Here is a 57671-nt window from a genome sequence, read left to right on the forward strand (position 1 = left end):
GCCGGATGTGGAAGCACAGCAATGTGTGGAGCTGACCGGTACTAATAAGCCGATAACTTGACTTACAAAGATGCTACGCGTCCACTGTGCGGTTCCCGAGATACAAACGGGAACACGCAAACCCCCCACACCACCACGCGTGCGTGTCCCGGGGGCTCGCGTCCACGAATTGATATCTCCATAGAGTTTCGGCTGTCATAGCGAAGGGGAAACGCCCGGCTCCATTCCGAACCCGGAAGCTAAGCCCTTCAGCGCCGATGGTACTGCACTGGTGACGGTGTGGGAGAGTAGGACGCAGCCGGACACACTTGGTCAGAGCGCCCCGGACGGAACTTCATTGATCCGACCGGGGCGCTCTTTCTTTTGTGCCCCGACGAACCAAGAGGTGGCGCCGACCGCGGTCGGCGCGGAAGGATGCTGACCATGAGAGACCAGGACGGCAAGGACGGCCGAGGCGACCGCGAGGGCGGTCAGCGCGGGCGCGGTGACGGAGCCGGCCGTCGTGGTGGAACGCCGCGTGACGGCAGCGGCCGATCGTCGGGCCCACGCCGCGACGACCGTGGTGGGTACCGGTCCGACGACCGCCGCTCCGGTGGCGGGCGGGATGACCACGGTGGCTACCGTTCTGGCGGCACGCGTGACGACCGTGGCGGCTACCGCTCCGACGACCGGCGTGCCGGTGGCAGCCGTGACGACCGTGGTGGGTACCGGTCCGATGACCGGCGTTCCGGCGGCAGCCGCGATGACCGTGGCGGGTACCGGTCCGATGACCGGCGTTCCGGCGGCAGCCGTGACGACCGCGGCGGGTTCCGGCCCGGTGCTGGCCGCGATGACCGCGGCGGGTACCGCTCTGATGACCGGCGTTCCGGCGGCAGCCGTGACGACCGCGGCGGCTACCGTCCTGGCGGCAGCCGTGACGACCGCGGCGGGTACCGCTCCGATGACCGCCGTTCCGGCGCCGGCCGTGACGACCGTGGCGGGTACCGCTCCGATGACCGCCGCTCCGGCGCCGGCCGTGACGACCGCGGCGGCTACCGTCCTGGCGGCAGCCGTGACGACCGCGGCGGGTACCGCTCCGATGACCGCCGTTCCGGCGGCAGCCGCGATGAGCGTGGCGGGTACCGCTCCGATGACCGCCGCTCCGGCGGCAGCCGCGATGAGCGTGGCGGGTACCGCTCCGATGACCGCCGCTCCGGCGCCGGCCGTGACGACCGCGGCGGCTACCGCTCGGACGACCGGCGCTCTGGTAGCGGGTACCGCTCCGATGACCGGCGTTCCGGCGCCGGCCGGGACGACCGTGGTGGGTACCGCTCGGACGACCGGCGCTCTGGTGGCGGGCACCGTTCTGACGACCGTGGACCTCGACGCTTCGACGACCGTGCCCGCGGCGGCGCGGGCCGGCCGCAGGACGAGGATCGGCGTGGCGGACCCCGCCTGACGCCGAAGTCCCCTCGCAAGCCGGAGCCGGCGATCCGCGAGGGTGTCACCGGCCATGAGGTGGACCGCGGCGTGAAGAACCAGCTGCGAACGCTCTCCAAGGAGAACGCGGAAGGCGTCGCCCAACACCTCGTCATGGTCGCCGAGCTGCTCGACGTCGAGCCCGAGGCGGCCCTGGCGCACGCCGAGACCGCCGTACGGCGCGCCGGCCGCGTGCCGGCCGCACGTGAGGCCCTCGGCCTCGTGGCCTACCGCCTCGGCGACTGGGCACGAGCGCTGGGTGAGTTCCGCACGGTCCGACGGCTGTCCGGTTCTCACCACCTGCTGCCGCTCATGGTCGACTGCGAACGCGCCCTCGGCCGCCACGACAAGGCGCTGGAGCTCGCACAGTCCGACGAGACCGACAACCTGGCGATCGACGACCGGGTCGAGCTCGCGATCGTCGTGTCGGGCATCCGTCGCGACCTCGGCCAGCTCGATGCCGCTGCGGCCGGCCTCAGCGACCTCGTCAAGCGGATCAACCCGAACCGACCCTCGGCGGCACGCCTGTTCTACGCGTACGCCGACGCGAAGCTCGCTGCGGGAGACGCGCAGGCTGCCCGTGACTGGTTCGCCAGGGCAGCCGAGGCCGACCACGAGCTCGCGACCGACGCCGCCGAGCGCCTCGAGGAGCTGGACGGTGTCGACGTCACCGACCTGCTCGGCGACGAGGACGATGATGTCGTGGGCTACCCCGTCGACGAGGACGTCGACGACGAGGACGACGAGGACGACGAGGACGTCGACGACGAGGACGACGAGGACGACGACGACGACGACGACGAGGACGACGAGGACGACGACGACCTCGACGAGGACGACGAAGCCGAGGACGACGAACCCGAGGAAGACCTCGACGACGACGAGGACGACGAAGCCGAGGACGAAGCCCAGGACGACGACGTTCGCTGAGACGTACGGCCGTCGACGCGCGGTGCACGCCTAGCTTCTTCGCAGGAGGTCAGATGGCCAAGGGCGCATCGATCCGGTCCGTGATCGAGGGCTACGACGGGGTCATCTGCGACCTCGACGGCGTCGTCTACCGCGGTGACGACGCCGTGCCCGGGGCGCCGGCTGCCTTGCAGGACATGGTCGTTCGTGGCGTCAGAGTCGTCTACGCGACGAACAACGCGTCGCGGGTGCCCGACGAGGTGGCGCGGCAGGTCGCCGCTCTCGGGGCGCCGGCCGCTGCTGTGGACGTCGTCTCCAGCGCGCAGGCCGGCGCGGCTCGACTCCAGGGCCAGCTGCCCGCGGGGGCCCAGGTGCTCGCCCTCGGGGGCGACGGCGTCGTCGAGGCTCTCGACCAGGTCGGCCTGGCGCCGGTGCGTCCCCGAGACCTGGACGGAACGGGAGCGGCCGACGTGGCGGCGGTCCTGCAGGGATATGGCAGGCAGCTGCGCGTGTCAGACTTCGAGACCGCGGCGCGCCTGCTCACCGGTGACCTGCCCTGGGTGGCAACGAACGATGACGCGACGCTGCCGCTGCCGTGGGGCCAGTCGCCGGGCAACGGCGCCTATGTCGACCTGCTCGCGACGGCGACCCGGCGCCGGCCGGTCGTCGTCGGCAAACCGCATCCGCCCCTCTATCGCCTGGCCCTCGACCGTCTCGGCACGTCGACGACGCGGACGATCGCGGTCGGCGACCGTCTTGCCACCGACATCGTCGGTGCGGCGGCCGCGGGCATCGACTCGGCCTGGGTGCTGACGGGCGTCGACCGGCCGTCCGACCTCATCGGGTCGGGTGCCTCACCGACCTACGTCGTCGCCTCCCTCGCCGAGCTCCTCCAGCCGTATGCCGCTCCGCAGCCCCATTCGGGTGGCTGGCGCTGCGGCGCTGCGTTCGTCCTCGCTGGAGACGACGGACTGCGGATCGAGCAGGGACGTGCCACCGCCGCCGAGGTCGTCCGAGCCGGTCTCGCCGCGATCGAGGAGCGGCGCCAGGACGGCCGTTCCACGGACCGACACCGCGAGGACGCCCTCGCGCTCGACCGCCTCCTCGACCTCGCCCAGGCGCCGACCCGGTAGCGTGACCCGAGGCACCAAAACCACCCGCACGGAGGCAGCACATGCTTGGAGAGAGCGACCGGCGCGACGATCTCGGAGCCGACGAAGGGCTCGGGCTCACGGACGAGCTCGACCCCCTGGACGCCGACACCTACGGCGACACGTACGACGACACAGGCGAGGTGGATGACTCGGACGACTCGGACGCCGACGCCGACACGGCGGTCGCCCCACGGCCTGCCGACGGCGACGAGTGGGACCCGGCCGACCCCGACCTCCCCGACGAGTCGGGAGGCGGCGTCGACGGCGGCGACGAGATGGACGAGATCGGGAGCGACCAGAGTGGCGACGGTTGCGACACCGACCTCGACGCGGACACCACCGCCGCCGAGGTGCCCTACGCGCCGCTCGACGCCACGCCCGAGGCCCCGACACCTCCTGTCACGGGTGACGAGACCGTCGACGACGCCATGCTGCGCCTCGCCGAGTCGCAGGCCGGCTCGTTCGCCGAGCGCATCGAGGCGGGCGAGCACGCACACCGCAGCCTGCAGAGCCGCCTCGGCGGACTCGGTGGGGCGTGACCGCACGCCGACTCGACGTCGAGCTGGTCACGCGCGGCCTGGCCCGCTCCCGCACCCAGGCCCGTGAGCTCATCACCGCCGGCGTCGTCCTCGTCGACGGACGCCCCGCCGGCAAGCCGGCCCTTCCCGTCGACGACGCGACCATCGTGGAGCTGACCCGGGAGCCGGACCGGTGGGTCGGCCGCGCGGCGCTCAAGCTGCTGCACGCGCTCGACACCTGGCCGATCACGGTCGCAGGCCGACGGTGTCTCGACGTCGGGGCAAGCACGGGCGGCTTCACGCAGGTGCTCCTCGAGAGAGGCGCCGCGCACGTCACCGCCCTCGACGTCGGGCACGACCAGCTCGTGTCGTCGATCGCGACCGACCCACGCGTGCGCGACCTGCCGGGCACGAACATCCGCGACGTCGACGCCGACGCGCTCGGCGGCCGGTTCGACCTGGTCGTGTCCGACCTCAGCTTCATCTCCCTCGCGATCGCCCTGCCGGCCATGCGACCGCTCGTCACCGACGACGGCGACCTCGTCGTGCTCGTCAAGCCGCAGTTCGAGGTGGGGCGCGAACGCCTCGGCCGTCGCGGTGTGGTCACCTCACGTCACGAGCACCGCCGGGTGCTGCGCGACGTCGCCGAGGTCGTGCTCGACGAGCACCTGCACGTGCACGGCGCGGCCACCAGCCCGATCACCGGCGGCGACGGCAACCGGGAGTTCCTCTTCTGGCTCGCACCCCGGCCCGTCCCCGACGCGTCGCCGACACGGGTGGATGACATGCTGGAGGCCATCGACCTGGAGGGAGACCCGTGACGCGCCGGATCCTGCTCGTCGCCCATCCGAGGCGCCCGGAGGCGCTGGCGGTCGCCAAGGGCGTCGTCGAGCGCCTCACGCATGTCGGCATCGACGTGTCGCTCCAGGCGGACGAGGCCGATGCCCTCGACCTCAAGGACAGTGCCCGCGTCCACGTCGCCTCCAAGGAGGAGCAGGTCGCCGCAGGCTGCGACCTCGTCGTCGTGCTCGGCGGGGACGGCACGATCCTGCGCGGCGCCGAGTTCGCACGCAGGGTGGACGTGCCACTGCTCGGCGTCAACCTCGGTCATGTCGGCTTCCTCGCCGAGGCCGAACGCGACGACCTCGACGCCACCGTCGAGCACATCGCCAACAAGGACTACGACGTCGAGGAGCGCATGACGCTGCACGTCGACGCCAAGCTGCGCGGCGAGCTCATCGCCAGCAGCTGGGCGCTCAACGAGGTCACCGTGGAGAAGGCGGCGCGCGAGCGGATGCTGGAGTGCACGATCGAGGTCGACGGGCGGCCGCTCTCGAGCTGGGGATGCGACGGTGTCATCGTCTCCACTCCCACTGGCTCGACGGCCTACGCGTTCTCGGCCGGCGGTCCCGTCGTGTGGCCCCAGGTCGAGGCCATGCTCCTCGTCCCGAGCGCCGCGCACGCCCTGTTCGCACGCCCGCTCGTGCTCGGCCCCGACACGCACCTCGCCGTCGAGATCAAGGCGGCGGCCGAGGGTGCGGGCGTCATGTGGTGCGACGGACGGCGGCACGTCGACCTCCCGCCCGGCGCGCGCATCGAGGTGAGGCGCGGTCTGCGCCCCGTGCGCCTCGCCCGCCTCACCAGTGCGCCGTTCACCGACCGGCTCGTGGCGAAGTTCGACCTGTCCGTCGAGGGGTGGCGGGGCAACGGCGACGCCACGCCCCCGGTGGACGAGGTCGACGGCGGTGAGGGTGCCCGGCCCTAAGGTAGTCCCGTGTTCAGCCAGATGAGGATTCGCGGCGTCGGTGTCATCGACGACGCCGTCCTCGAGCTGAGTCCCGGTCTCAACGTCCTCACCGGTGAGACGGGTGCCGGCAAGACGATGGTGGTGTCCGGGCTGGGCCTGCTGCTCGGCGAGCGTGCCGACTCCTCTCTCGTCCGCACCGGCTCCGAGTCCGCCCTCGTCGAGGGCGTCGTCCGGCTGCCCCTCGACCACCCGGCCCTCGTGCGCGCCGAGGAGGCCGGTGCCGACCACGACGACGGAGAGCTCGTGATCGCCCGCACCATCGCGGCGGCCGGTCGCTCGCGCGCGCACGTCGGCGGACGCACGGCACCCGTCTCGGTGCTCGCCGAGCTCGGTGAGCACCTCGTCGCCGTCCACGGGCAGGCCGACCAGTGGCGTCTCAAGCAGGGCGAGGCACACCGCGCGGTGCTCGACGACTTCGGCGGGCCCGAGCTGGTGGCGCTGCGCGACCGGGTCGCCGACCTTCACGACCGCTGGCGCGAGTCGGCGCGCGAACACGACCGCCTCGTCTCCGAGGCGCGCGAGCGCGCCCGTGAGATCGACTCCCTCACGGCCTCCCTCGAGGAGATCGAGGCCGTCGACCCGCAACCGCAGGAGGACGTCGCGTTGCGCGCCGAGGACGAGCGCCTCGCCCACGCCGACACCCTCAGGCTCGCGGCGGCCCAGGCGCTGGCCGACCTCAGCGGCGACGAGTATGCCGCCGAGCCGGCTCCCAACGTGCGGGACCTCATCGGGTCGGCCCGGGCCGCCCTGGCGCCGGCCACGGCGCACGACGAGGCGCTGGCCGGGCTCGACGAGCGCCTGCACGAGGTGGGCACCCTCGTCACCGACCTCTCCGCCGACCTCACGGCATACCTCGATGACGTCGAGCTCGACCCGGACCGCCTCGCCTTCGTGCAGGAGCGTCGGGCCGCGCTCGGCGTGCTCACGCGCAAGTACGGCGAGTCGGTCGACGAGGTGCTCGAGTGGTCAGGTCGCATGGCCGCCCGGCTCGACGAGCTCGTGACGGCTGACGACCGCGTCGAGCGCCTCGGGGCCGAGGTGGCCCAGCTGGAGTCCGCGGTCGGGGAGGCTGCGGTGGCGCTCTCCGACGCGAGGCGCGCCGCGGGCGACGAGTTCGGCACGCGGGTCTCCGAGGAGCTCGCACACCTTGCCATGGGCAAGGCAGTGGTCCACGTCGACGTCCGTCGCCGGCCCGACCCCGAGGGTGTCGCGCTTGCCGACGGCGAGCGGGTTCGCCTCTCGCGCCACGGCATCGACGACGTCGAGATCCTCCTGGCCGCCAACCCCGGCGCCGCCCCCAGGTCCGTGGCCAAGGCGGCATCCGGTGGAGAGCTGTCCCGCGTCATGCTCGCCCTCGAGGTGGTCGGCTCGCGCACCCCGTCCGGCGAGGGCGTGGCCGGGCCACCGACGTTCGTCTTCGACGAGGTCGACGCGGGCGTCGGCGGACGCGCCGCCCTCGACGTCGGCGCGCGGCTCGCGGCCCTCGCCGAGCACGCTCAGGTCATCGTCGTGACGCACCTCGCGCAGGTAGCCGCCTTCGCCGACCGGCACCTGGTCGTGCACAAGGCCGACGACGGGCGCATCACGTCGAGCAGCGTGTCCGTCGTCGACGGCGACGCGAGGCTGCGTGAGCTCTCCCGGATGATGGGCGGCGACCCCGACTCCGAGGCCGGGCTCGCTCACGCGAGCGACCTGCTCGAGCAGACGGGCTCCGTGCGGGGCCGGGCCACGGCAGCGGCACGCGGCGGCGCCCGAGGCTGACGGGCCGCCCTACGGCTCACCGATGGCGTCGCCGACATACCGACGTGGCACGATTGAGGCCATCATGGCCCTCCCCATCCGCCGCCGTCCCCACTCCCGCGACACCGGTCCCGGCGTCGTCGGCACGGCGCGCGTCGACCGGCGCACCAAGAGCCTGACGAAGCGGCTCCAGCCAGGGGACATCGCGGTGATCGACCACCCCGACCTCGACAAGGTGAGCGCGGACGCCCTCCTGTCCGCCCGCCCCGCCGGCGTCGTCAACGCGAGTGCGTCGATCACCGGCCGCTACCCGAACCTCGGGCCCCAGATCCTCGTCGAGGCGGGCATCCCGGTTCTCGACGCCGCCGGGCCCGACGTGATGGCTGTGACCGAGGGCCAGGTCCTTCGGCTCGACGGTGCGGATCTGTGGTCGGGCGAGAGCAAGGTGGCGACCGGAACCCTGCTCGATGTCGAGGCCGTGCAGAGCCAGATGCACGAGGCGCGCGCCGGGCTCGCGGTCCAGATCGAGGCGTTCGCCACGAACACCATGGAGTTCATCCGCAAGGAGCGCGACCTGCTTCTCGACGGTGTCGGCATCCCTCCGATCACGACCGAGCTCGACGGCCGACACTGCCTCATCGTGGTCCGCGGCTACCACTACCGCGAGGACCTCGACATGCTCCGGCCGTACATCCGTGAGTACCGGCCGGTCCTCATCGGCGTCGACGGCGGAGCCGACGCGATCCTGGAGTCAGGGCACCAGCCGGACCTCATCGTCGGCGACATGGACTCCGTGTCCGACGCGGCGCTGCGCTGCGGTGCCGAGGTGGTCGTGCACGCCTACCGCGACGGACGCGCGCCCGGTCTGGCGCGGGTGGAGATGCTCGGGATCGAGCCGGTCGTGTTCCCGGCGGCGGGCACGAGCGAGGACGTCGCGATGCTCCTCGCCGACGACGCCGGCGCCGAGCTCATCGTCGCCGTCGGCTCACACGTGACCCTCGTCGAGTTCCTCGACAAGGGTCGCGACGGCCAGGCCTCCACGTTCCTGACCCGACTGCGGGTGGGGGGAAAGCTCGTCGACGCCAAGGGTGTCAGCCGTCTCTACCGCGCCCGCATCCCGGGCAGGCTCCTCGTCACGATGCTGCTCGTGGGGGTGCTCGCCTTCATCGCCGCACTCGCCTCGACCCCGGCAGGCCAGGCGTGGCTCCAGGTGCTCGCTGCCCGATGGGACGACCTCTGGACCGCCGTCGTTGGGATCGTCACGTGATCGACTTCCGCTACCACCTCGTCTCGATCATCTCGGTGTTCCTCGCTCTGGCGGTGGGCATCGTGCTCGGAGCGGGCCCCTTGCAGGCCAACCTCGGTGACCAGCTGACCGACCAGGTGGCTGCGTTGCGCACCGAGAAGCAGGCCCTCAACGACAAGCTCAGCACGAGCGAGAAGCTCGTCGACGCCTCCGACGAGTACGCCAACGCCGTGCAGGACCGGGTCGTTCGCGGCCGTCTCACCGGCCACCGGGCGGTTGTCGTCGCGCTGCCGTCGGCCGACGGCACGATGGTGGCGAACCTCGAGGCCGTCGTCACGCAGAGCGGTGCGTCCCTGACCGGGACCCTGACGATCAGCCCGGACTGGTTCGACGCCAGCCAGGCGACGGACCGGGCCGAGGCCGCCCGTCAGGCCGCGTCCGCACTCGGCCTCGAGTCCACCGCGACCGGCGACGCGTTGCTCGCCGAGGTCGTGACCGACCTGGCGCTCTCGAAGACTGCCGCAGGCGTGTCGAGCCAGCGTTCGGCGGCGCTCAAGCTGCTCGTCGACGCGGACCTGCTGGACAGCTCGGTCGCCGAGCTTCCTCCCGCCGACCTCGCCGTCGTCGTCTCCGGCGACTACGCCGGCACCGAGGCGGTGGTGAGCGGGCGGTCCGACGCGATCCGGGCTCTCGTCACGGCGTTCGCGGGGTCGTCGCGAGCCACCGTGGTGGCAGGTGGGGAGACCGCCGCAGCCGCGGGCCAACCCGTGACCTCCAACGCTGTCCAGGCGGTGCGGGAGAAGTCGGACACGGCGGGCATCGTCTCGACGGTCGACCACGCGCGCTCGGGTGACGGCCCGGCCACGGTCGTGCTCGCCGTCGAGGGTGCCCTCGACGAGAGGGTGGGGCACTACGGCGTCGCAACCGGGGCCACCGCGACCGTGCCGAGGGTCCTGCCGTGACGTCCGCCCGGGCGCGCGACCACCTGCTCGTCCTCGCCACGTCCGCGGCCGCCTCATGGGCGTCGCACCGGGTCGCCCGGCAGCTGCCGCGTCGGGCGAGGGCTCCCTGGGAGCGCACCAACCATGCCGGCCACACCGTGACGCTCCTCGAGGGGCCCGCCTTCGTGGCCGGCGCGCTCACCGCGGCGGCGCTCGGCGTCGGCGCGGGGAGGGGGAACCGGGCCGCCGCCGCCGCCGTCGCAGCGGCAGCCGCGGGGGCGCTCGGCGCGCTCGACGACCTCGCCGGGGGCGCCGCGGACAAGGGACTGCGCGGACACCTCGCGGCGCTGCGGCGAGGTCAGGTGACGACCGGGGCGGTCAAGGTCGTCGGCCTCGCGGCCACGGGCCTGGCCGTCGCAGCGCTGACCGACCGGAACCGCCGCGGTCCCCTCTCGACCATCCTCGGTGGCGCCGTCGTCGCCGGAGCCGCCAACGCCGTCAACCTCTTCGACCTGCGACCCGGACGCGCCCTCAAGGTGACCGTGATGACCGGTCTCCCGCTCGTCACCGGAACGCCGGGAGCAGCAGCGGTCGGCTCCTCACTCGGCGTCATCGGCGACGACCTTGCCGCCCGGTCGATGCTCGGCGACACCGGTGCCAACGCCGCCGGTGCTCTCGTGGGGCTCGCCGTCGTCGAGCGCACCGGGCTCGTGGGTCGGGCCGTCGCCCTGGCCGGACTCTCGGCGCTGACGCTCGCCTCGGAGCGGGTCAGCTTCACCCGCGTCATCGAGGGCAACCGTATGCTGCGGCACCTCGACGAGTGGGGCCGGGAGCCCCGATGATCCAACGCGCCGCGGGCGGGCACCCTTCCCGCCGTGGGCTGCTCGCCGCCGTCGGCACCATCGCGGTCATCACGCTCGTGGCGCGGGTCGTCGGCTTCGGTCGCTGGTTCGCCTTCTCGCACTCGGTCGGTGCGACGTGTGTGGGCAGTGTCTACCAGTCCGTGAACGCGGTGCCGAACGTGCTCTTCGAGATCGCCGCCGGCGGAGTGCTCGCCGCCGTGGCGGTGCCGCTCGTCGCCGCTGCGCTCGCTCGTGGGGACAGGTCACAGGCCGACGCGACAGCCTCGGCGCTGCTCACCTGGGCGGTCCTCGTGCTCGTGCCCCTCGGCATCGTCGTGGCCCTCGCGGCTCGACCCGTCGCGGGCGCCCTCCTCGGCACGGGGTGTGCGGGTGAGGTCGCCCTCGGCGCGGAGCTGCTCGTCGTCTTCGCCGTCCAGATCCCGCTCTACGGGGTGGCGATCGTGCTGGCCGGAGTCCTCCAGTCCCATCACCGGTTCGTCGGGGCGGCCCTCGCGCCCCTGCTCTCCAGCCTCGTGGTCATCCTGACGTACCTGCTGTACCGGTCCCTCGTCCCCGACCCGGCTGCCGCCATCGATGACGTCCCGTCCGGGGCGGTCACCGTCCTGGGTGTGGGCACGACGCTCGGTGTCGTGGCTCTCGGTCTGCCGCTGCTCGTCCCGGTGCGCCGGGCCGGCATCCGGCTGCGTCCGCGGGTCCGTTTCCCGCAGGGGATGGGTCGCCGCGTCAGGACGCTCGCGTTCGCCGGCCTGCTGGCCGTGGCCGGGCAGCAGCTGGCGACCCTCGTCGTCATCCGGATCGCCAACGACCGCGGAGGCGCGGGCACGCTCAACGTCTACACCTACGCGCAGGCCGTGAGCCTGCTGCCGTATGCCGTGCTGGCCGTGCCGCTGGCGACGGCGACGTTCCCGTCCCTCGCAGGAGCGCACGCCGCGAGCACCCAGACCGGAGGGGCCCCCGGGGCCGTGGACACCCTGCGCAGGGCCTGGCTCGCGACCGTGGTCGTCTCGCTCTTCGGGGCCGCCGCCCTTGTCGCCGTGGCGGTTCCGGTGGGGTCGTTCTTCCAGTCGCTCGACGCCGGCTCAGGGTCCCGCGCCTCGTTCGAGACGTTGGCCGCGATGGACGACGCGGTGACGCTCTTCGCACCGTCGGTCGTCGCGCTCGGAGTGATCGGGCTGCTGACCAGGGCGTCCTACGTGCGCGGGGCCGCCCTCGCCGCAGGGGGACTGGCGGCGACGGGATGGCTGGCGACGGCCGTCATCCCGCTCCTCCTGCTCGCTCCGGCGGGCGCCGGCGGACCGACGACGCTGCGAGCCCTCGGCGGCGGGTCGAGCCTCGGGCTGGCCCTCGGGTCGGTGCTCCTCGTCCTGCTCGTCGGGCGCACCTGGGGCTGGGGCGCGCTGTCCCTGCCGACACGGCCACTGGTGGCGACACTGACAGGTTCGGTGGCGGCCGCCGTGGCGGGACGTGCCCTCGCATCATGGCTGTCGGTTCGGGGTGTGGGCCACTCGCTCGGGTCGAGCCTGCTCGTCGGAGTGGGGGTCGGCGTCCTCGCGCTCGCTGTCATGATCGGCCTCGCGCTGGCCGTCGACCCATCGCTGGTCGCCCGCGTGCGGCGCGCCCGCGGCGTCCGGACCGAGGCTCAGGAGACCGTGCCATGAGGGTCCTCATGCTCCTCGGGCGCTCCACGGGTGGCATCGGAGCCCACGTCGACGCGCTCGTGGCAGGCCTCCTCGACGGAGGGCACGAGGTCCGCGTCGTCACGGCCGACTCGACCGCCGACGCGTTCGGCTGGACCGGTGCGGCACGCCTCTGGCCGGTGCACGGCGGGGTTCGGGCGCCGCGAGGCCTCGTGGACTGGCACCGGATCATGAGGCTCGCCGGCACCGTCGACGTCGTCCACGCCCACGGCCACCAGGCCGCCCTCGTCGCGGCGGCGGCCGTCGCCCGTGCCCGACCGAGGCCGCGCCTCGTCGTCTCGCTGCACAACGACCTACCCCCGGCCGGCCCGTCCAGTGCCTCACGAGCCGCGCACACCGCCTTGCGGTGGGCGGTGTCCCGGGCACTGCGCCGCGCCGACCTCGTGACCGGCGCCAGTGAGGACCTCGTCACCCTCGCGGCCACGCTCGGCGCCCGCCGCACCGAGATTGCCGAGGTGCCCTCCAACCGCGTCGCGGGCCTGCTCGACGCATTCCCGCTCGCGCCCGCGCAGCGCGACGCCCTGCTCGCGGGGGCCGGTGTGCCCACAGACCGACCCGTGGTGCTCAGCGTGGCGCGCATCGCGCCGCAGAAGGACCTCCCCACGCTCGTCGAAGCGGCCCGCCTCTCGCGCGAGGCCGCGACCTGGGTCGTCGTGGGCAGCGGTGACGAGCTGCTCCGCGCGCGCCTCGAGGAGGTGGCGGGCGGCATACGACCGGGGGACACTGACGCGACACGCGCGGGTGTGCGGTTCGTCGGGGGCCGTGACGACGTGCCCGAATGGCTTCGGTCGGCCGATGTCTTCGTCCTGACGAGTCGGTGGGAGGCTCGCGCGCTCGTCGTCCAGGAGGCCATGGCGGCCGGCTTGCCGGTTGTCGCGACGAGTACCGGAGGGCTGCCCGGGCTTGTCGATGACGCGGGATCGCTTGTGCCCGTGGGCGATCCGGCAGCGACGGCAATGGAGGTCGACCGCCTGCTGCGTGACCACGACGAGCGGGCCCGCCTGGGCGCGGCCGCCAGGGCCGTGGCCGCGTCCTGGGCCTCGCCCGCGGCCGAGGCACGCCGCTGGGGCGAACGCTACTCCGAGACCCTCTCGGGATGACGTAGACTTAAAGCCCGTGGTGGAAACGACGAAGCACATCTTTGTGACCGGGGGCGTGGCCTCTTCGCTCGGCAAGGGCCTGACAGCCTCAAGCCTCGGACGACTTCTCAGATCGCGTGGCCTCAGGGTCACCATGCAGAAGCTCGACCCCTACATCAACGTGGACCCCGGGACGATGAACCCGTTCCAGCACGGCGAGGTCTTCGTGACCGACGACGGGGCTGAGACCGACCTCGACATCGGTCACTACGAGCGCTTCCTCGACGTCAACCTCGTCGGCAGCGCCAACGTGACGACCGGCCAGGTCTACAACAACGTCATCGCCAAGGAGCGCCGCGGCGAGTACCTCGGCGACACGGTCCAGGTCATCCCGCACATCACCAACGAGATCGTGGCCCGCATGCGTGCCCTCGCGACCGGGGGCGCCGACGCGCCGGACGTCATCATCACGGAGATCGGCGGCACCGTCGGCGACATCGAGTCGCTGCCGTTCCTCGAGGCCGCACGGCAGGTGCGACACCTCATCGGGCGCGACAACAGCTTCTTCCTCCACGTGTCGCTCGTGCCCTACCTCGCCCCGAGCGGCGAGCTCAAGACCAAGCCGACACAGCACTCCGTCGCGGCCCTGCGCCAGGTCGGCATCCAGCCCGACGGCCTCGTGCTGCGCGCCGACCGCGAGATCCCCGAGCCGATCAAGCGCAAGATCTCGCTCATGTGCGACGTCGACGTGACCGCCGTCGCGGCTGCCGTCGACGCACCGAGCATCTACGACATCCCGAAGGTGCTGCACCGCGAAGGGCTCGACGCGTACGTCATCCGCCGCCTCGGCCTCAACTTCCGCGACGTCGACTGGACCGAGTGGGACCAGCTGCTCCAGCGGGTGCACGACCCGGAGCACGAGATCGAGATCGCGCTCGTGGGCAAGTACATCGACCTGCCCGATGCGTACCTCTCCGTCACCGAGGCGCTGCGCGCCGGAGGTTTCCACCACGACGCGAAGGTCAACATCCGCTGGGTCGCGAGCGACGAGTGCCAGACGCAGGCGGGTGCGCAGCGCGCCCTCGGCGGCGTCGACGCCGTCCTCGTCCCCGGCGGGTTCGGTGTGCGCGGCATCGAGGGCAAGCTCGGCGCGCTGCGCTGGGCCCGTGAGAAGCAGGTGCCGACGCTGGGCATCTGCCTGGGCCTGCAGTGCATGGTCATCGAGTACGCCCGCACCGTCCTCGGCAACGACGGTGCGAGCTCGACCGAGTTCGACCCGGAGACCTCGCACCCCGTCATCGCGACGATGGAGGAGCAGAAGGCGTTCGTCGAGGGCGCCGGCGACCTCGGCGGCACGATGCGCCTCGGCCTCTACCCGGCCGCCCTCAAGGAGGGCAGCGTGATCCGCGACGCGTACGGCGCTGCCGAGGTCAAGGAGCGCCACCGCCACCGCTACGAGGTCAACAACGCCTATCGCGACGACCTCGAGAAGGCGGGTCTCGTCTTCTCGGGCACGTCGCCTGACGGCACCCTGGTCGAGTTCGTCGAGCTGCCGCGTGACGTGCACCCGTACTACGTGTCGACGCAGGCGCACCCGGAGTTCCTGTCGCGCCCGAACCGCGCGCACCCGCTCTTCGCGGGTCTCGTCGGTGCCGCGATCGAGCGCCAGCGGAGCGAGCGGCTCGTCGAGGTCGAGCGCCACCGCAACGCCGTCGACGCGGGCCAGGCCGAGCGGGCCGACGAGGGCGCCGACGGGCGCGCGAGCGACGAGTACGCGTTGTCCGCCTCGGCGCGCACCGCCGACACCGACTGAGCACGGTGGACGCGGCTTGAGCATCGATGCGCCGATCGGCACCGGGGCGGACGTCGTCGAGGAGTGGACCGGGGAGCCGGTGCTCGAGTCGGCGACGCCCTTCGAGGGCATCATCTTCGACGTCGTGCGCGAGCGTGTCGACCTCGGCGCCGGGGGAGTCGTCACGCGTGACTACGTGGCGCACCCCGGGGCTGTCGCCGTCCTCGCCCTGCGTGAGGTCGACGGCGTCGACCACGTGCTGCTGATCCGGCAGTACCGGCACGCGAGCGGTGGGCACGTGTGGGAGCTGCCCGCCGGCCTGCTCGACGTCGACGGCGAACCGCCACGTGACGCCGCCGCGCGCGAGCTCGCCGAGGAGGTCGACCTCGTCGCCGACGAGTGGCACGTGCTCGCCGACGACGTGACGTCGCCGGGGGCCTTTCCCGAGACCGTCCGGGTCTTCCTCGCGCGCGGCCTGCGCGACGTGCCCGCCGCCCAGGCCCACCAGCGCACGGCCGAGGAGCTGACCCTGCGGCCGCTGTGGGTCCCTCTCGACGATGCCGTCGATGCCGCACTTGCCGGTCGGATCAGCAACTCGGCCACGCTCGTCGGTCTGCTCAGTGCGGGTCTGTCCCGCGACCGGGGCTGGTCGACGCTGCGCGCGCCCGACGCCCCGTGGCCGGCCCACGAGGCCCAGCGCGCCCGTCGCGCGTGACCGGACACACCTTCGGGCCGGGCGCGCGGGGGCGGTGCCCGTGCGGCAGCGGCGAGGCGTATGCGGCGTGCTGCGGGCCGCTCCTCGCCGGCGAGCAGGCGGCCGGCACCGCTGAGGAGCTCATGCGCTCGCGCTACTCCGCCTTCGCCACTGGAGACGCCGAGTACCTCGCGCGCACATGGCACCCACGCACCCGACCCGACGACCTCGTGCTCGACCCGGCGATGCGCTGGACCGGGCTCACGGTGCTGCGCACGGTGCGTGGCGACGCGGACGACGACGAGGGCTCCGTCGAGTTCGTCGCCACGTGGGTCGACTCGTCAGCGCGGCGGGGAGGACGCGGCGCCGGGGGCGAGCTGCACGAGGTCAGCCGGTTCGTCCGGCGTGCCGGCCGCTGGGTCTACGTCGACGGCGACCACGGCTGACCCGTCCCCGGGCATCCCGGAGGTGGCGCCACCACGTCGCAGCACGGCAACAGCGACCCCAGCCAGCAGCACGACCCCTCCGGCCAGCTCGAGGGCGCTCGGCCGCTCACCGAAGGCGACCGCGGCCGCGGCCATGCCGAACACCGGCACGAGCATCGCGAAGGGTGTCACGCGGGCGACCGGGTGGCGGCTGAGCAACGTGTTCCAGATGCCGTAGCCGACGAGCGACGACAGGTAGGCCGTGTACGCCGTCGACACGACGGCCGGCCACTGGACGTGCCCGAGTGCGGCGCCGATCGCCGCGGGTCCCTCGAAGGCGAACGACAGGGCGAGGGCCGGGAGCGGCACGACCAGACCCGACCAGACCGTGACGGCGAGTCCGGCGCCCGGGGTCACCGAGCCGGCACGTCGGGTCAGCACGTTGCCGACGGCCCATGACACCGCCGCGAGGACGAGGACGACGAGCGGCAGCAGGGGAGCCGACAGCCCGCGTCCGGCTGCGATCGTCAGCAGGCCGGCACCGCCGAGCGCCACGCCGAGCCGCTGGGCGGTCGAGGGGCGCTCTCGGAGCCACACGGCAGCGATGACGACGGTGAACAGCACCTGCGCCTGCAGGACGAGCGAGGACAGGCCGGGCGGCATCCCGAGGTGCAGCGCGAGGTACATGAGCGCGAACTGTCCCAGGCTCGTGAAGAGGCCGATCAGCGCGAGGTCCCGCCAGGGGACGTTCGGGCGCCGCACGAAGAAGACCGCCGGGATGCAGACGACGACGAAGCGGACCGCGAGGAACAGCAGGGGCGGGACCGAGTCGAGGCCGGTGCGGATCGCGACGAAGTTCGTGCCCCAGATCAGGGCGACGAGGACGGCGAGGGCAGTGTCACGACGGTGCATGACGACCATCGTGGGGCGTCCCGACCATTCACGTCCATCAAACTGATGTGCGCAGGACTGTGTAGCATCGCTGCATGATCGATCCCATTGCGCTGCGCTCGCTCGTTGCTGTGGAGTCGTACGGTTCCGTCGGAGCCGCAGCGGCCGCGCTCGACTACACCCCGAGCGCCGTCTCGCAGCAGATCAAGCGCCTCGAGACCCAGACCGGGGTCCAGCTGCTCGAGCGCCAGGGCCGCGGGGTCCTGCTCACCGAGGCCGGCCGCACCCTCTCCGAGTCGGCACGCGACCTGCTCTCGCACATGGAACGCCTCGAGTCGCGTGTGCACGGCGTGAGCGGCGAGACGGTCGGCACCGTGCGCCTCGCGACGTTCGCGACGGCATACCGGGGGATCGTCGTCGGGGCGATCGGCCGGCTGCGGGCCGTCGCCCCGGACGTCGTGCTGCGACCCGACGAGATCGACCCGTGGGACGCGGTCGACGCCGTCGCCGCCGGCTCCCACGACCTCGCGCTCGTCCACAACTGGGAGCCGCTGCCGCTCGCCATCCCGGACCACCTCGACGTGCGTCACCTCGGCCGCGACCGCGCCGACGTGCTCGTGCACGTCGACCACCCGCTCGCCTCGCACCGGACCCTCGGCGTCGCCGACGTGCTCGACGAGGACTGGGCGAGCGTCGCGCCCGGCTCGATCTGCCACCAGTGGCTGCAGAAGATGTACTTCGACGTCGGCCGGGCGCCGCGGATCACCCATGTCGCCCTGGAGTTCGCGACCCACATCGCGCTCGTCGCGCGTGGCGAGTGCATCGCCCTCGTGCCACGCCTGGGGCGCGGCCCGCTCCCGCCGGGTGTGGTCGCGGTCCCCATCGTCGAGCCGGTCTCGGAGAGAACCGTGAGCCTCGTGTGGCGCCGGACCATGACCGAGCGTCCGGCGCTCGCTGCCACGGTGGAAGCCCTTGCGGCAGAAGGCTCTCGGGACCTCACCTGACGGACAGATCACTCGTTCTGGCTCGACGTCAGGGCCTCGTGAGGACCACGAGCTGCTGGGTCGCGCGCGTCATCGCGACGTAGCGGTCGACCGCTCCCTCGATGCCGAGGCCGAACGCCTCGGCATCGACGAGGACGACGAGGTCGAACTCGAGCCCCTTCGACAGCTCCGGGGTCAGCGACCGCACGCGCGACGTCTCGCGGAAGGTGGGGTCGCCGATGACGCAGGCGGTCCCGTCGGCGTGCGCGGCGAGCCAGGTCGCCAGGACCGCACCCAGGTCCGTCGTCGACCCGTGCCTGACCGGGACACCGCTCTCGCGGACCGACGTCGGGACGTTGGCATCCGGCAGCACGGCCCGGATGACGGGCTCGGCCTCCTGCATGACCTCCGCCGGCGTCCGGTAGTTGATGCTCAGGGAGGCCACCGTGATCCGGTCGAGCCCGACGCGCTCGAGCCGCTCCTCCCACGACTCGGTGAACCCGTGCCGTGCCTGGGCGCGGTCGCCGACGATGGTGAAGCTGCGGGACGGGCACCGGGCGAGCAGCATCCGCCACTCGGCGTCGGTCAGCTCCTGGGCCTCGTCCACGACCACGTGGGCGAACGGCCCGGCGAGCAGGTCCGGGTCGGCACCGGGCTCTGGAGCCACGTCGGCCAGTGCGCCGCGCAGGTCCTGGCCGCGCAGCATCGACATGACGTGCATGTCGGAGTCGTCGGTCGCGATGAGGTGGTCGACGACCTTGGCCATCTCCTCCTGCTCCGCGGCGAGAACCGCATCCCGCTGACGCCTGCGCCGTGACGCCTCCGGGTCGCCGAGCCGCAGCCGTGCCGCGTCGAGGAGCGGCAGGTCCGACACGGTCCAGGCGTCCGGCTGCGGCCGCTGGAGCGCGCGCACCTCCTCGATGCTCAGCCCGGGCGCGCAGCGACGCAGGTAGGCGGGAACCGACCACAGGTCACCGACGAGGTCGGTCGCCTCCAGCATCGGCCACGCTCGGTTCAGGGTCGTTCGAAGCTCGCGATCCCGCTCCAGCGACCTGCGGACCAGCTCGGGCGAGGCCTCCGCGTCGTCGTGCTTGTCCACGAGGATCGTGAGCAGCTCCTCCCAGACCACGTCGCGGGCCTCGTTGTGCGGCGTACCGGGCGCCGGCGCGTCGAACGCCGCTGCCCAGTCGTCGGCGCTGAGCCAGACGTCGGACCAGGGGGTCGTGACCTCCATCCCCTCGGTCGGCGGCTCCTCGTACAGCCGGACGGCCGGCTCGATGGCATCGACCAGGTCGACCGATGCCTTGAGGCGCGCCACGTCGGGATCGCTCTCGTCCGGGGCGCCGGATCCCTCGGCGACGAGGTCACGCAGGGTGCAGGTCTGCACGCCCTCCTCGCCGAGGCTCGGCAGGACGTCGCCGACGTAGGCCAGGTAGGGCTGGTGCGGGCCGACGAAGAGCACGCCGCCTCGCCGGTGGCCGAGGCGCGGGTCGGAGTAGAGGAGGTACGCGGAGCGGTGCAGGGCGACGACGGTCTTGCCCGTGCCGGGCCCGCCGTCGACGACGAGGGCGCCGCGGGATCCCGCGCGGATGATGGCGTCCTGGTCGGACTGGATCGTGGCGAGCACGTCCCGCATCCGTGGTGACCGGCTGCTGCCGAGGCTGGCGATGAACGCGGACTCGTCGTCCAGCACGGCGTTGCCCTCCAGTCCCTCCGGGGTGAAGACCTCGTCCCAGTAGTCGCTGACCCGGCCGCGGGCCCAGCGGTACCGGCGCCGGCTGGCCAGGCCCATGGGGTTGGCATGGGTCGCTCCGAAGAACGGCTCGGCTGCAGGGGAGCGCCAGTCGACGAGCAGCCGGCGACCCGCCTCGTCCGTGAGGCCGAGGCGTCCGACGTACACCGGCTCGGGGTCGTCGGGCTCCGTGCCCAACATCCGGCCGAGGCAGAGGTCCAGGCCGAACCGGCGGAGCGTGCGCAGCCGCGCCGTCAGCCGGTGGACCTCCTGGTCCCGGTCCAGCGCCGCCTGGCCCCTGCCGCCGGGGGCCCGGCGCGCCGAGTCCAGGCGGTCCGACAGGTCGGCGATCGACCGCTCGAGAGTGTGCGCGATGGCAGCGAAGTGCTCCTCGTCGCCGGCGATGAGCGTGGCGTCGGCCTTGGGGGAGAGGTGGTCGGGAAGGGCGAACGCACTGGTCGTCAGGGGTTTCACGTCGTCAGCTCCGATCAGGTTCGTGACCTCGGGTCTTGGGCCTCGACCGGCGATTCTGGGCCACGACCGGGGCCTTGCCGCAAGCCCCGGGGTGCGCTATACGTTGGGAGTGGAGAGGGAGAACCCCTCTCCTTTCTGCTGTCTGCTTCGCGACGTCCCTTGCGCCCGAGAGCCCTGCCCCAGACGCCCCCAAGTCCACGCAAAGAGCGAAAACCCTTGCGCAGCAGACATGTCGGGCATCACCTGTGAGCCGGGCAATGCGCACCTACCGTGGAACTGGCAGCCGTGTGACACGTCTGTTGCGGCGCCAGGGGGTGCGACATGCGACGACTTCGGACCTCGGGGGAGGACGAGAGGGCACGCCGCCCCGGCATGCTCGGAGGTCTCGTGGTCCAGGTCCTCGTGGCCACCACCGCGCTGGTCACGGGGCCCGCCCGGGAGGCGGATGCGGCCGTGACCCTGCCGGCGGGGTTCGTCCTGCAGGACCTCGCGACCGGGATGGTTCCGCAGTCGGCCACCGGCCCGGGAGACCTGCTGACGGACTTCGCCTACCTGCCGGACGAGAGCCTGATCGCGGTCGGGAAGTACGGCCGCGTGCAATGGGTGCCCCGCACGGGGACGCCGCGCCGGATCGCCACGCTGCCGGTGAACTCGACCTCGGACCTCGGGCTCATCAGCGTCGCCGTTGCACCCGACTACGAGACGAGCCGACACGTCTACACGGCGCGCGCCCTGTGGAGCACGGCCGCGGGTTCGGGCGCCAACGGCATCCTCCGCCTCAGCAGGTGGACGGTGACGGTCGGTGCGGACGGTGGGCCCACCGCGTTGGGCGGCGAGGTGCCGGTGCTCGAGACGTCGGCCGACGCGCCGATCCACTCCTTCGGATCGGTCATCGCCGACCGCGACGGGACGGTGTGGCTCACGGTCGGCGACGGGACGGCGAACCGGATCGAGGCGCAGGGACTGCGTGCACTGGACGTCAACGACGTGCACGGCAAGCTCCTGAGGATCCGGCCTGATGGCTCAGGCGTCCCTGGCAACCCGTTCTACGACCCGGGCCGGCCACGAGCCGCCCGCAGCCTCGTCTTCGCCAGCGGTCTGCGCAGTCCATTCCGGTTCAGCCTCGACCCGGGCACCGGACTGCCGATCCTCGGCGACGTCGGAAAGAACACGACCGAGGAGGTCGACCTCATCCGTCCGGGGTACTCGTTCGGCTGGCCGTGCTGGGAGGGGTCCCGGCCGACCGTCGGCTACACCGACCTGGCGCAGTGCTCCGGCGTCACGACGACGACGCCGCTGTGGGAGTACCCGCACAACGGCAGCGGCGCCTCCGTGACCGGCGGCGTGGTCTACGCCGGCACGGCCTACCCTGCCGCCTACCGCGGCCGCTACTTCTTCGGCGACTACATCGACCAGAAGCTGTGGACCCTCGCCTTCTCGGCCACTGGAGCGCTGACGACCGCACCCGAGCCGGGCGGCTTCGGGAGCGGCATCGGCAGGCCGGTCCGGTTCGCGACCACCCCCGGCGGGGACGTGATCTTCGCCGACATCGCCACCGCCCGGCTGCACCGGCTCGTCTACGCGCCGGGCAACCGTGCTCCCTCGGCGTCGTTCACGGCCAGCGCGGTGCCGACGACCCGGGTGGTGACCCTTGACGCCGCCGCCTCGACCGACCCGGACGGCGACGTCCTCTCCTTCGGCTGGGACCTCGGCGACGGCACGACGGCCACCGGCCAGTCCCTGACACACGCCTACTCGGCGGACGTGGACCAGGTCGACGTGACGCTCACGGTCAAGGATGCGCTCGGCGCGACCGCCTCCACCACGGAGACGGTGTATCCCGGCAACCATGCCCCCGTGCTCGCCGTCGACTGGCCGGACCCGACACTGACGTACGCCGTGGGTGAGGTGGTCCACGCGGTCGCCGGTGCCACCGACCAGGAGGACGGCCCCGTGACAGTGACGTGGACGACCCGACTGGTGCACTGCTATGCGGTCACGGACTGCCACGACCACTTCGGCGCGACGACGACCGGGCCGACGCTCGACCTCGTCATGGACGGCCACGAGGGAGACACCGAGCTGCGCATCAGCGCCTAGGCGCGACGGACAGCCGCGGAGCCGCGGTGAGTGAGGAGCTCGTCGTCCTGCCCCGACAGCACCACGTCGGCATCAGCAGCAACTGGCCGGCGGCGTTCACCATCGGCGACGAACAGGTCTCCTCAGGCCTGTTCACCGAGGGGCTCGTGCTCACCGCCGTGGCACCCGAACACGGCCATGACGGTCTCTCGGCGTTCCACGCATGGGGCGACGGGCTGACGACGCGGTCCCGCCAGCTGACCGTCGGCAGCGGGGACGTGACCCTCGACGTCGAGTACCGGACCCCGATCGACGCGCGTCACGCGACCGACGCGGCATACCGCTCCCGCCTGGGGTCTCCGGTCGGCGTCGAGCAGGGCGATCTGGGCCTGCGTTCACGGGTCTACGCCGGAGCTGTGGCGCACTGGTCACCGGGCACTGGGGTGCACTTCGTGGCCGGGGCGATCGGGCGGCGCTACGCCGGGCTGGGTGGCCCTGCCTGGTGTGGACCGCCGACCACTGACGAGGCGCGAACAGCCGGGCTGGACGGCTACGTCAACCACTTCTCCAAGGGGTGCTCGGTCTTCTGGAGCTCCGCGGGCGGCGCGCGCTGGGTCAACGGTCACATCCGCACGTTGTGGGCGAACCTCGGCTGGGAACGATCCTTCCTCGGCTATCCGCTGACCGACGTCGTCAAGACCGTGTCCGGCACGGGCTGGATGACGCGCTTCCAGGGCGGGACGGTCTTCTGGTCGTCGGCGACGGGGGCACGCTACGTCAGAGGCGCCACTCTGACGAAGTACGTGGCGATGCAGACCGATTCGTCACTGCTGAGGTACCCCACGACGCACACCACGCCCACGGCAGCCAAGGACGGGACGTGGCAGCACTTCCAGAACGGCTCCATCTTCTGGAGCGGGTCCACGGGCGCTCACTGGGTCAACGGCCACATCCGCACGCGGTGGGCCGAACTCGGCTGGGAGCGGTCCCTGCTGCGCTACCCGGTGGCGGACCTGTCGAGGACGCCGTCCGGCAACGGCTACCTGACACGCTTCCAGGGAGGCACCATCTACTGGTCCAGCGGCACCGGCGCTCGCTACCTCACCGGTGCGACGCTGACGAAGTACACGGCGATGGGGGCTGAGGCGACCGTCCTGCGCTACCCGACGACCGACACGACCCGGACGGTCAACGGTGACGGCACCTACCAGCACTTCCAGGGCGGTTCGATCTTCTGGAGCGGACCAACAGGGGCACACCCCGTGACCGGGGCGATCCGGTCGAGGTGGGCGTCCCTCGGCTGGGAGCGCTCGTGGCTGGGCTACCCGACGAGCGACCCGTTCACGGTCACGGTCGGCAGGCGGCAGAACTTCCAGCACGGCTACCTGGTGTGGAACCGGAGCACCGGGACGGTGAGCGCCTACCGGACGTGAGCCGGCCGCTCCTGCACGAAGCGCTCCTGTCGACGCGAGGGCTGGTCGAGGTGGAGCCGGCCGCGGAGCCTGCCGACCGGGCGTTCGACGAGCACCCACGACAGCCACGACACGAGCACCGCGGCGGCGATGAGGATGAGGTTGCGCGGCGTCGTGTGCTCGCCGAGCAGGAGGCTGTTGATGAAGGTCTGGTGCCAGAGGTACAGGGCGTAGCTGATCGTGCCGAAGAAGACCATGACGCGCGAGCCCACGACGCGCGAGTGCCCCGACACGGCGGCATGGACGAGCCAGACCCCGATGACCGCGTAGACCGCACCGAGCGGCCGGAAGAGCGGGTGGTCGATCTCGAGGCCGTGTCCCGGAAAGGCGGAGACGGCCACCATGACGACGAACGGGACGAGCGGGCTCACGGCAGGCAGGTCCCAGCCGCGCCCACTGACCGCGGCATGGGCGAACGCGAGCGCCACCCCGAGGAGGAGGGCGAACGCGTTCGTCTCGGTCGAGATGTCGAGGCGGATCGCGCTGCCCTGCGTCCAGACGGAGTAGAACGTGGCGAGGGCCGCCAGGCCGAGGACCACCGCGAGCGCGTGGCTGCGCAGCCACGTCATGAGGCCGATGAAGACCGCGGGCCAGACGACGTAGAACTGCTCCTCGACGGACAGCGACCACAGGTGGTTGAGCACGCCGAGGTCGGTGCCGGCGATGCGCACCCAGTTGCCGACGTAGAAGAGCGAGGCGGTGGCCGCGGTCGGGTAGGTCGAGAGGCGGTCGTCCCCCGTGGCCCACAGCAGCAGCGGGACGAGGGCGAGGAGCGCCGCGAGTGCCGGCAGGAGGCGCAGGGCGCGGCGACCCCAGAAGCGCCACAGGCTGATCGAGCCCCAGCGGTCCCACTCGCGGATGAGCAGGCTCGTGATGAGGTAGCCGGACAGCACGAAGAAGAGGGTCACGCCCGACAGCCCGCCCCAGCGCACCGGCAGCCCGGAGTGCGCGGCGACGACGAGGAGGATGGCGATTCCCCGGACGCCGTCGAGGTCGCGGTTGCGGGAGTGCTGCACGGCGAAGAGCCTAGGCGCAGGCGGTCTAGGATTGGTCCTCGGTGCCCGTGGCCGACCAGCGGCCGGGCACCTGCTCAGCCCCGGCGGCCTCCACGCCGCCCGAACCACGTCCCGGAAGGACCCTCCGTGCTCCGCACTCACGAGGCCGGCACCCTGCGTGCCGACCACGCAGGCCAGACCGTCACGCTCACCGGCTGGGTGGCGCGACGTCGAGACCACGGCGGGGTCGCCTTCCTCGACCTGCGCGACGCCTCGGGTGTGGCGCAGGTCGTCGCGCGGGACGAGGTCCTCGCCGAGGGCGGCGCGCACGACGTGCGCAACGAGTTCTGCGTCAAGGTGACCGGAGCGGTGCGCACACGCCCCGAGGGCAATGCCAACCCCGACCTGCCCACCGGCGACATCGAGGTGATCGTCAGCGAGCTCGAGGTGCTCAACCCGGCTGCTCCGCTGCCGTTCCAGATCGACGAACGCGTCTCCGTCGGGGAGGAGGCGCGCCTCAAGCACCGCTACCTCGACCTGCGCCGCCCGGGCGCCAGCTCCGCCGGAGCCGCGATCCGCCTGCGCTCCAAGGTGAACGCCGCCGCGCGTGAGGTGCTCGGCGCGCGCGACTTCGTCGAGATCGAGACGCCGACGCTGACCCGTTCGACACCCGAGGGGGCCCGCGACTTCCTCGTGCCAGCTCGCCTGGCGCCCGGCTCGTGGTACGCCCTGCCGCAGAGCCCGCAGCTGTTCAAGCAGCTGCTCATGGTCGCCGGCATGGAGCGCTACTACCAGATCGCCCGGTGCTACCGCGACGAGGACTTCCGCGCCGACCGCCAGCCGGAGTTCACCCAGCTCGACATCGAGATGAGCTTCGTCGAGCAGGACGACGTCATCGAGCTCGGCGAGGCGGTCATCCGGGCCCTCTGGCGCCTCATCGGCGTCGACCTGGACGCGCCGTTCCAGCGGATGACGTACGCCGACGCCATGGCCCGTTACGGGTCCGACAAGCCCGACCTGCGCTTCGGCAACGAGCTCGTCGAGTGCACCGAGTACTTCGCGCAGACGCCCTTCCGCGTCTTCCAGTCCGACTACGTCGGCGCGGTCGTCATGCCCGGCGGCGCCAGCCAGCCCCGCAAGCAGCTCGACGCCTGGCAGGAGTGGGCCAAGCAGCGCGGCGCACGCGGTCTCGCTTACGTCCTCGTCCAGGACGACGGCGAGCTCGGCGGTCCCGTGGCCAAGAACCTCACCGACGCGGAGCGCGGCGGCCTCGCCGCCCACGTCGGCGCCCGACCCGGCGACTGCATCTTCTTCGCGGCGGGTGCCGCCAAGCCGTCGCGCGCCCTCCTCGGTGCCGCCCGGCTCGAGATCGGCCGCCGTTGCGGGCTCATCGACGAGGACGCGTGGAGCTTCCTCTGGGTCGTCGACGCCCCGCTCTTCGAGCCGGCTGCGGACGCCGTGGCGTCGGGTGACGTCGCCGTCGGTGCCGGTGCCTGGACCGCGGTCCACCACGCGTTCACCTCGCCCAAGACCGAGTACCTCGACACGTTCGACAGCGACCCCGGGCCGGCGCTGGCCTACGCGTACGACATCGTGTGCAACGGCAACGAGATCGGTGGCGGCTCCATCCGTATCCACCAGCGCGACGTGCAGGAGCGCGTCTTCAAGGTCATGGGCCTCTCGGAGGAGGACGCGCAGGAGAAGTTCGGCTTCCTGCTCGACGCCTTCCAGTACGGCGCGCCGCCGCACGGCGGCATCGCCTTCGGCTGGGACCGCATCGTCTCGCTCCTCGCCCGCACGGACTCGATCCGCGACGTCATCGCGTTCCCCAAGTCAGGCGGTGGCTACGACCCGTTGACGGCGGCTCCGGCCCCGATCACGCCGGAGCAGCGCAAGGAGGCCGGCGTCGACGCGAAGCCGCCTGCCGAGGCCCCGGCCCCGCTGGGCGCGCCCGAGGTGAGCCCAGCGCGCAGCTGATCTCCGGGTGCACCCGTAGGCCGTGTGGCGCCCTCAGCGCGTGACGAGGACGGGCCGACTGGCCCACGCAGCGACGTCGGCGTAGCCGAGCGAGAGGTACAGGCCCCGCGCGACGTCGTTGTGGGAGTACATCCCCAGCGTGCACACGCCCGCCTCGGTGACCGCCATCCGGGTCAGGGCCGCCACGACGGTGCGCCCGAGGCCACGGCCGCGCAGCGTCGTGTCGACGGCGACGGAGGACAGGTGCGGCGCACCGGCCCGCGTCGTGCCCCAGGCGGCGACGGCCGCGAGCGACCCATCGGGTGACTCGACGGCGAACCAGCGCTCGCCGGTGCCCGGTTCGGTGTCGGCCGTGGGGGAGTGGGCCGCGAGGAACGCGGACACCTCCTCGGCCCGGGCGACGTCGTCGAGTGGACGCACGAGGTCGTGGGAGGCGTCGGCCGGGGGCGTCACGGTGGTGTGGAACCACTCCCAGTCGCCGCCCTCCATGATCCGGTAGCGCTCACGCAGCCGCGGCTCCAGGTGCTGGGGCACGCTGACCGGGAAGGCTTTTCGCTCCGGAGCGACGGTGGCGGCGATGAGGGGCAGCGCGTCGATCAGGCGAGTCGCCCCGTCGTCGCCGCCGAGGATGTTGACGGTGCGACGGATCGCCTTGCGGGACCGTTGGAAGGCCACGGCGTCATCGGCCCGCCACCACGTGTCGGCGAGGTCGGGCGTCACCTCCCAGCGCACGAAGGGGTGGTCGCCGGTCGCGGCGAGCAGGCCGGAGAGGCCGTGGCCCGTCACGACGTCCGCGGTGGCGGAACGGTGACTGCTCACTCGATGATCCCGAAACGGTCGTGCACACGCCGCAGCGGCGCCGGCGCCCACCAGTTCCAGCGGCCGAGAAGGGTCATCGTCGCCGGGACGAGCAGCATGCGCACGAGCGTGGCGTCGATGGCGACGGCCGCGACGAGGGCGAGACCCATCTGCTTGATGATGAGGATGTCCCCGGCGACGAAGCCGGCGAAGACGATGACGATGAGCAGCGCCGCTGAGGTGATGATCCGGCCCGTGCGCTGCAGCCCGAGCGAGACCGACCGGTCGTTGCCCGCGCCGTGACGATGGAACTCGACGATCCGTGACAGCAGGAACACCTCGTAGTCCATCGACAGGCCGAAGCCGAACGCGAGGACGAGGAACGGGACCATCGACTCGACAGCCCCCACCGAGCCGAAGCGCAGCAACCCCTCGAGATGACCGTCCTGGAAGATCCACACCACGACGCCGAGTGCGGCACCGAGCGAGACGACGTTGAGGACGAGGGCCTTGACCGGGACCACGAGCGAGCCGGTCATGAGGAAGAGCAGCACGAGCGTGCCGAGCACCACGAGCCCCACGGCATACGGCGCCCTCGCCCCCATCGAGTCGAGGAAGTCGATCTGCCCGGCGGCCTGCCCGGTCGTCAGCGTCCCGAAGCCGGCAGGGGTGTCGCGTACGCGGGCGACGAGCTCCTGGGCCGCATCGGACGTCGGCGGACCCTCGACCCGGAGGTCGACGCGCTGGTGGGCCGCGCCGAGCGGCTGCACCGTGACCGACTCCACGCCAGCAGCAGCGCGGAACTGGTCGGCCCAGCGGGTCACACCAGCCGTGTCGGCGGAGGCCGCGACCACCGTCACCTCGGGCGCCGAGAGCACGGGGTAGTCACGGGCGAGCTGGTCGAAGAAGACGCGCTGCTGGGCCTGCTTCGGGAGAAGCTCGGTGCCCGACGACGTGAGGCGCATCGAGAGCGTCGGGAGCGCCAGGGTCACGAGCACCACGACGACACCCACGATGACGAGTACCGGCCGACGCTGGACGACGGCCGCGAGGCGCGAGAAGACACCGACGTCGGGGGCCTGCTCGACCGCCTTGCGCGACAGGCGTTTTGCTCCCACGACGCAGAGGGCTGGCACCAGCGTGATCGCCACGACCATCGCGACGAGCACGACGCTGACGCCGGCGACGCCGATGGCCCGCATGATCGGCGCCTCGAAGAGAAGCAGCCCCGACAGGGCGATCGCGACGGTGAGCCCTGAGAAGAGGACGGTGCGTCCTGCCGTCGCGACGGTCCGCTCGGTGGCGACAGCGACCTCCTCGCGGGTCGGCACGTCGTGCCGCCGGTGCGCGAGCTCCTCCCGGAAGCGGCTCACGGTGAGGAGCCCGTAGTCGATCGAGAGGCCGAGACCGAGCAGCGTCACGATGTTGACCACCGTCGCATCGAGCTCGACGGCGTGGGAGAAGCCGAAGAGCGACAGCAGCGCCCCACCGATGGAGACCACCGCTCCCACGATCGGCAGGCCCGCGGCGACGAACCCGCCGAACACGAGCACCATGACGAGGAACGTCAGCGGCAGCGCGATGCCCTCACCTCGCAACAGGTCGCGTTCGACGGTGGTCGTGATGGCCGTGATGACCTGGCTCGTGCTGCCGACCGACCCCTGTCCGTCCACGGCCTCCGCGACCTCGAGCAGTGCTGCCTCGGCCGCTGACTCGGCCGCATCGAGGGCACTCTCGCCGAGCCCGGGCTCGAAGTCCACGACCGTGACGAACCCCCCGCCGGCAGGTGTCCCTCCCTTGAGGAGCGGGGCGACCGCGGGGTCGGACGGACCACCGGACGTCAGAAGTGGGGAGCGGACGTCCTTGACGCCGGCCAGCCGGGCCACCGCACGCGTCGCGGCCACCCCGTCGCGGAGGGTCTCCGGGTCGGAGAGGTCGGTGCCCGTCACCTGCAGCGTCAATGTCTGGAGTGCGGGACGGCTCTCGGCGATGACGTCCTGCGCGCGGGACGACTCGGAGTCGACCGTGGGGGCGCCGGAGTGGAGGCGCTCGAACAGGGACTCGCCCGTCACGCCGCCGACCGCGACCGCGAAGCACACGACGGCCGCGACGGCCCACGCCGAGGCCCAGGAGCGCGGGTGCCGCGCGAGCACTCCTCCGAGGCGGGCCAGTCGGGTGCGCGGGACCGGCCCAGCCGGTAAGGGGTTCTGCACGCGGATAGCCTTCCACAGTGATGTCGAACAGCCCGGAGGACCTCTTCGGCGCGGCCTCGGCCGCCAACCGCGGCGAACAGCCGGCCTCGGCCGGGGTCGCGCCCCTGGCCGTGCGGATGCGCCCCCGCTCGCTCGACGAGGTCCGCGGCCAGGCCAAGGTGCTGCGTCCGGGCAGCCCGCTCCGCCGCCTGATCGAGGGCTCGGGAGGTGCGGCCGGTCCACTGTCCGCGATCCTCTGGGGCCCGCCGGGTACCGGCAAGACGACGCTCGCGCACCTGGTCGCGACCGCCGCCGACCGCCGCTTCGTCGAGCTGTCGGCCGTGACGGCCGGCGTCAAGGACGTGCGCGCCGTCATGGACTCGGCGGTGCGGGAACGGGACCTCTACGCGCGGCAGACCGTGCTCTTCCTCGACGAGATCCACCGTTTCACCAAGGCACAGCAGGACGCCCTGCTGCCCGGCGTCGAGAACCGCACGGTCATCCTGGTCGCAGCGACCACGGAGAACCCGTCGTTCAGCATCATCTCGCCACTGCTGTCACGGTCCGTGCTGGTGACGCTCGAGCCGCTCACCGACTCCGAGATCGCCGACCTCCTCGGCGCGGCTCTCACCGACGAGCGTGGCTTCGACGGCGAGCACACCCTGTCCGCCGACGCGAGCGACCATCTCGTGCGGATGGCCGGCGGCGACGCCAGACGGGCCCTGACCTCGCTCGAGGCGGCGGCCGGCGTCGCACTCGACGCACAGCCCGCCGGGCGCACCTCCGTCGACCCCGTGGAGATCACCCTGGCCCACGTCGAGCAGGCTGTCGCGCAGGCCGCGGTCCGCTACGACCGTGCGGGCGACCAGCACTACGACGTCGCGAGCGCGCTCATCAAGTCGATGCGGGGCAGCGACGTCGACGCGGCCCTGCACTACCTCGCGCGCATGCTCGAGGCGGGGGAGGACCCGCGCTTCATCGCCCGGCGCATCGTCATCTCCGCGAGCGAGGACGTCGGCATGGGCGACCCCACCGCCCTGCAGACCGCCGTCGCGGCGATGCACGCGGTCGCCCAGATCGGGATGCCGGAGGCGCGCATCATCCTCGCCCAGGCGGTCGTGCACAACGCCATGGCGCCCAAGTCCAACGCGGCATACGTCGGCATCAACGAGGCGATCGCGGACGTACGCGCGGGGCGCGGTGGCGTGGTTCCCGCCCACCTGCGGGGGAGCGGCTACGCCGGGGCCGAGCGGCTCGGGCACGGCAAGGGGTACGTCTACGCCCATGACGAGCCCGACGGCGTGGCCGCCCAGCAGTACCTCCCCGACGACCTCCACGACACCGTCAGCTACTACCGGCCAACGGACCGGGGTTTCGAGGAGCGCCTCCGGGCGCGGTGGGAGTGGCTGTCCGGGCGGCTGGGACGCACTCGCAGCCAGTGAGGCCGGGGCCCCTCCGGGCACTCCGCGTCGTAGTTGTTACGGCCACGGAGACACTCAGCGGACATTGTGTCGTGCAGGCCTTTACTCGGTAACGATTTGTCATCCATGCACGTCTCGGTGCTTGGACAGCGGAAGACTGTGTGGCAGGCTCGCGTCGTCCCGGCGGGGGTGGCATCCGGATCATCTGGTGCGCCCGACGAGGGCGGCTCGAGTGAGGTACCGCCGAGCCGGATGTGATCCCACAAGGATGGAGACAACGCGTTGAACGCAATGCCGGAGCCCTCAGCGACGCTGACCGAGGAATCCGAGGAGAAGGCTTCGACGACGGCCCCCGCTCACCAGGAGGTCCGCACGGGTCGGTCTCCCGGACAGGTCGCCTGGGCCCGGCTGAAGCAGGACAAGGTCGCGATCGTCTGCGCGGTCATCGTGGCGTTCTTCATCATCGTCGCCCTGACCGCCCCCCTGCTCTACTCGCTCCAGTCCGTCGACCCCTCGACGGGTCTCAAGGCCGACCCGTACACCACCAACTCCAAGATCATCGACTTCAACGGTCTCCCGGAGGTGGGTACCAGCTCGGCCCACTGGCTCGGCGTCGAGCCCCGGCTCGGTCGCGACCTGTTCGCACGCTGGGCGATCGGCGCCCGCCCGTCGCTCATCATCGGCTTCGTCGCGGCCGCGGCCTCGACGATCATCGGCGTCACGCTCGGCCTGATCGCCGGCTACCTCGGTGGCATCGTCGACAAGATCATCTCGTGGGTCATCGACTTCTTCCTCTCGCTGCCGATCCTGCTGCTCGTCCTCGCCATCGTCCCGATCATGCAGAAGAGCCTCGCCGCCGGAAACGACCTGACTGCGGAGGAGATCTCACGCATTCGCTTCGTCGTCCTCATCGTCATCCTCTTCGTCTTCGGCTGGATGGGCCTGGCGCGACTCGTGCGCGGTGAGGTCAAGAGCCTGCGTGAGCGCGAGTTCGTGCAGGCCGCCCGGGCGATCGGCGTGCCGACCCGCGCGATCCTCTTCCGCGAGATCCTGCCCAACCTCGTCGGCCCGATCATCGTCTCCGCGTCGATCGCCGTTCCTGCCTACATCACGTACGAGGCCACACTCAGCTACCTCGGCGCCGGCCTCGTCGAGCCCACCGCGTCGTGGGGTCGCACGATCGCCGACGCGCAGAACCTCTTCGCCACGTACCCGCTGTGGCTGTGGCCCTCGGTCATCGGCCTGTCGCTCCTCGTGCTCGCCCTGAGCCTGCTCGGCGACTCGATCCGCGACGCCTTCGACCCCACCAGTCGCCGATAACCCCACCCGGTTCGTCGGTCAACAGATGTTCCCGGCAAAACGCCGGGACAAGCACAAAAGGGAGCAACAACAATGCGCTGGACCAAAGTCCTGACCGTGGGAGCCGCGGCTTCCCTCGGCTTCGTCGCGGCCTGCGGCGCTCCGGCTGCCAACCAAGGTGGTGCCGGCAACGGCACCAACGGTGGCAACAAGCCGGTCGAAGGGGCGGCCGCCGCCCTCGACCCGAACGCCAAGGGCCCGGCCCCGGAGATCCCCGGTGCCAAGCGGGGCGGCATCCTCACGGTTCCGTACAACACGGTGCCCGCCAACTTCGACCCGAGCGACCAGTTCTACCAGGACACGGCCGTCATCTTCTCGCTGACGCACCGCGCTCTCACGACCTTCACCTGGAAGGACAACCGCATGGTCCTGGTCCCGGACCTTGCGACCGACCTGGGCAAGCAGTCCGAGGACGGCCTGTCCTGGACCTTCACCCTCAAGGACGGCATCAAGTACGAGGACGGCTCGCCGGTCAAGGCGCAGGACATCGTCTTCGCCGCCAAGCGTTCGTTCGACCCCGACCTCGCCGCGAACGGGCCGACCTACCAGCGCGAGTTCTTCAAGGGCGGCGCGGACTACCAGGGCCCCTACAAGGGTGACAAGAACTGGAAGAGCGTCGAGGCCACCGACGACAAGACCGTCGTCTTCCACCTCGAGAAGCGCTTCGAGACGCTGCCGTACTTCGTCTCCTTCAACCAGTTCACGCCGATCCCCGAGGCGAAGGACAAGAAGGCCGACTACCAGCTGCACCCGCTCGCCACCGGCCCGTACATGTTCGACAAGTACACCCCGGGCACCGAGCTGACGCTCAAGCGCAACCCCAACTGGGACAAGAACACCGACCCGGCGCGCAACGACTACCCGGACGGCTTCCACTTCAAGTTCGGCCAGGACATCGTCAAGACGCAGACGGCCATCCTCGCGTCCAACGGCGACGACGCCACCTCGCTCAACTGGGACGCCATCGACTCGTCGCTGATCTCGCAGATCGAGGGCGAGAAGAAGAGCCAGTTCGCGGAGGGGCCGTCCTCCTGCGTGATCATGGTCAACATGGACGCGCGGAAGATCCCGCTGGAGGTCCGCAAGGCCATCGCCGTGGCCTACCCGTTCGACTCGATCCACAAGGCCGGCGGTGAGACGACGCACTCGTTCTCGCCGGCCAGCACGATCATCCCGCCGCAGATCCCCGGCCACCTCGACTACGAGGCCGAGGCGGCTCCGGGCTTCAAGATGAACGGCCAGGGCGACGGCGACCCGGCCAAGGCCAAGGAGATGCTCGCCGCGGCCGGCTACGGGCCCGACAAGCCGTTCGAGCTCATCTACTACTACACGAATGACGACGACACCGCGCAGAAGGTCAACCAGGTCCGCAAGCAGGCGTTCCAGAAGGCCGGCTTCAAGGTCCAGGACATCGGTGCGCCGTCCGCCGAGCGCCGCAAGCTCGCCGGCGACCCCAAGGGCAAGTACAACATGCTCCAGTCGCCGCGTGGTTGGTGCTTCGACTGGCCGTCGGCCGACTCGATCATCCCGCCCACCTTCGGCACGATCTCCCTCTCGCAGGGTGGTACGTCGTTCGGCAACTTCTCCGACGCCAAGATCGACGCCGAGATCAAGCGCATCCAGCAGCTCTCCATCACGGAGCAGGGGCCGGAGTGGGGCAAGATGGACAAGTGGCTCACGGAGAACTACCTGCTGGCCATCCCGGACTACAACGACAAGGGCAACTTCGTCTTCGGCACGAAGGTCAAGAACGTCATCCCCAACCCGAACAAGGGCATGCCGGAGATCACGAAGATCTGGCTGGACCAGTAAGTCGGCAGTGACAGCGCTCCTTCGGGAGAGCAAGATCTGAACCGATAGCCGTGGTGGGGGTCCGGGGTTGTCCCGGGCCCCCACCATCGGCGCCCACTCGTTTGGAAGGCATACCGTGCTCACGTACATCCTCAGGCGGTTGGCTCTCGCCCTGAGCGTCATCCTGGCCACCTTGGTCTCGGCATTCCTGCTGTTCTTCGCGGGCCCCTCGGACCCGGCGCAGGCCATGTGCCCCGAGACCCGGTGCAACGCGCAGCGGCTCGAGGCCATCACCAAGAGCCTCGGGCTCGACAAGCCCCTGACCGCGCAGTTCCTCGACTACTTCAAGGGACTCTTCGCCGGCCGCGACTTCCTCTACGCCGGCGACACTGTCCACTGCAGCGCTCCCTGCCTGGGCTTCTCCTTCGTGACGCGTCGGTCCGTCAACGAGGAGCTCTTCACCCGCTTCCCCAACACCGTGGTGCTGGCCCTCATGGCCGCCGTCGTCTTCGTGACCCTCGGTGTCACGGTCGGCATCTTCGCCGCGATCCGGCGCGGGACCGCCACCGACCGTGCCGTCGTCGGCGCCTCGCAGGTGCTCGGGTCCATCCCCTACTACGTGCTCGCGCTTCTCGTCGCGCTCTACCCGGTGATCCTGTGGGGCGTCCTGCCGCAGTACTCGTCCTTTTCCTCAGGGCCCGGACGCTACTTCATGGGCATGGTCGCTCCCGCGCTGATCCTCGGCTTCGTGACCTCCGCCTCGTACGTCCGCTACACCCGCAACTCGATGATCGAGACGCTGTCGATGGACTACATCCGCACGGCGCGCTCCAAGGGCATCAGCGAACGCACGGTGCTGCTCAAGCACGGTTTCCGCGCCGCGATGAGCCCGATCGCCACGATCCTCGGCCTCGACATCGCCGCCCTGCTCACCGGAACCCTCATCACCGAGCAGATCTTCGGCGTCGACGGCATCGGCCGTCGCGGCCTGGGGGCCCTGCGGTCGCAGGACCTGCCCGTCATCATGGGCACCGTGCTCATCGGAGCCGTCGTCGTCGTGGTCATGAACCTCGTCGTCGACATCGCGTACTCCTTCATCGACCCGCGAGTGAGGCTCTCGTGACCGCGACCGCAAACACCATCTCCACGCAGGGTGCGGAGGCTCGCGACGCGGGCGACGTCGTCCTCGACGTCAACGACCTGTCGGTCGCCTTCCCCACCGAGGAAGGGGTCGTCAAGGCCGTCTCCAACCTGAGCTACCAGGCCCGGCTCGGGCGCACGCTGGCGATCGTCGGCGAGTCCGGCTCGGGCAAGTCGGTGAGCAGCATGGCCGTCCTCGGCCTGCACAACGCGAAGCGCACCCAGATCACCGGCAGCATCAAGCTCGACGGCCTCGAGCTGGTCGGCGCCCCCGCCTCGACGTTCCAGAAGGTCCGCAGCACGAAGGCCGCCATGGTCTTCCAGGACCCGCAGAGCTCGCTGCACCCCTTCCACAAGGTCGGCAAGCAGATCGCCGAGGCGTACCAGGCGCACAACAAGGTGAGCAAGCAGATCGCTCACAAGCGTGCCGTCGAGATGCTCGACCTCGTCGGCATCCCGAACCCGCAGCGCCGGGCCAACCAGTACCCGCACGAGTTCTCCGGTGGCATGCGGCAGCGCGCGATGATCGCGCTCGGCCTCGTCAACAACCCGAAGCTGCTCATCGCGGACGAGCCGACGACCGCGCTCGACGTGACCGTCCAGGCCCAGATCCTCGACCTCGTCAACGACCTCCAGAAGGAGTTCGGCTCGGCGGTCATCCTCATCACGCACGACCTCGCCGTCGTCGCCGAGACCGCTGACGACATCCTCGTCATGTACGCCGGTCGCGGGGTCGAGAAGGGCGACGCCAAGGAGGTGCTGGCCCAGCCGTCGATGCCCTACACGTACGGGCTGCTGCAGTCGCTGCCGTCGCACTCCGAGGACCTCGACGAGCTCAAGGCGATCAAGGGCGCGCCGCCCAGCCTGCTCAACCTGCCCAGCGGCTGCTCGTTCCACCCCCGGTGCGAGTTCAAGGACCAGGTGCCGGGTGACGCCTGCTGGACCCAGCTGCCGGAGCTGCGCCCCACTCCGGGCCTGCCCAACCGACAGCTCCGCTGCCACCTTCCCGACCCGGTGGCCACGCTCCAGAACGCCGAGGGAGTCCGATGACCGACCAGACACTGCTCAAGGTCACCGACCTCCAGCGACACTTCCCGTTCCGCGAGGTCCAGGGCCTGAGGATGGTCCGCGCGACGGTCCGGGCCGTCGACGGCATCAGCTTCACGGTCAAGGAGGGACAGACCCTCGGCCTCGTCGGAGAGTCGGGGTGCGGCAAGTCGACGACCTCGCGCCTCGTGACGCGCCTCGACGAGCCGACCGCCGGGACCATCGAGTTCGAGGGGCGTGACATCACGCACCTCAAGGAGCACGAGCTGCGCAGCATCCGTCGCGACGTGCAGATGATCTTCCAGGACCCGTACTCCTCGCTGAACCCGAGGCACACCGTCGGCTCCATCCTCGGCACGCCGCTGCGCGTGCACGGCCTGCACAAGGGCAAGGAGAAGGCCCGGGTCCAGGAGCTGCTGGAGCTCGTCGGCCTCAACCCGGAGCACATCAACCGCTACCCCTCGGAGTTCTCCGGCGGCCAGCGCCAGCGCATCGGCATCGCCCGGGCCCTCGCGGTCGAGCCGAAGCTGATCATCGCCGACGAGCCGGTCTCCGCTCTCGATGTGTCGATCCAGGCGCAGGTGATGAACCTGCTGGGCAAGCTGCGCAACGAGCTCGACCTCGCGTTCATCTTCGTCGCCCACGACCTCGGGGTCGTGCGCCACTTCTGCGACCAGGTCGCGGTCATGTACCTCGGCAAGATCGTCGAGTACGGCGACAAGAAGAAGATCTACGAGGAGCCCGAGCACCCGTACACCCAGGCGCTGCTCTCCGCCGCTCCCGACATCAACGTCGCGCGCGGCATCGCCCCGAAGGAGCGCATCCGCCTCGTCGGCGACGTGCCGAGCCCGATCGACCCGCCGAGCGGCTGCCGCTTCCGCACCCGCTGCTGGAAGGCGCAGGAGGTCTGCGCCCAGGTGGAGCCGCCGCTGGTGCCGTCGGAGGCGGCCCTGGCGCCGGTTCGCTCGAAGCGTGAGAGCGGCAAGCACGTGCAGGCCTGCCACTTCCCCGAGATCAAGACCGACCTCGTCGCGGAGGTCGAGCACACCGCCTGACCCGCGCGAGCGGTCACGACGCAGCACGTACGCCGCTGGGCCGGCTCCCTCACGGGTGCCGGCCCAGCGGCATACCCGCCGGCACACCCACCCGAAGCCGGTGGGAGGGCGTGTCGAGGTCCGTTAGGGTTGAACCACCTCGGTGCGCACGCGAGTGAGTGCGCGCCGGCGAACGAAGGACGATGAACGTGGCCCAGATGGGACCCAGGGTGACCCTGCGCCCGACCCTGCAGCCGGCGAGCCGAGCTCCCCGGGGGTCAGCCGCGCCCGTGTGAGCGCCGGGCTGACCCCGCCCCGCCGGCCCGGTCGCGCGTGCGACGGGCTACCCGCAGACCACCCGTCGACCCGAGGACTACTCATGGAAACCGCTGAGATCAGGCGTCGCTGGCTCTCGTACTTCGGCAGCCGCGGCCACACCGTCGTGCCGAGCGCCCCGCTCGTGCACGACGACCCCAACCTGCTGTTCGTCAATGCGGGCATGGTCCCCTTCAAGCCGTACTTCCTCGGCCAGGAGACCCCCCAGTTCACGCGCGCGACGAGCGTGCAGAAGTGCGTCCGCACCCTCGACATCGAGGAGGTCGGCAAGACCACGCGCCACGGCACGTTCTTCCAGATGAACGGCAACTTCAGCTTCGGCGACTACTTCAAGGAAGGCGCCATCGAGTTCGCGTGGGAGCTCATCACGCGTAGCCAGGCCGACGGTGGCCTCGGCTTCGACGAGAAGGACCTCTACGCGTCCGTCTACCACGAGGACGACGAGGCGATCGCACTGTGGAAGAAGGTCGCCGGCCTCACCGACGACCGCATCGTGCGCCTCGGCCGCAAGGACAACTACTGGAACATGGGCGTGGCCGGCCCCGGCGGCCCGTGCTCGGAGATCCTGCTCGACCGGGGTCGCGAGTTCGGCGCCGACGGCGACTGGGAGGCGGGTGACCGGTACCTCGAGTTCTGGAACCTCGTCTTCATGCAGTACGAGCTCGAGAACGTCCGGTCGAAGGAGGACTTCGACATCGCCGGCGAGCTGCCGAAGCGCAACATCGACACGGGCATGGGTCTCGAGCGCGTGGCGTTCCTGCTCCAGGGCGTGGACAACATCTACGAGACCGACGAGGTCTTCCCCGTCATCGCGGCTGCCGAGGACCTGTCGGGTCGCCGGTACGGCACGAACCACGAGGACGACGTGCGGTTCCGCGTCGTCGCCGACCACGTGCGGTCCTCGCTCATGCTCATCGGTGACGGTGTGACGCCGGGCAACGAGGGCCGCGGCTACGTGCTGCGCCGGCTCCTGCGCCGTGCGGTGCGCTCGATGCGTCTGCTCGGAGTCGACGCGCCGACGCTGGAGCACCTGCTGCCCGTCAGCATGGAGCGGATGAAGGCGTCCTACCCCGAGCTCGAGCACGACTTCCACCGCATCAGCCAGGTCGCCTACGGCGAGGAGGACGCGTTCCGTCACACGCTGAGCTCGGGCACGACGATCCTCGACACCGCGGTCGCGCGGGCGAAGTCGTCGGGCGCGACCACGCTCGGCGGTGCGGAGGCGTTCGCCCTGCACGACACGTACGGCTTCCCGATCGACCTCACGCTCGAGATGGCGGCGGAGCAGGGGCTGCAGGTCGACGAGGCGGGCTTCCGCCGGCTCATGGCGCAGCAGCGCGACCGGGCGAAGGCCGACGCGAAGGCGAAGAAGTCGGCGCACGGTGACACGAGCGTCTACCGCCGGCTCTCCGACCTGCTCGGTCGCGACGTCGAGTTCACCGGTTACGACCAGACGGTCACCGACACGCGAGTGCGCGGACTCATCCGCGACGGCGCGGTCGTCGACCGGGTCGGCCAGGGCGAGCAGGTCGAGGTCGTGCTCGACCGCACGCCGCTCTACGCCGAGTCCGGTGGACAGCAGGCCGACCACGGACGTCTGCGTCTCGCGAACGGCGCCCTCATCGAGATCTCCGACGTGCAACGCCCGATCACCGGGCTCGTCGTGCACCGGGCGACCGTGCTCGAGGGCGAGGTCGGTGTCGGCGAGGAGGCCGAGGCCGAGGTCGACGTCGTGCGCCGCCGTTCCATCTCGCGCGCCCACACGGCGACCCACATGGTGCACCAGGCGCTGCGCGACGAGCTCGGCAGCACCGCCACCCAGGCAGGCTCGGAGAACTCGCCCGGTCGTCTCCGCTTCGACTTCAAGTCGCTGCAGGCCGTCCCGGCCGGGGCGATGGGCGAGATCGAGGCAAGGATCAACGCCGTGCTGCTCGACGACCTCCCGGTCACGGCCGACATCATGGACCTCGACGCCGCGAAGAAGCTCGGCGCGATGGCGCTCTTCGGGGAGAAGTACGGCGAGCGGGTCCGAGTCGTGTCGATCGGCGAGTGGTCCCGCGAGCTGTGTGTCGGCACGCACACGCCCCGCGTCGGCCAGATCGGCGTCGTCAAGCTGCTCGGTGAGAGCTCGATCGGCTCGGGGGTGCGCCGTGTCGAGGCGCTCGTCGGCGCCGACGCGTACTCCCACCTCGCGCGCGAGGCCACCATCGTCAGCCAGCTCACCGACACGCTGGGCGTGCGCCGCGACGAGCTGCCCGACCGCATCGCGGCGATCCTCGGTCGTCTGCGCGATGCCGAGAAGGAGATCGCGGCCGTGCGCCAGAGCCAGGTGCTCGGCGCTGCAGCCGGCCTCGTCTCCTCGGCGCGTGACATCGGCGGCGTGACGTTCGTCAGCCATGACGCCGGTGCCGGTGTCACCGGTGACGACCTGCGCAAGCTCGTCACCGACGTGCGCGGCCGACTGGGCAACGACCGTCCCGTCGTCGTCTCGATGGCGGCCGTGGCGGGCGAGCGGCCCGTCGTCGTCGTCGCGACCAACGAGCGCGCCCGCGAGGCCGGACTCAAGGCCGGTGCGTTCGTCAAGGCCGCGGCCACGGCCCTCGGCGGGGGTGGCGGCGGCAAGGACGACCTCGCCCAGGGCGGTGGCACCGACCCGAGCCGGGTCTCCGCAGCCCTCGGCACGGTCGAGGACGCCCTGCGCAACCGGGGCGCGTGACCTTGACCTCTCCCGCACGGCCAGGAGTTCGCGTCGGCGTCGACGTGGGCAACGCCCGCGTCGGTGTCGCCGCCTCGGACGCCTCGGGAGTGTTCGCGCACCCGGTCCGGACCCTGCCGCGTGACGCGGCGGGCGACAGCGACGTCGATGCCCTCGCGGCCCTCGTGGCGCAGCTCGAGGCGATCGAGGTCGTCGTCGGGCTGCCCCTGCTGCTCTCGGGGCAGGAGGGAGACGCGGCCAGGATCGCGCGCGAGTATGCGGCCCGCCTCGCGGCACGGCTGGGTACGGTGGTGGTGCGGATGGTCGATGAACGCTTGACCACCGTGGACGCGCATCGCAGACTACGCGACAGTGGAGTGCCGGGTCGAGGACAGCGAGCCGTCGTCGACCAGGCCGCCGCAGTGCTCATCCTGCAGGCGGCCCTCGACACGGAGGCGCTGTCGGGCAGGCCGCCCGGCGAGACCGTCTCACCGGGAGGCAAACGGAAGAAGGAACGTCGCCGATGAAGGACCATCTGGAGTCGTCCATCTTCGGCGACCACGAAGACACCGTCGAGCACCTCGACGAGCCGCACACTCCTGTCGCCCTGAGCCGGCGTGAGATCCGCGAGCAGGAGCTCGCCGCACGCAGGCGCGGCAGGCGTCCCGCAGGCCCAGCCCCGACGGGTCGCGGCACGCCGTCCGTGCTGCGCCGGATCCTCGTCATCGTGCTCGCGCTGGCCGTCATCGGTGGCGGTGTCGCCGTCGCCTACACGGCGTTGCGTCCCGTGGTGGAGAGCCTCCTCGAGTCCAACGACTACCCCGGCCCGGGCACCGGCGAGGTCCGAGTGACCGTCGAGCAGGGTGCCGGTGGCAGCGCCATCGCGAAGGTGCTCGTGGAGCAGGACGTCGTCAAGTCGAGCAAGGCCTTCATCGAGGCCGCCAACGAGGATCCCAAGAGCGCCGGTATCCAGCCCGGGGTCTACGAGATGAAGAAGCAGATGAAGGCGTCCGACGCCCTCGCGATCCTCGTCGACCCGAAGAACCGGATGATCACGCGCGTCGTCGTCCCGGAGGGCCTCTGGGCGACCGAGGTCTACGCGCGTCTCTCGAAGTCGTCAGGCATACCGGTCGCCCAGTACACCGCCGCGGCGAAGAAGGTCGGGGACCTCGGCCTGCCGGCCTCGGCCAAGGGCAACATCGAGGGGTACCTCTTCCCCGCGAGCTACGAGTTCGGCCCGACGGCGACAGCGCTCGACCAGCTCAAGCAGATGGTCGCCGAGTCCACGAAGCGTCTCGATGCCCTCGGCATCTCGCCTGCCCAGATGGAGCGCGTCGTCACGGTGGCGAGCCTCGTCGAGGGGGAGGCCCAGACCGAGGGCGACCGCGCCAAGGTGGCCCGCGTCATCGAGAATCGCCTCGCCGCGAAGATGTCTCTCGGCATGGACTCCACGGTCAACTACATCTTCAAGAAGCGCGGCGTGCCGACGCAGCAGATGCTCGACAGCGACAACCCGTACAACACACGCCGGTTCACGGGCCTGCCGCCCGGCCCGATCTCCAACCCCGGAGAGAGCGCCCTCAAGGCGGCGGCCGCCCCCGCCGCGGGCAACTGGCTCTACTTCGTGACGGTCAACCTCGACAGCGGCGCGACGAAGTTCGCCGCGACCTACGAGGAGCACCAGCGCTACGTGGCGGAGTTCCGGCAATGGTGCTCCGTCAACAAGGGCAAGTGCTGATCCGCACACCGGGGGAGAGTCGAGACGGGGGACCACGCGAGGTGCATCGCGTCGCGCACCGCTGCGCTGTGTGGGGCAGCCCCATCGAGCACTCGCTCTCACCGGTGCTGCACCGCGCCGCGTACGCCGCCCTCGGGCTGGAGGACTGGGCCTACGACCGGCGTGAGGTGGACGAGGCGACGTTTCCGCAGGCGTTCGCCGCCTTGGACGAGACGTGGCACGGTCTCTCGCTGACGATGCCGCTCAAGGAGGTCGCCCTGGCCGCGGCCGCCACGGTCACACCGATCGCGGCCGCCACGGGAGCGGCCAACACGCTCGTCCGTGACGTCGGGGACGCGTCACGCTGGACGGCCCACAACACCGATGTCCACGGCATGACGATGGCCCTGCGCGTCGCCGGCTGCGCCGACCTCTCGAGCCTGCTCGTCGTCGGCTCCGGAGCGACGGCCCGCTCGGCCCTGGCGGCCGTCACCTCCCCGAAGGCCCGGTTGGTGCTCATGGTCCGCGACCGGGTGCGACCCGAGACTCTCGCGCAGGCCGAGGCGGCCGGGCTGCGGGTCGAGGTCGTCGCGATGGGGGACTGGTCCGCCGCGGCCGCCGTCGACGCGGTCGTCAGCACGGTGCCCCCGTCCTCGGTGCCGGCGCTCGAGCTGCTCCCGACGGTGACCGGGTCCCGGCCTCGCGTCGTCCTCGACGTCGTCTACGGATCGGGCACGACCCCCCTCCAGCGCGCGGCCCGCGCCCGAGGGTGGGCCATTGCCGAGGGCACCGACATGCTCCTGCACCAGGCCACCGAGCAGGTGCGCCTCATGACGGGGCAGCCCGCGCCGCTCGAGGCCATGGCCTCGGCGCTGCGCGACGCCCTGACGGACCGCGCCCGGTGATCCCGCCCGTGACGTGGGTCCAGGCCCCGGGAGCGCCGTGGTGGTTCGTCGTGCTGGTCGCCGTCGCGGGCGCGCTCGTCGGGGAGGTGCTCCGGCGCCGTCTCGCCGCCGGGGGCTACCGGGTCGGCGAGGAGACCGGGCCGCTACCACGGGTGTCGTCAGCCTCTGTGCCCGTGGTGCTCGCAGTGCTCTGGGCTCTGCTCGCCTGGCGCTTCGGGCCGCTCTCGGAGTGGGCGCTGGCGCCCGCCTACCTCGGCTTCGCGTTCGTGGCAGTGGCCCTGGCCTGGATCGACGCCGACGTGCACCGCCTCCCACGCGGGCTGACGCGGCCGGCGTACCCCATGCTCGTCGGCCAGCTGGCGATCGCCTCGCTCGCCTCGGGCGACTGGGATGCCCTGCGGCGGGCCGCGATCGCCGGCGCCGTGCTGTGGGGCATCTACTTCGTGCTCGCCCTCGTCGCCGCGCTGCTCGGCAGCGGGTTCGGCTTCGGTGACGTCACGCTCGCCGGACTCGTGGGGCTCGCGACCGGCTACGTCAGCGTGTCCACGACGCTCGTGGCGTCGTATGCCGCGTTCATCCTCGCCGGCGTCTATGGCCTGGCGCGCCTGGTGCTGCGGCGCGGCACACGCAAGGACGACATCGCGTTCGGGCCGTGGATGCTCGTCGGTCTCCTCGTCGCGCTCGTCGTGCAGGTGCGGCCGCTCTACTGAGCGCACCGGGCCGGTGGTCCCGCGGATCGGGCGGGTCGGCCCCGCCTCCGGCACGCATGGGAGGATCGAAGCATGTTGCGTTGGTTGACGGCCGGTGAGTCGCACGGGCCCGCACTCGTCGCCATGATCGAGGGCCTGCCGGCAGGGGTCGAGGTCGGCGCGAAGGACCTGCAGGCGGCCCTGGCCCGCCGTCGTCTCGGTTACGGTCGCGGCGCCCGGATGAAGTTCGAGCAGGACGAGGTCGAGTTCCTCGGCGGCCTGCGCCACGGGGTGAGCATCGGCTCGCCGATCGCGGTCCGCATCGGCAACAGCGAGTGGCCGAAGTGGATGACCGTGATGAGCCCGGAGGCCGTCACCGACGAGGCCTACGCGGCGTCCGACGACGTCAACGCCGAGAAGGAGGTCGCCCGCAACAAGCCGCTCACGCGCCCGCGTCCCGGTCACGCCGACCTCGTCGGCATGCAGAAGTACGGCCACGAGGACGCACGTCCCGTCCTCGAGCGGGCGTCGGCCCGGGAGACCGCGGCCCGCGTCGCGCTCGGCGAGGTGGCTGCCCGGTTCCTCGAGCAGGCCTACGGCATCCGTCTCATCTCGCACACGGTGGCCATCGGCACGGCGTCGGTGCCGGCCGGGGCCGAGCTGCCGACCCCCGACGACCTCGAGCGCCTCGACGCCGATCCCGTGCGCGCCTTCGACGCCGACGGCTCGGCCGCGATGGTGGCCGAGGTCGACGCCGCGAAGAAGGACGGTGACACGCTCGGTGGCGTCGTCGAGGTGCTGGCCTACGGGCTGCCGCCGGGTCTGGGCTCGCACGTCCACTGGGACCGCAAGCTCGACGGGCAGCTCGCACAGGCCCTCATGAGCATCCAGGCGATCAAGGGCGTCGAGGTCGGCGACGGCTTCGAGACCGCTCGACGCCGCGGCTCGCAGGCGCACGACGAGATGGAGCTCGTCGACGGGGTCATCACCCGCCGCACCGGTCGCGCGGGCGGCACCGAGGGCGGCATGTCGACGGGCCAGGTGCTCCGCGTGCGTGCCGCGATGAAGCCGATCAGCACCGTACCCCGCGCCCTGTCGACCGTCGACGTCGCAACGGGCGTGGCCGCCACGGCGATCCACCAGCGTTCCGATGTGTGCGCCGTGCCGGCAGCCGGCGTCGTCGCCGAGGCCATGGTCGCGCTCGTCCTCGCGCAGGCCTGCCTCGAGAAGTTCGGGGGCGACTCCGTCACCGAGACGGCGCGCAACCACACGGCATACCTCGAAGGCATCCGCGAGGGGCTGCGCACGTGGTGAACCCCGCACCTCGCACGCGGCCCGTCGCCGTCGTCGTCGGACCACCCGGCGCAGGCAAGACGACCGTCGGAAGAGCCCTCGCCGCTCGTCTGGGCGTCGGCTTCCACGACGTCGACGCCGCCATCGAGGCGGCACAGGGCCGCCCCATCTCCGACATCTTCGTCGACGACGGCGAGGCCTTCTTCCGCGACCTCGAGCGCGCCGAGGTGGCCCGCTCGCTCGCCGAGGAGACCGGCGTCGTCTCGCTCGGCGGCGGCGCCGTCATGGACCCTCTCACCGAGGAGTCACTGGCCGGTCACGTCGTCGTCTTCCTCGACGTCGCGATCGCCGACGCGAGCAAGCGCATCGGCTTCGACCGCTCCCGGCCGTTGCTGTCGGTCAACCCGCGTGCCTCGTGGGTCGCCATGATGAACCACCGCCGTCCGACCTACGAGCGGATCGCCACGCTGCGAGTCGACACCGCCGGCCGCACCGCCGACGAGGTCGCCGACCTCGTCGCCGCCGAGCTCGAGGCGGCCCGGACGTGACCGACCCGACCCGCCCGACCACGATCCCCGTCGGAGACGACTACGACGTCGTCATCGGCGCCGGCGTCCTCGACCGGGTCACCCACCTGCTCGGCACCGACGTGTCGCGAGTGCTCGTCGTGCACCCTCCCACGCTGGCCGACCTCACCGCCCGGGTCACCGGCGCGCTCGAGGCCAAGGGGTATGCCGTGCACGTCGCCGAGGTGCCCGACGCCGAGGCCGCCAAGACCGCCGGCGTCGCAGCCGAGCTCTGGGGGGTCCTCGGCCGCGCCGGCTTCACCCGCACCGACGCGGTCGTCGGCGTCGGAGGAGGCACCGTCACCGATCTCGCCGGCTTCGTCGCCGCGTCATGGCTGCGGGGCGTCAAGGTCGTGCAGGTGCCGACGACGCTTCTCGGCATGGTCGATGCCGCGGTCGGTGGCAAGACGGGCATCAACACCCCCGAGGGCAAGAACCTCGTCGGCGCCTTCCACCCGCCCGCCGGTGTGCTGTGCGACGTCGACGTCCTCGTCACGCTGCCGCAGGCCGACCTCGTCGCCGGCCTCGCGGAGGTCGTCAAGTGCGGCTTCATCGCCGACCCGGTCATCCTCGACCTCGTCGAGGCGTCGGTCGCCGCCGACCCCGACACCGCTCGCAGCGCGGACAACCCGCACCTGCGAGAGCTCATCGAGCGCGCGATCCGGGTCAAGGCCGAGGTCGTCGCCGCTGACCTGCGCGAGAGCTCGCTGCGCGAGATCCTCAACTACGGCCACACGTTCGCTCACGCGATCGAGCAGGTCGAGCAGTACGCGTGGCGACACGGCGAGGCGGTCAGCGTCGGCATGGTCTACGTGGCCGAGCTGGCCCGACTCACCGGGCACCTCACCGGCCCCGAGGGCGACGCGCTCGTGGCCCGGCACCGCGCCGTGCTCGAGTCGCTCGGCCTGCCGACGACCTACACGGCGGGCCGTTGGGACGAGCTGCTGACCGCGATGCGCCGCGACAAGAAGTCGCGAGGCCCGACCCTGCGCTTCGTCGTGCTCGACGCTCTCGCCCGGCCCACCCGCCTGGCCGGCCCGGACGACGTGCTGCTCCAGGCGGCATACGGCCTCGTGTCGCGGGCCGTCACGGCCCCTGCTCACTAGACTCGCGGCCATGACGGCACCCACGGTCTTCGTCCTGTCGGGCCCCAACCTCAACCGTCTCGGCACGCGTGAGCCCGAGGTCTACGGCTCCGACACCCTCGACGACATCCACGTCGCCGTCGTCCGCGAGGCTCGTGACCTCGGCCTCGTCGCCGACTGCCGCCAGACCAACCACGAGGGCGAGCTCGTCGACTGGCTCCACGAGGCGGTCGACACGGGTGCCGACGTCGTGCTCAACCCGGGCGCGTTCACGCACTACTCGTATGCCGTCCGCGACGCGTGTGCGATCGTCACGACGAGCGGTCGCAGCCTCGTCGAGGTGCACCTGTCCAACCCCGCCGCGCGCGAGGAGTTCCGGCACACGTCTGTCGTGGCGGGTGTCGCGACCGGGACCATCGCGGGGTTCGGGCTGCAGTCCTACCTGCTCGCCCTGCGCGCCCTCGTCTGACCGGACGGCGCACAGGAGACGCACAGCAGCCGCACCGAGGCCCCATGGGCTCGCCGCCCAGACTCTGTCGCAGGAGGGGCCTTCCCGGCCCCGCGACGGAAGGCAGACCATGGCAACCAGCACACCCGAGCTCGAGTGGCTCGACGAGCAGGGCAACGAGATCGAGGACCACGACCGCGGACTGGTCTTCGACATCCAGACCCTCGTGAACCGCCGACGGGCGCTGAGCCTGTTCGGGGGGCTCGGGGTCGCGGGTGCGCTCGCGGCGTGCAGCAGCGGGACCCCGGCGTCGACCGGCAGCACCTCGGCCGGCACGGCGTCGACGAGCGCGGCCACGTCCGCCGCGACGTCCGCCGCCACGTCGGGTGCCACGGACGCCGCCCTCGTCGAGGCGCCCGACGAGACCGCCGGCCCGTACCCCGGCGACGGGTCGAACGGGCAGAACGTCCTCGACGACTCAGGCATCGTGCGTCAGGACATCCGCAGCAGCTTCGGCACCTCGACGACGACGGCCGAGGGCGTCCCGCTGACGATCAAGCTCACGGTCAAGGACCTCTCGACGAGCTCCGCCCTCGTCGGGGCCGCCGTCTACGCGTGGCACTGCGACCGTGACGGCCGCTACTCGATGTACAGCCAGGGCGCCGAGGACGAGAACTACCTGCGCGGTGTCCAGGCGACCGACGAGTCCGGCACGGCGACGTTCACCTCGATCTTCCCGGCCTGCTACTCCGGGCGCTGGCCGCACATCCACTTCGAGGTCTACGAGAAGGTCGCCGACGCCACGTCCAGCGGGCCGATCGTCAAGACGTCGCAGATCGCGCTGCCCAATGCGGCGTGCGACGCGGTCTACGCGACGAGCGGCTACGAGCAGAGCGTCGGCAACCTGTCGCAGGTGAGCCTCGAGCGCGACAACGTCTTCGGCGACGACGCGGGCGTGCACCAGCTCGCGACGATGTCCGGCAGCGTCTCGTCCGGCTACACCGCTGCCCTGACGATCGGCGTCTGAGCCAGGGCCCGGGCCCGAGTGCAAAGTGCCCACTCGACGGGGTGGAAGTGCCCACTCGACAGGGGGAGGAGGTCGAGTGGGCACTTTGCACCGTCGTCAGGTCAGGTCAGGTCAGGGCGTCAGGCAGGGGTTCGGCGTGCACGATCGTCAGCTCGGACACGGCACGGGTCAGCACGACGTAGAGGCGGCGCAGGCCGGTGCGTTCGTCGGGTTCGGCCCTGGCGATGGCAGCGGGCTCGACGACGACCGTCCTGTCGAACTCCAGACCCTTGGCGACGGTCGCGGGCACGACCTCGACCTGGTGGTCCTCGTCGTCACCGTGGTCGACGTCCAGCCGGCCGTGCGGCACCGAGGCCACCGTGAGTGCGGCGCAGACCGTCTCGACCATCGCGTCCGGCGCGATGACGCCCACCGAGCCCGGCGTGGCGGCTGCGGCCTGCACGGCATGGACCACCGCGGCCTCCAGCGAGCCGGGGTCCGCCGGGCGCAGCTCGAGGCGTCCTGGGTTGTCGCGCACCGACACGGGCGCCCCGAGACCCGGGGCCATCGCGGGCAGCAGGCGGGCGGCGTACTCGATGACCACGGCCGGCACGCGGAACCCGCGGTCGAGCACGACCAGGTCGTGGCGGTCCTTTCCGAGGTGGCGCATCGCCTCCTCCCACGACGCCGTCGCCCAAGGCGTCGTGCCCTGCGCGATGTCGCCGAGCACTGTCACCGAGCCGGTGGAGGCGCGCCGGCCGACGGCGCGCAGCTGCATGGGGGAGAGGTCCTGAGCCTCGTCGAGCACGACGTGTCCGAGGCTCGGGACGCGGCGCAGCAGGTCGTCGAGCTCGTCGAGCAGCGCCATGTCTGCTCGTGACCACCTGGACGCTCCCTTGGTGCGAGCGGGCTTGTGCCACAAGAGCATCGCCTGCTCGTCACCGCTCAGGTCGTTGCCGGCAGCGGCGCGGAGCGCGTCGGGGTCGGACCAGAGGCGGTGCAGCACCGCCTGCGGGTCGAGCGCCGGCCAGACGGACCTGACGTACGCCTTCACCGCCGGCGACTTCGCGACGGCGTCCTGGACACGGTCGTCCGGCGCCTCACCGGCGCGCTCCATCTCGAGCAGCACGTGATGGGCGAGGCGTTGGGGGAGCAGGTCGCGCGCGGCCGAGTAGCGAACGCCGCGGGCCGCGAGCTCGTCGAGGATCACCTGCACCTCGTATGCCGGCACCCGCCACCTGCGCACGCCGCGCGGCACCACGAGGGCTTCCGTGGGACGCGCGACCTGCGACCAGACGGCGCGACGCAGCACCGCGGCGAGGCGCGGGTCACCCTTGAGGGTCGCGACGTCGGCGGGCTCGTCGGCGCGCACGCGCCCGTGGTCGAGGAGCGTCTCGACCGTCGCGTGACCGACGCGGACCTCGCCGAGAGACGGCAGGACCGCTCCGATGTGGTCGAGGAAGGCACGGTTCGGCCCGACGACGAGCACGCCCGAGCGGTCGAGGCGCTCGCGGAACGAGTAGAGCAACCAGGCCGCGCGGTGCAGGCCGACCGCGGTCTTGCCGGTGCCGGGCGCGCCCTGGACACACACGCTGACGGCGACGTCGCTGCGCACGATCTCGTCCTGCTCCGGCTGGATGGTCGAGACGATGTCACGCATCGGGCCGGTGCGCGGCCGTTCGATCTCCGCGGCGAGCAGCGACCCGGCCGTCGTGTCGCCCGACGCCTGTGGCTCGCGCAGGTGCTCGTCCTCGAGGGCGGTAAGACGGCCGCGGTCGACGCCGAACCGCCGCCGGAGCACGACGTCCATCGGCTCGAGCCGCGACGCCCGGTAGAAGGCGGTCGAGATCGGCGCCCGCCAGTCGACGACGACCGGGTCGCCGGCCTCGTCGGACACGTGACGGCGGCCGATGTGGAAGCGCTCGGCGGGTCCGCCCGGCGGGTCGACGTCGATGCGACCGAAGAACAGCGTGGTGCGCGGGTCGTCCTGCAGCGAGGCGATGCGGCGCGCGAGCACCCAGCCGAGCACCTCGCCCGAGACGGCGTCGCTCGCCTTCGACGCGTCTAGCGACTCGGCGAGCCGCCGCATCCGGCCGAGCTGCTCGCGGGCGTCGTCGAGGTAGGCCTGCTCCCGGGCGAGTTCGGAGTCGAGCGAGGACACGTGCTGCCTTTCCTGCAGGGCAACACACCGAGCAACCCACAACACACCGGGATCGGGCGCGGGTGTGTTGTCGGTTGCTCGGTGTGTTGCGGGGTGTTGGCGAGGGTCGGTCGCGAGGGTCGATCGCGGGGACCGGGGGAACGGGCCAGCCTACCCCGTGCCGGAGCCGGCGATTCCGCGTTCGACGCCGCCCACGGATAGACTTGCGCGGCAACTCCCCAAGACAGCGAACGCCCGGCGCTCCGGCGTGCCATCCGCACGCTCCGACCGGCCGGCATACGAAAGTGGTTTGTGACGATGGCTTCGACCAACGACCTGAAGAACGGCATGGTGCTCAACATCGAGGGACAGCTCTGGTCCGTCGTCGAGTTCCAGCACGTGAAGCCCGGCAAGGGCCCCGCCTTCGTGCGCACCAAGCTCAAGGCCGTCCTCTCCGGCAAGGTCGTCGACAAGACGTTCAACGCCGGCACCAAGGTCGAGACGAGCAACGTCGACAAGCGCACGATGCAGTACCTCTACAAGGACGGCACCGACTTCGTCTTCATGGACACCGACACCTACGACCAGCTCCACGTGTCGGAGACCGTCGTCGGTGACGCCGCGAACTACCTCCTCGAGAACCAGAACGCCATCGTCGCGACGAACGAGGGCCTGCCGCTCTACGTCGAGCTGCCCGCGTCCGTCGTCCTCGAGATCACCCACACCGAGCCGGGCCTGCAGGGCGACCGCTCGACCGGTGGCACCAAGCCCGCCACGCTCGAGACCGGCGCGCAGATCAACGTGCCGCTCTTCCTCGAGACCGGCACGCGCGTCAAGGTCGACACCCGCGACGGGTCGTACCTCGGCCGCGTCAACGACTGAGCGGACGCGAACTCCCTTGGCAGCACGCAGCAAAGCCCGTTCGCGGGCCCTCGACATCCTGTTCGAGGCGGACCAACGCGGCATGAACGCCGAGACGCTCCTCGACGAGCGCCTGCTCGACCGCGAGTCGCGGGCCGCGAACAACCCCTACACCGCGGACCTCGTGCGCGGGGTGGTCGCCAGGTGGAACGACATCAACGCCGCGCTGACCGACTACAGCCAGGGTTGGACCCTCGACCGGATGCCGGCCGTCGACCGGGCGGTGCTGCGCCTCGGCGCGTGGGAGGTCCTCTGGAACGACGAGATCCCGGACGCCGTCGCGATCTCCGAGGCCGTGGCGCTCGCGACCGAGCTGTCCACCGACGAGTCGCCGGGGTTCGTCAACGGGCTGCTGGCCCGGCTGGCCGAGGTCAAGGCGACCATCGTCTGACCTCGCAGGACGCACGACCCGCGCAGCCACCCTCGCGGAACGAAGCCACCCGCGCGCGGGTGGCTTCGTCACGTCCAGGTGGCCTCGTCACGTCCGGGTGGCTCCGTCACGTCCGGGTGGCGCCGTCGGGTCGGGCGACCGCGACGTGCCGAGGCGCGGACCGGTGTCAGCACCGGAGCGGCGCCGCGTTAGACTCCGTCGCGAAGACATCCTTTAACCACCGTCCTGTGAGGCGGGGAAGGAGGTCCAGCGGCGATGGCCTGCCCTGACCTGAGCGCACTCACCCAGCCGTCCGACGACCGCTCGAGCATCCCCGAGGACGCTCGCGACGTCATGAGCGAAGCGGACATCTCGCGGGCGCTGCGGCGCATCGGTCACGAGATCCTCGAGCGCAACAAGGGCAGCGACGGTCTCGTCCTGCTCGGCATCCCCTCGAGGGGCGTTCCCCTCGCCCGCCGGCTCGCCGCCTGCATCGAGGACGTCGAAGGACACGCGGTCCCCGTGGGCGAGCTCGACATCACGCTGCACCGCGACGACCTGCGCCGCAACCCCGTGCGTGCGGCCCATCGCTCCCGCATCCCCGACGGCGGCATCGACGACAAGGTCGTGGTCCTCGTCGACGACGTCCTCTACTCGGGCCGCACGATCAGGGCCGCGCTCGACGCGCTCTCGGAGCTCGGGCGGCCCCGCGCCGTACGCCTCGCCGTGCTCGTCGACCGTGGCCACCGCGAGCTGCCCATCCGCGCCGACCACGTCGGCAAGAACCTCCCGACGTCGCGCGACGAGCGGGTCCACGTCCGGGTCGCCGAGGTCGACGGCCTCGAGGTCGTGCGCATCAGCGGGGGTGAGGCGCGATGACCCGCCACCTCATCTCGTCCGCAGACCTCACCCGTCGCGACGTCGAGGACATCCTCGAGACCGCCGCCTCGATGCACGACCTTCAGCGGCGCGAGGTCAAGAAGGTCCCGACCCTGCGCGGTCGCACCGTCATCAACTTCTTCTTCGAGGACTCGACCCGCACCCGCAGCTCGTTCGAGATCGCGGGCAAGTGGATGTCGGCCGACACGATCAACCTCTCGGCCAAGGGCTCCTCGACGAGCAAGGGCGAGAGCCTGCGCGACACGGCGATGACGATCGACGCCATGGCCGTGGACGCCCTCGTCATCCGCCACAACGCGTCCGGCGCCTGCCACCAGGTCGCGAAGTGGGTGCGGTGCAGCGTCATCAACGCAGGCGACGGCACGCACGAGCACCCGACGCAGGCGCTGCTCGACGCGTACACCCTGCGCACGCGACTCGGTGACCTCGACGGCAGGCACGTCGTCATCGTCGGCGACCTGACGCACTCTCGGGTCTTCCGGAGCAACGTCATCACGCTCAAGACGCTCGGCGCGCGCGTCACTGTCGTCGCCCCGCCCACGCTCATGCCGAGCGGCATCGGGGCGTGGAGCGAGGCGGACGGCTTCGCCACGAGCTGGGACCTCGACGCCGTCCTCGACGGCGACGACCCCGTCGACGCCGTCATGATGCTCCGGGTCCAGCGCGAGCGGATGAGCGGCGGGTACTTCCCGACGGCCCGCGAGTACACCGTCGGCTACGGCCTGACCCGTGACCGGCTCGACCGGCTCGTCGCGCGCAACGAGGACGTCCTCGTGCTCCACCCCGGCCCGATGAACCGCGGGCTCGAGATCGCGCCGGAGGCGGCCGACGCGCCGCAGTCCGTCGTCCTCGACCAGGTCTCGGCGGGCGTCGCCGTCCGCATGGCCGTGCTGTACCACCTGCTCGCGGGCGACGACACGCCCGCACCGGCGGCCACCGCCGCCCCGGCCGCGAGCTCGGCCCCAACCAGCCGCACCACCGAAGGAGCCGCCCGATGACTCGCCTCGTGATCCGCGGCGCCCGCCTGCTCGGTGCCGAGGCGGCCGACCTGCTCGTCGAGGACGGCGTCATCACGCAGATCGGTTCGCTCTCCGTGCCGCGCGACGCCGACGTCCTCGACGCCGACGGGCTCGTGGCGCTGCCGGGCCTCGTCGACCTGCACGTGCACCTTCGCGAGCCCGGTCGGGAGGACGCCGAGACGATCGCGACCGGCTCCGCTGCGGCCGCCGCGGGCGGCTTCACGGCCGTCTTCGCGATGGCCAACACCAGCCCGGTCACCGACACCGCAGAGGCGGCCGAACGCGTGCACGACCTCGGGCGTGCGTGCGGGCTGACCGAGGTGGTTCCCGTGGGCGCCGTGACGAAGGGCCTCGAGGGCGCCGAGCTCGCCGAGCTCGGCCTCATGGCCCGCTCACGCGCGAAGGTCCGCGTCTTCAGCGACGACGGCCACTGCGTCCACGACGCGCGGATCATGCGTCGCGCACTCGAGTACGTCAAGCCCTTCGGCGGCGTCGTCAGCCAGCACGCGCAGGACCCGCGACTCGCCGGCCGCGAGGCCTGCTGCCACGAGGGCGAGGTCTCCGGTCGGCTCGGTCTGCCCGGCTGGCCCGGCATCGCCGAGGAGTCGATCGTCGCCCGCGACGTCATGCTCGCCCGGCACACCGGCTCGCGCGTCCACGTCGCGCACGTGTCGAGCGCCGGCACGGTCGAGGTGATCCGCTGGGCCAAGGCGCAGGGCATCGACGTCACGGCCGAGGTCACGCCTCACCACCTGGTCCTCACGACCGACCTGCTGGCCGGCTACGACCCCGTCTACAAGGTCAACCCGCCGCTGCGCCCGGCCGAGGACGTCGAGGCGCTCCGGGAGGCGCTCGTCGACGGGACCATCGACGCCGTCGCCACCGACCACGCACCCCACGCCCGGCACGACAAGGAGCACGCCTTCGTCGACGCGGCGTTCGGCATGCTCGGGCTCGAGACGGCCCTGTCGGTCGTGAGCGACGTGCTCGTGCAGCCGGGCAGGCTCGACTGGTCCGACGTGGCGCGCGTCATGTCGACCGCTCCGGCCCGAATCGGCCGGCTCTCCGACCAGGGGCAGGGCCTGGCTCTGGGCAGCCCGGCCCACGTGACGCTCGTCGACCCCGACCGCGAGGTCACGGTCGACGCCGCCGCGAGCCGCAGCCGCTCGCGCAACAACCCGTGGCACGGACGCACCCTGCGCGGAGCCGTCATGGCGACGGTCTTCGCGGGGCGCGTCACGCACGACGTCCGCGACGGAGCGGGCACCCGACGAGAACTGACGAACGCGACGACCTCAGGGGCCAACCTGTGACCACCCAGACACCGCTCACCGTGCCGAGCCGCGACGGACGAACCGGCCGCACCCGCGAGGGAGCCCTCCTCGTCCTCGAGGACGGCCGCACCTTTCGCGGCGCGTCCTACGGAGCCCTCGGCGAGACCGTCGGCGAGGCGGTCTTCTCGACCGGCATGACCGGCTACCAGGAGACGCTCACCGACCCGAGCTACCACCGGCAGGTCATCGTCATGACCGCACCGCACGTGGGCAACACCGGCGTCAATACCGAGGACGACGAGAGCACACGCATCTGGGTCGCCGGCTACGTCGTGCGTGACCCCGCGATCCGTTCCTCGAACTGGCGGGCCACGCGCGACCTCGAGGACGAGCTCGACGAGCAGGGCGTCGTCGGCATCTGTGAGCTCGACACCCGCGCCCTGACCCGCCACCTGCGCGAGCGCGGCGCCATGCGCGTCGGGATCTTCAGCGGCGAGGCCGCCCACCGACCCGAGGCCGAGCTGCTCGACACCGTGCGCACGAGCCCGCAGATGGCGGGCGCCGCGCTCGCCGCCGAGGTCACGACCGCCGAGCCGTATGCCGTCGGCGCCGTGGGCGAGAAGCGCTTCACCGTGGCAGCGATCGACCTCGGCATCAAGGCGATGACGCCGCACCTCATGGCGCAGCGCGGCATCGAGGTGCACGTCCTGCCGGCGACCGCGACCATCGACGACGTGCTCGCGGTCGGGGAGGACGGCCCCGACGGCGTCTTCTTCTCCAACGGCCCCGGCGACCCCGCGACGGCCGAGCGCGAGGTCGCGCTGCTCCGCGAGGTGCTCGACCGCGAGCTGCCGTTCTTCGGCATCTGCTTCGGCAACCAGCTCCTCGGCCGGGCGCTCGGCTTCGGCACGTACAAGCTGAAGTACGGCCACCGCGGCATCAACCAGCCGGTCATGGACCGCACGACCGGCAAGGTCGAGGTGACCGCCCACAACCACGGCTTCGCCGTCGACGCCCCGCTCGACGAGGACAGTGTCACGGCATACGGCCGCGTCCGGGTCTCGCACGTGTGCCTCAACGACGACGTCGTCGAGGGGCTCGAGTGCCTCGACCGTCCCGCCTACTCGGTGCAGTACCACCCCGAGGCCGCCGCCGGCCCGCACGACGCGGCCTACCTCTTCGACCGCTTCGTGGAGCTGATGACGAACAGACAGACCACCCACCAAGAACGTTCGGCGCGCGTCGCGCCTGGACTGACGAGCGAGGCGAGCGAAGCGAGCGAGCCGAGGAGGGAAGGCGCTACGCAGGAAAGCGCCGAACACACGAGCGGAGCGAGCGAATAATGCCCAAGCGCGACGACATCACGAGCGTCCTCGTCATCGGATCGGGCCCGATCGTCATCGGCCAGGCCTGCGAGTTCGACTACTCCGGCACGCAGGCGTGCCGGGTGCTGCGCGAGGAGGGCATCCGCGTCATCCTCGTCAACAGCAACCCGGCGACGATCATGACCGACCCCGAGTTCGCCGACGCCACCTACGTCGAGCCGATCACCCCCGAGGTCGTGGAGGCGATCATCGCCAAGGAGCGCCCCGACGCGGTGCTCGCGACCCTCGGCGGCCAGACAGCCCTCAACTGCGCGATCTCCTTGCACGAGAACGGCGTCCTCGAGAAGTACGGCTGCCCGCTCATCGGCGCCAACGTCGAGGCCATCCAGCTCGGTGAGGACCGCGAGGCCTTCAAGGGCGTCGTGGAGCGCTGCGGGGCCGAGTCGGCGCGGTCGATCATCTGCCACTCGATGGACGAGCTGCTCGCTGCGGCGGACGAGCTGAGCTACCCGGTCGTCGTGCGCCCGTCCTTCACGATGGGCGGGCTCGGCTCGGGCTTCGCCTACGACGAGGCCGACCTGCGCCGCATCGGTGGCCAGGGCCTACAGTACTCCCCGACGACGGAGGTGCTCCTCGAGGAGTCGATCCTCGGCTGGAAGGAGTACGAGCTCGAGGTCATGCGCGACCACGCCGACAACGTCGTGGTCGTCTGCTCGATCGAGAACCTCGACCCGATGGGGGTGCACACCGGTGACTCGATCACCGTCGCGCCGGCGCTGACGCTGACGGACCGCGAGTACCAGCGGCTGCGCGACATCGGCATCGCCGTCATCCGCGAGGTCGGCGTCGACACGGGCGGCTGCAACATCCAGTTCGCCGTCAACCCGCGTGACGGCCGCATCATCGTCATCGAGATGAACCCGCGCGTCTCGCGGTCGAGCGCCCTGGCGTCCAAGGCGACCGGCTTCCCGATCGCCAAGATCGCCGCGAAGATGGCCATCGGCTACACGCTCGACGAGGTGCCCAACGACATCACGCGCGAGACGCCGGCCAGCTTCGAGCCGACGCTCGACTACGTCGTGGTCAAGGTGCCGCGGTTCGCCTTCGAGAAGTTCCCGGCCGCCGACCCGACGCTGACGACGACGATGAAGTCGGTCGGCGAGGCCATGTCGATCGGGCGCAACTTCACCGAGGCGCTCCAGAAGGCGCTGCGCTCGCTGGAGAAGAAGGGCGCGTCGTTCCACTGGGACGGCGAGGTCACGAAGCTCCTGGCG

The 57671-nt window shown here is 71.5% G+C and carries 48 protein-coding genes and 1 rRNA gene (1 of these 49 running past the window's edge); 42 read left to right on the plus strand and 7 right to left on the minus strand.

From position 1 onward, the window contains the following. The first annotated feature begins 187 nt into the window (after nt 1-187). Nucleotides 188-304 (plus strand): 5S ribosomal RNA (gene rrf / locus ACFQU3_RS14850). An 8-nt stretch (nt 305-312) separates the two neighbouring features. Here rrf and ACFQU3_RS14855 read toward each other — a convergent pair. Beyond that, nucleotides 313-1494: a hypothetical protein gene (locus ACFQU3_RS14855; RefSeq protein ID WP_385911079.1), complete on the minus strand. Its 1182-nt coding sequence runs from the start codon at nt 1492-1494 to the stop codon at nt 313-315. A 15-nt stretch (nt 1495-1509) separates the two neighbouring features. Here ACFQU3_RS14855 and ACFQU3_RS14860 point away from each other — a divergent pair, with 15 nt between their 5' ends. From ACFQU3_RS14860 to ACFQU3_RS14925, 14 genes are all read left to right on the plus strand, one after another. Then, the gene (locus ACFQU3_RS14860; protein WP_385911081.1) at nt 1510-2388 is read left to right on the plus strand and encodes a tetratricopeptide repeat protein; all 879 of its coding nucleotides are present in this window, start codon (nt 1510-1512) and stop codon (nt 2386-2388) included. A 53-nt stretch (nt 2389-2441) separates the two neighbouring features. Then, nucleotides 2442-3500, plus strand: a complete 1059-nt coding sequence (locus ACFQU3_RS14865; protein WP_385911083.1) for an HAD-IIA family hydrolase — start codon at nt 2442-2444, stop codon at nt 3498-3500. A gap of 41 nt (nt 3501-3541) precedes the next feature. Beyond that, nucleotides 3542-4060: a hypothetical protein gene (locus tag ACFQU3_RS14870; RefSeq protein WP_385911085.1), complete on the plus strand. Its 519-nt coding sequence runs from the start codon at nt 3542-3544 to the stop codon at nt 4058-4060. After that, a complete protein-coding gene (locus ACFQU3_RS14875) occupies nt 4057-4860 on the plus strand; it encodes a TlyA family RNA methyltransferase (RefSeq protein ID WP_385911087.1) in 804 nt (267 codons plus the stop codon). Before ACFQU3_RS14870 ends, ACFQU3_RS14875 begins: the two co-directional genes overlap by 4 nt. Continuing rightward, nucleotides 4857-5804 carry an NAD kinase gene (locus ACFQU3_RS14880; RefSeq protein WP_385911089.1) on the plus strand — a complete coding sequence of 316 codons (948 nt, stop codon included), beginning with the start codon at nt 4857-4859 and terminating at the stop codon, nt 5802-5804. Before ACFQU3_RS14875 ends, ACFQU3_RS14880 begins: the two co-directional genes overlap by 4 nt. Before the next feature lie 9 nt (nt 5805-5813). Then, a complete protein-coding gene (gene recN / locus ACFQU3_RS14885; protein WP_385911091.1) occupies nt 5814-7607 on the plus strand; it encodes a DNA repair protein RecN in 1794 nt (597 codons plus the stop codon). Between the two features lie 64 nt (nt 7608-7671). Continuing rightward, nucleotides 7672-8853, plus strand: coding sequence for a putative cytokinetic ring protein SteA (steA, locus tag ACFQU3_RS14890; RefSeq protein ID WP_385911093.1), 1182 nt, complete (start codon nt 7672-7674; stop codon nt 8851-8853). After that, entirely contained in the window at nt 8850-9794 is a 945-nt protein-coding gene (locus ACFQU3_RS14895) for a copper transporter (protein WP_385911095.1), read from the plus strand. Before steA ends, ACFQU3_RS14895 begins: the two co-directional genes overlap by 4 nt. Further along, nucleotides 9791-10615: a hypothetical protein gene (locus tag ACFQU3_RS14900; RefSeq protein WP_385911097.1), complete on the plus strand. Its 825-nt coding sequence runs from the start codon at nt 9791-9793 to the stop codon at nt 10613-10615. The genes ACFQU3_RS14895 and ACFQU3_RS14900 overlap by 4 nt, the downstream gene beginning before the upstream one ends. Beyond that, the gene (gene murJ / locus ACFQU3_RS14905; RefSeq protein ID WP_385911099.1) at nt 10612-12294 is read left to right on the plus strand and encodes a murein biosynthesis integral membrane protein MurJ; all 1683 of its coding nucleotides are present in this window, start codon (nt 10612-10614) and stop codon (nt 12292-12294) included. The genes ACFQU3_RS14900 and murJ overlap by 4 nt, the downstream gene beginning before the upstream one ends. Further along, nucleotides 12291-13433, plus strand: coding sequence for a glycosyltransferase family 4 protein (locus ACFQU3_RS14910; RefSeq protein WP_385911101.1), 1143 nt, complete (start codon nt 12291-12293; stop codon nt 13431-13433). Before murJ ends, ACFQU3_RS14910 begins: the two co-directional genes overlap by 4 nt. Nucleotides 13434-13449: 16 nt before the next feature. Beyond that, nucleotides 13450-15225 (plus strand): CTP synthase, encoded by a 1776-nt coding sequence (locus ACFQU3_RS14915; protein WP_385911102.1) that lies wholly within the window; start codon nt 13450-13452, stop codon nt 15223-15225. 16 nt (nt 15226-15241) lie between these two features. Then, nucleotides 15242-15919: an NUDIX domain-containing protein gene (locus ACFQU3_RS14920; RefSeq protein ID WP_385911104.1), complete on the plus strand. Its 678-nt coding sequence runs from the start codon at nt 15242-15244 to the stop codon at nt 15917-15919. Then, nucleotides 15916-16344 (plus strand): YchJ family protein, encoded by a 429-nt coding sequence (locus ACFQU3_RS14925; protein WP_385911106.1) that lies wholly within the window; start codon nt 15916-15918, stop codon nt 16342-16344. Before ACFQU3_RS14920 ends, ACFQU3_RS14925 begins: the two co-directional genes overlap by 4 nt. On the opposite strand, the gene ACFQU3_RS14930 is transcribed toward ACFQU3_RS14925, so the two are convergent. Next, nucleotides 16240-17235, minus strand: coding sequence for an EamA family transporter (locus ACFQU3_RS14930; RefSeq protein WP_385911108.1), 996 nt, complete (start codon nt 17233-17235; stop codon nt 16240-16242). The two genes, ACFQU3_RS14925 and ACFQU3_RS14930, sit on opposite strands and share 105 nt — an antisense overlap. 74 nt (nt 17236-17309) lie before the next feature. Here ACFQU3_RS14930 and ACFQU3_RS14935 point away from each other — a divergent pair, with 74 nt between their 5' ends. Beyond that, a complete protein-coding gene (locus tag ACFQU3_RS14935) occupies nt 17310-18218 on the plus strand; it encodes a LysR family transcriptional regulator (RefSeq protein ID WP_385911109.1) in 909 nt (302 codons plus the stop codon). Nucleotides 18219-18246: 28 nt separating this feature from the next. Here ACFQU3_RS14935 and helR read toward each other — a convergent pair whose 3' ends face one another. Further along, entirely contained in the window at nt 18247-20403 is a 2157-nt protein-coding gene (gene helR / locus ACFQU3_RS14940; RefSeq protein ID WP_385911111.1) for an RNA polymerase recycling motor ATPase HelR, read from the minus strand. A 321-nt stretch (nt 20404-20724) separates the two neighbouring features. Between helR and ACFQU3_RS14945 the strand changes: the two genes are divergently transcribed. Next, nucleotides 20725-22503 carry a PQQ-dependent sugar dehydrogenase gene (locus ACFQU3_RS14945; RefSeq protein WP_385911113.1) on the plus strand — a complete coding sequence of 593 codons (1779 nt, stop codon included), beginning with the start codon at nt 20725-20727 and terminating at the stop codon, nt 22501-22503. A gap of 26 nt (nt 22504-22529) precedes the next feature. Continuing rightward, complete coding sequence (locus tag ACFQU3_RS14950; RefSeq protein ID WP_385911115.1) at nt 22530-23915, plus strand: LGFP repeat-containing protein; 1386 nt, start codon at nt 22530-22532, stop codon at nt 23913-23915. On the opposite strand, the gene ACFQU3_RS14955 is transcribed toward ACFQU3_RS14950, so the two are convergent. Beyond that, nucleotides 23903-24970 (minus strand): acyltransferase family protein, encoded by a 1068-nt coding sequence (locus ACFQU3_RS14955; protein ID WP_385911117.1) that lies wholly within the window; start codon nt 24968-24970, stop codon nt 23903-23905. The two genes, ACFQU3_RS14950 and ACFQU3_RS14955, sit on opposite strands and share 13 nt — an antisense overlap. A gap of 126 nt (nt 24971-25096) precedes the next feature. Between ACFQU3_RS14955 and aspS the strand changes: the two genes are divergently transcribed. Next, nucleotides 25097-26926, plus strand: coding sequence for an aspartate--tRNA ligase (gene aspS / locus ACFQU3_RS14960; protein ID WP_385911119.1), 1830 nt, complete (start codon nt 25097-25099; stop codon nt 26924-26926). A 33-nt stretch (nt 26927-26959) separates the two neighbouring features. Here aspS and ACFQU3_RS14965 read toward each other — a convergent pair whose 3' ends face one another. After that, nucleotides 26960-27745 (minus strand): GNAT family N-acetyltransferase, encoded by a 786-nt coding sequence (locus ACFQU3_RS14965; RefSeq protein ID WP_385911121.1) that lies wholly within the window; start codon nt 27743-27745, stop codon nt 26960-26962. Further along, nucleotides 27742-29937 (minus strand): MMPL family transporter, encoded by a 2196-nt coding sequence (locus ACFQU3_RS14970; RefSeq protein ID WP_385911123.1) that lies wholly within the window; start codon nt 29935-29937, stop codon nt 27742-27744. The genes ACFQU3_RS14965 and ACFQU3_RS14970 overlap by 4 nt, the downstream gene beginning before the upstream one ends. 20 nt (nt 29938-29957) lie before the next feature. On the opposite strand from ACFQU3_RS14970, the gene ACFQU3_RS14975 reads away from it, so the two are divergent. From ACFQU3_RS14975 to ACFQU3_RS15050, 16 genes are all read left to right on the plus strand, one after another. Beyond that, nucleotides 29958-31358, plus strand: a complete 1401-nt coding sequence (locus tag ACFQU3_RS14975; RefSeq protein ID WP_385911125.1) for a replication-associated recombination protein A — start codon at nt 29958-29960, stop codon at nt 31356-31358. Between the two features lie 270 nt (nt 31359-31628). Beyond that, nucleotides 31629-32657 carry an ABC transporter permease gene (locus tag ACFQU3_RS14980; protein WP_385911293.1) on the plus strand — a complete coding sequence of 343 codons (1029 nt, stop codon included), beginning with the start codon at nt 31629-31631 and terminating at the stop codon, nt 32655-32657. Between the two features lie 72 nt (nt 32658-32729). Then, the gene (locus tag ACFQU3_RS14985; RefSeq protein WP_385911127.1) at nt 32730-34508 is read left to right on the plus strand and encodes an ABC transporter substrate-binding protein; all 1779 of its coding nucleotides are present in this window, start codon (nt 32730-32732) and stop codon (nt 34506-34508) included. A 115-nt stretch (nt 34509-34623) separates the two neighbouring features. Further along, entirely contained in the window at nt 34624-35610 is a 987-nt protein-coding gene (locus tag ACFQU3_RS14990; RefSeq protein ID WP_385911129.1) for an ABC transporter permease, read from the plus strand. Beyond that, nucleotides 35607-36677 carry an ABC transporter ATP-binding protein gene (locus ACFQU3_RS14995; RefSeq protein WP_385911131.1) on the plus strand — a complete coding sequence of 357 codons (1071 nt, stop codon included), beginning with the start codon at nt 35607-35609 and terminating at the stop codon, nt 36675-36677. The genes ACFQU3_RS14990 and ACFQU3_RS14995 overlap by 4 nt, the downstream gene beginning before the upstream one ends. After that, entirely contained in the window at nt 36674-37729 is a 1056-nt protein-coding gene (locus tag ACFQU3_RS15000) for an ABC transporter ATP-binding protein (protein WP_385911133.1), read from the plus strand. The genes ACFQU3_RS14995 and ACFQU3_RS15000 overlap by 4 nt, the downstream gene beginning before the upstream one ends. Nucleotides 37730-38087: 358 nt before the next feature. Continuing rightward, nucleotides 38088-40760 carry an alanine--tRNA ligase gene (gene alaS, locus ACFQU3_RS15005; protein ID WP_385911135.1) on the plus strand — a complete coding sequence of 891 codons (2673 nt, stop codon included), beginning with the start codon at nt 38088-38090 and terminating at the stop codon, nt 40758-40760. A gap of 2 nt (nt 40761-40762) precedes the next feature. Further along, a complete protein-coding gene (gene ruvX / locus ACFQU3_RS15010) occupies nt 40763-41266 on the plus strand; it encodes a Holliday junction resolvase RuvX (protein ID WP_385911295.1) in 504 nt (167 codons plus the stop codon). After that, nucleotides 41263-42477, plus strand: a complete 1215-nt coding sequence (mltG, locus tag ACFQU3_RS15015; protein ID WP_385911137.1) for an endolytic transglycosylase MltG — start codon at nt 41263-41265, stop codon at nt 42475-42477. The genes ruvX and mltG overlap by 4 nt, the downstream gene beginning before the upstream one ends. Nucleotides 42478-42518: 41 nt before the next feature. After that, nucleotides 42519-43361 carry a shikimate dehydrogenase gene (locus ACFQU3_RS15020; protein ID WP_385911139.1) on the plus strand — a complete coding sequence of 281 codons (843 nt, stop codon included), beginning with the start codon at nt 42519-42521 and terminating at the stop codon, nt 43359-43361. Between the two features lie 8 nt (nt 43362-43369). Then, on the plus strand, nt 43370-44071 hold the full coding sequence (locus ACFQU3_RS15025; RefSeq protein WP_385911141.1) for a prepilin peptidase: 702 nt from the start codon (nt 43370-43372) through the stop codon (nt 44069-44071). A gap of 72 nt (nt 44072-44143) precedes the next feature. After that, nucleotides 44144-45364 (plus strand): chorismate synthase, encoded by a 1221-nt coding sequence (gene aroC / locus ACFQU3_RS15030; RefSeq protein ID WP_385911143.1) that lies wholly within the window; start codon nt 44144-44146, stop codon nt 45362-45364. Next, the gene (locus ACFQU3_RS15035) at nt 45361-45891 is read left to right on the plus strand and encodes a shikimate kinase (protein ID WP_385911145.1); all 531 of its coding nucleotides are present in this window, start codon (nt 45361-45363) and stop codon (nt 45889-45891) included. The genes aroC and ACFQU3_RS15035 overlap by 4 nt, the downstream gene beginning before the upstream one ends. Then, nucleotides 45888-47015: a 3-dehydroquinate synthase gene (aroB, locus tag ACFQU3_RS15040; protein ID WP_385911147.1), complete on the plus strand. Its 1128-nt coding sequence runs from the start codon at nt 45888-45890 to the stop codon at nt 47013-47015. The genes ACFQU3_RS15035 and aroB overlap by 4 nt, the downstream gene beginning before the upstream one ends. A 10-nt stretch (nt 47016-47025) precedes the next feature. After that, nucleotides 47026-47463: a type II 3-dehydroquinate dehydratase gene (gene aroQ, locus ACFQU3_RS15045; protein ID WP_188031830.1), complete on the plus strand. Its 438-nt coding sequence runs from the start codon at nt 47026-47028 to the stop codon at nt 47461-47463. A 109-nt stretch (nt 47464-47572) separates the two neighbouring features. Beyond that, entirely contained in the window at nt 47573-48469 is an 897-nt protein-coding gene (locus ACFQU3_RS15050) for an intradiol ring-cleavage dioxygenase (protein ID WP_385911149.1), read from the plus strand. 106 nt (nt 48470-48575) lie between these two features. Here ACFQU3_RS15050 and ACFQU3_RS15055 read toward each other — a convergent pair whose 3' ends face one another. Next, a complete protein-coding gene (locus ACFQU3_RS15055) occupies nt 48576-50609 on the minus strand; it encodes a HelD family protein (protein ID WP_385911151.1) in 2034 nt (677 codons plus the stop codon). A gap of 297 nt (nt 50610-50906) precedes the next feature. Here ACFQU3_RS15055 and efp point away from each other — a divergent pair, with 297 nt between their 5' ends. The 7 genes from efp to carB all read left to right on the plus strand — a co-directional run. After that, nucleotides 50907-51470, plus strand: a complete 564-nt coding sequence (gene efp / locus ACFQU3_RS15060; protein WP_385911153.1) for an elongation factor P — start codon at nt 50907-50909, stop codon at nt 51468-51470. 16 nt (nt 51471-51486) lie between these two features. Next, nucleotides 51487-51900 (plus strand): transcription antitermination factor NusB, encoded by a 414-nt coding sequence (nusB, locus tag ACFQU3_RS15065; RefSeq protein WP_385911155.1) that lies wholly within the window; start codon nt 51487-51489, stop codon nt 51898-51900. A gap of 255 nt (nt 51901-52155) precedes the next feature. Next, nucleotides 52156-52758, plus strand: a complete 603-nt coding sequence (pyrR, locus tag ACFQU3_RS15070) for a bifunctional pyr operon transcriptional regulator/uracil phosphoribosyltransferase PyrR (RefSeq protein WP_385911157.1) — start codon at nt 52156-52158, stop codon at nt 52756-52758. Further along, the gene (locus ACFQU3_RS15075) at nt 52755-53777 is read left to right on the plus strand and encodes an aspartate carbamoyltransferase catalytic subunit (RefSeq protein WP_385911159.1); all 1023 of its coding nucleotides are present in this window, start codon (nt 52755-52757) and stop codon (nt 53775-53777) included. The genes pyrR and ACFQU3_RS15075 overlap by 4 nt, the downstream gene beginning before the upstream one ends. Continuing rightward, nucleotides 53774-55111 (plus strand): dihydroorotase, encoded by a 1338-nt coding sequence (locus ACFQU3_RS15080; protein WP_385911161.1) that lies wholly within the window; start codon nt 53774-53776, stop codon nt 55109-55111. Before ACFQU3_RS15075 ends, ACFQU3_RS15080 begins: the two co-directional genes overlap by 4 nt. Continuing rightward, complete coding sequence (gene carA, locus ACFQU3_RS15085) at nt 55108-56415, plus strand: glutamine-hydrolyzing carbamoyl-phosphate synthase small subunit (RefSeq protein ID WP_385911163.1); 1308 nt, start codon at nt 55108-55110, stop codon at nt 56413-56415. Before ACFQU3_RS15080 ends, carA begins: the two co-directional genes overlap by 4 nt. Beyond that, a protein-coding gene (gene carB, locus ACFQU3_RS15090; protein ID WP_385911165.1) for a carbamoyl-phosphate synthase large subunit crosses the window boundary here: on the plus strand, nt 56415-57671 show its start. It continues 2076 nt past the right edge of the window; 1257 of the gene's 3333 nt are visible here — the first part of the coding sequence; its start codon is at nt 56415-56417; its stop codon lies beyond the right edge, outside the window. Before carA ends, carB begins: the two co-directional genes overlap by 1 nt.

It is taken from the genome of Terrabacter sp. GCM10028922, from assembly GCF_042666095.1.
Taxonomy (GTDB): Bacteria; Actinomycetota; Actinomycetes; order Actinomycetales; family Dermatophilaceae; genus Terrabacter.

Coding starts and splice junctions, on each gene's coding strand:
- ACFQU3_RS14910 (WP_385911101.1), top strand. CDS start 12,291: ATGAGGGTCCTCATGCTCCTCGGGCGCTCCACGGGTGGCATCGGAGCC.
- pyrR (WP_385911157.1), top strand. CDS start 52,156: ATGGCCTGCCCTGACCTGAGCGCACTCACCCAGCCGTCCGACGACCGC.
- efp (WP_385911153.1), top strand. CDS start 50,907: ATGGCTTCGACCAACGACCTGAAGAACGGCATGGTGCTCAACATCGAG.
- aroC (WP_385911143.1), top strand. CDS start 44,144: ATGTTGCGTTGGTTGACGGCCGGTGAGTCGCACGGGCCCGCACTCGTC.
- ACFQU3_RS14930 (WP_385911108.1), bottom strand. CDS start 17,235: ATGCACCGTCGTGACACTGCCCTCGCCGTCCTCGTCGCCCTGATCTGG.
- ACFQU3_RS14855 (WP_385911079.1), bottom strand. CDS start 1,494: ATGGCCGGTGACACCCTCGCGGATCGCCGGCTCCGGCTTGCGAGGGGA.
- ACFQU3_RS14865 (WP_385911083.1), top strand. CDS start 2,442: ATGGCCAAGGGCGCATCGATCCGGTCCGTGATCGAGGGCTACGACGGG.
- ACFQU3_RS14935 (WP_385911109.1), top strand. CDS start 17,310: ATGATCGATCCCATTGCGCTGCGCTCGCTCGTTGCTGTGGAGTCGTAC.
- ACFQU3_RS15080 (WP_385911161.1), top strand. CDS start 53,774: ATGACTCGCCTCGTGATCCGCGGCGCCCGCCTGCTCGGTGCCGAGGCG.
- mltG (WP_385911137.1), top strand. CDS start 41,263: ATGAAGGACCATCTGGAGTCGTCCATCTTCGGCGACCACGAAGACACC.
- alaS (WP_385911135.1), top strand. CDS start 38,088: ATGGAAACCGCTGAGATCAGGCGTCGCTGGCTCTCGTACTTCGGCAGC.
- ACFQU3_RS14870 (WP_385911085.1), top strand. CDS start 3,542: ATGCTTGGAGAGAGCGACCGGCGCGACGATCTCGGAGCCGACGAAGGG.
- ACFQU3_RS15075 (WP_385911159.1), top strand. CDS start 52,755: ATGACCCGCCACCTCATCTCGTCCGCAGACCTCACCCGTCGCGACGTC.
- ACFQU3_RS15050 (WP_385911149.1), top strand. CDS start 47,573: ATGGCAACCAGCACACCCGAGCTCGAGTGGCTCGACGAGCAGGGCAAC.
- ACFQU3_RS14945 (WP_385911113.1), top strand. CDS start 20,725: ATGCGACGACTTCGGACCTCGGGGGAGGACGAGAGGGCACGCCGCCCC.
- ACFQU3_RS14975 (WP_385911125.1), top strand. CDS start 29,958: ATGTCGAACAGCCCGGAGGACCTCTTCGGCGCGGCCTCGGCCGCCAAC.
- steA (WP_385911093.1), top strand. CDS start 7,672: ATGGCCCTCCCCATCCGCCGCCGTCCCCACTCCCGCGACACCGGTCCC.
- aroQ (WP_188031830.1), top strand. CDS start 47,026: ATGACGGCACCCACGGTCTTCGTCCTGTCGGGCCCCAACCTCAACCGT.
- ACFQU3_RS15000 (WP_385911133.1), top strand. CDS start 36,674: ATGACCGACCAGACACTGCTCAAGGTCACCGACCTCCAGCGACACTTC.
- ACFQU3_RS14985 (WP_385911127.1), top strand. CDS start 32,730: ATGCGCTGGACCAAAGTCCTGACCGTGGGAGCCGCGGCTTCCCTCGGC.
- murJ (WP_385911099.1), top strand. CDS start 10,612: ATGATCCAACGCGCCGCGGGCGGGCACCCTTCCCGCCGTGGGCTGCTC.
- ACFQU3_RS14980 (WP_385911293.1), top strand. CDS start 31,629: ATGCCGGAGCCCTCAGCGACGCTGACCGAGGAATCCGAGGAGAAGGCT.